Origin of the sequence: Gilliamella sp. wkB112 (genome assembly GCF_001690685.1) — a bacterium.
In the GTDB taxonomy this organism is placed as follows: domain Bacteria; phylum Pseudomonadota; class Gammaproteobacteria; order Enterobacterales; family Orbaceae; genus Gilliamella; species Gilliamella apicola_J.
The window spans coordinates 171596-229266 of the sequence record NZ_LZGL01000009.1; the positions used below are offsets into that span (position 1 = coordinate 171596).

The 57671-nt window shown below is 32.9% G+C and carries 57 protein-coding genes and 2 tRNA genes (2 of these 59 running past the window's edge); 24 read left to right on the top strand and 35 right to left on the bottom strand.

Translation table 11 applies throughout. From position 1 onward, the window contains the following. The 4 genes in view from hisH to hisIE are tightly spaced (at most 17 nt apart) and all read left to right on the top strand, a layout consistent with a single transcriptional unit that may run on beyond the window. A protein-coding gene (gene hisH, locus A9G12_RS03200; protein ID WP_065564423.1) for an imidazole glycerol phosphate synthase subunit HisH crosses the window boundary here: on the top strand, nt 1-580 show its 3' portion. 8 nt of this gene lie to the left of the window's left edge; the window shows 580 of its 588 coding nt (coding positions 9-588); its start codon lies beyond the left edge, outside the window; the stop codon is at nt 578-580. A gap of 17 nt (nt 581-597) precedes the next feature. After that, nucleotides 598-1335: a 1-(5-phosphoribosyl)-5-[(5-phosphoribosylamino)methylideneamino]imidazole-4-carboxamide isomerase gene (gene hisA / locus A9G12_RS03205; protein WP_065564726.1), complete on the top strand. Its 738-nt coding sequence runs from the start codon at nt 598-600 to the stop codon at nt 1333-1335. Next, nucleotides 1317-2093: an imidazole glycerol phosphate synthase subunit HisF gene (gene hisF, locus A9G12_RS03210; RefSeq protein WP_065564424.1), complete on the top strand. Its 777-nt coding sequence runs from the start codon at nt 1317-1319 to the stop codon at nt 2091-2093. The genes hisA and hisF overlap by 19 nt, the downstream gene beginning before the upstream one ends. Continuing rightward, on the top strand, nt 2087-2713 hold the full coding sequence (hisIE, locus tag A9G12_RS03215; RefSeq protein ID WP_065564425.1) for a bifunctional phosphoribosyl-AMP cyclohydrolase/phosphoribosyl-ATP diphosphatase HisIE: 627 nt from the start codon (nt 2087-2089) through the stop codon (nt 2711-2713). Before hisF ends, hisIE begins: the two co-directional genes overlap by 7 nt. A gap of 40 nt (nt 2714-2753) precedes the next feature. Here hisIE and cysB read toward each other — a convergent pair whose 3' ends face one another. The 16 genes from cysB to A9G12_RS03300 form a co-directional block, all read right to left on the bottom strand. After that, nucleotides 2754-3725, bottom strand: coding sequence for an HTH-type transcriptional regulator CysB (gene cysB / locus A9G12_RS03220; RefSeq protein ID WP_065564426.1), 972 nt, complete (start codon nt 3723-3725; stop codon nt 2754-2756). Nucleotides 3726-3891: 166 nt separating this feature from the next. Beyond that, the gene (topA, locus tag A9G12_RS03225) at nt 3892-6492 is read right to left on the bottom strand and encodes a type I DNA topoisomerase (RefSeq protein ID WP_065564427.1); all 2601 of its coding nucleotides are present in this window, start codon (nt 6490-6492) and stop codon (nt 3892-3894) included. A gap of 29 nt (nt 6493-6521) precedes the next feature. After that, nucleotides 6522-6986 carry a macrodomain Ter protein MatP gene (gene matP, locus A9G12_RS03230; protein WP_065564428.1) on the bottom strand — a complete coding sequence of 155 codons (465 nt, stop codon included), beginning with the start codon at nt 6984-6986 and terminating at the stop codon, nt 6522-6524. Nucleotides 6987-7380: 394 nt separating this feature from the next. Next, nucleotides 7381-8769 (bottom strand): PTS fructose transporter subunit IIC, encoded by a 1389-nt coding sequence (locus A9G12_RS03235; RefSeq protein WP_065564429.1) that lies wholly within the window; start codon nt 8767-8769, stop codon nt 7381-7383. Further along, nucleotides 8762-9196 carry a PTS sugar transporter subunit IIA gene (locus A9G12_RS03240; protein ID WP_065564430.1) on the bottom strand — a complete coding sequence of 145 codons (435 nt, stop codon included), beginning with the start codon at nt 9194-9196 and terminating at the stop codon, nt 8762-8764. The genes A9G12_RS03235 and A9G12_RS03240 overlap by 8 nt, the downstream gene beginning before the upstream one ends. 521 nt (nt 9197-9717) lie before the next feature. Next, nucleotides 9718-9981 (bottom strand): HPr family phosphocarrier protein, encoded by a 264-nt coding sequence (locus A9G12_RS03245; protein ID WP_065564431.1) that lies wholly within the window; start codon nt 9979-9981, stop codon nt 9718-9720. 141 nt (nt 9982-10122) lie between these two features. Then, entirely contained in the window at nt 10123-11061 is a 939-nt protein-coding gene (locus tag A9G12_RS03250; protein ID WP_065564432.1) for a phosphatidate cytidylyltransferase, read from the bottom strand. Between the two features lie 63 nt (nt 11062-11124). Further along, nucleotides 11125-11604, bottom strand: coding sequence for a hypothetical protein (locus A9G12_RS03255; RefSeq protein ID WP_065564433.1), 480 nt, complete (start codon nt 11602-11604; stop codon nt 11125-11127). Between the two features lie 2 nt (nt 11605-11606). After that, nucleotides 11607-12923, bottom strand: a complete 1317-nt coding sequence (locus tag A9G12_RS03260; RefSeq protein ID WP_065564727.1) for a phosphatase PAP2/dual specificity phosphatase family protein — start codon at nt 12921-12923, stop codon at nt 11607-11609. Between the two features lie 12 nt (nt 12924-12935). Beyond that, nucleotides 12936-14687 (bottom strand): bifunctional alpha/beta hydrolase/class I SAM-dependent methyltransferase, encoded by a 1752-nt coding sequence (locus A9G12_RS03265; RefSeq protein WP_065564434.1) that lies wholly within the window; start codon nt 14685-14687, stop codon nt 12936-12938. 12 nt (nt 14688-14699) lie between these two features. Beyond that, complete coding sequence (locus tag A9G12_RS03270) at nt 14700-15308, bottom strand: CDP-alcohol phosphatidyltransferase family protein (RefSeq protein WP_065564435.1); 609 nt, start codon at nt 15306-15308, stop codon at nt 14700-14702. Nucleotides 15309-15385: 77 nt separating this feature from the next. Then, on the bottom strand, nt 15386-19660 hold the full coding sequence (locus A9G12_RS03275) for an acyl-CoA dehydratase activase-related protein (RefSeq protein WP_065564436.1): 4275 nt from the start codon (nt 19658-19660) through the stop codon (nt 15386-15388). 235 nt (nt 19661-19895) lie between these two features. Further along, nucleotides 19896-20609, bottom strand: coding sequence for an epoxyqueuosine reductase QueH (locus tag A9G12_RS03280; protein WP_065564437.1), 714 nt, complete (start codon nt 20607-20609; stop codon nt 19896-19898). A gap of 462 nt (nt 20610-21071) precedes the next feature. Further along, the gene (locus tag A9G12_RS03290) at nt 21072-21266 is read right to left on the bottom strand and encodes a hypothetical protein (protein WP_065564439.1); all 195 of its coding nucleotides are present in this window, start codon (nt 21264-21266) and stop codon (nt 21072-21074) included. 118 nt (nt 21267-21384) lie between these two features. Next, nucleotides 21385-21840, bottom strand: coding sequence for a DNA polymerase III subunit chi (locus tag A9G12_RS03295; protein WP_065564440.1), 456 nt, complete (start codon nt 21838-21840; stop codon nt 21385-21387). 18 nt (nt 21841-21858) lie between these two features. Further along, nucleotides 21859-23340 carry a leucyl aminopeptidase gene (locus A9G12_RS03300; protein ID WP_065564441.1) on the bottom strand — a complete coding sequence of 494 codons (1482 nt, stop codon included), beginning with the start codon at nt 23338-23340 and terminating at the stop codon, nt 21859-21861. A gap of 139 nt (nt 23341-23479) precedes the next feature. Between A9G12_RS03300 and lptF the strand changes: the two genes are divergently transcribed. Both lptF and lptG read left to right on the top strand, forming a co-directional pair. After that, nucleotides 23480-24583: an LPS export ABC transporter permease LptF gene (gene lptF, locus A9G12_RS03305; RefSeq protein ID WP_065564442.1), complete on the top strand. Its 1104-nt coding sequence runs from the start codon at nt 23480-23482 to the stop codon at nt 24581-24583. A gap of 11 nt (nt 24584-24594) precedes the next feature. Beyond that, nucleotides 24595-25659: an LPS export ABC transporter permease LptG gene (gene lptG / locus A9G12_RS03310; RefSeq protein WP_065564443.1), complete on the top strand. Its 1065-nt coding sequence runs from the start codon at nt 24595-24597 to the stop codon at nt 25657-25659. A gap of 93 nt (nt 25660-25752) precedes the next feature. Here lptG and msrB read toward each other — a convergent pair whose 3' ends face one another. From msrB to msrA, 3 genes are all read right to left on the bottom strand, one after another. Next, nucleotides 25753-26196, bottom strand: coding sequence for a peptide-methionine (R)-S-oxide reductase MsrB (gene msrB, locus A9G12_RS03315; protein ID WP_065564444.1), 444 nt, complete (start codon nt 26194-26196; stop codon nt 25753-25755). A 69-nt stretch (nt 26197-26265) separates the two neighbouring features. Further along, nucleotides 26266-26784, bottom strand: a complete 519-nt coding sequence (locus A9G12_RS03320; protein ID WP_065564445.1) for a cytochrome b — start codon at nt 26782-26784, stop codon at nt 26266-26268. 2 nt (nt 26785-26786) lie between these two features. Then, a complete protein-coding gene (gene msrA / locus A9G12_RS03325) occupies nt 26787-27338 on the bottom strand; it encodes a peptide-methionine (S)-S-oxide reductase MsrA (protein WP_065564446.1) in 552 nt (183 codons plus the stop codon). Between the two features lie 160 nt (nt 27339-27498). Here msrA and A9G12_RS03330 point away from each other — a divergent pair, with 160 nt between their 5' ends. Continuing rightward, complete coding sequence (locus A9G12_RS03330; protein WP_065564447.1) at nt 27499-27771, top strand: DksA/TraR family C4-type zinc finger protein; 273 nt, start codon at nt 27499-27501, stop codon at nt 27769-27771. A gap of 55 nt (nt 27772-27826) precedes the next feature. Here A9G12_RS03330 and A9G12_RS03335 read toward each other — a convergent pair whose 3' ends face one another. Together A9G12_RS03335 and A9G12_RS03340 are read right to left on the bottom strand one after the other, a co-directional pair. Continuing rightward, nucleotides 27827-28483, bottom strand: a complete 657-nt coding sequence (locus tag A9G12_RS03335) for a DUF421 domain-containing protein (RefSeq protein WP_065564448.1) — start codon at nt 28481-28483, stop codon at nt 27827-27829. Between the two features lie 339 nt (nt 28484-28822). After that, nucleotides 28823-29362: an HPP family protein gene (locus tag A9G12_RS03340; RefSeq protein WP_065564449.1), complete on the bottom strand. Its 540-nt coding sequence runs from the start codon at nt 29360-29362 to the stop codon at nt 28823-28825. Nucleotides 29363-29497: 135 nt separating this feature from the next. Between A9G12_RS03340 and A9G12_RS03345 the strand changes: the two genes are divergently transcribed. Then, nucleotides 29498-30052 (top strand): TetR/AcrR family transcriptional regulator, encoded by a 555-nt coding sequence (locus tag A9G12_RS03345; protein ID WP_065564450.1) that lies wholly within the window; start codon nt 29498-29500, stop codon nt 30050-30052. Nucleotides 30053-30168: 116 nt separating this feature from the next. Here the strand turns inward: A9G12_RS03345 and sstT are convergent, their stop codons facing one another. Together sstT and A9G12_RS03355 are read right to left on the bottom strand one after the other, a co-directional pair. Continuing rightward, a complete protein-coding gene (sstT, locus tag A9G12_RS03350; protein ID WP_065564451.1) occupies nt 30169-31419 on the bottom strand; it encodes a serine/threonine transporter SstT in 1251 nt (416 codons plus the stop codon). 742 nt (nt 31420-32161) lie between these two features. Further along, entirely contained in the window at nt 32162-33040 is an 879-nt protein-coding gene (locus A9G12_RS03355; protein WP_065564452.1) for an SIS domain-containing protein, read from the bottom strand. Nucleotides 33041-33360: 320 nt separating this feature from the next. On the opposite strand from A9G12_RS03355, the gene A9G12_RS03360 reads away from it, so the two are divergent. The 9 genes from A9G12_RS03360 (at nt 33361) to lpcA (ending at nt 39776) form a co-directional block, all read left to right on the top strand. Next, nucleotides 33361-33750, top strand: coding sequence for a PTS sugar transporter subunit IIA (locus A9G12_RS03360; RefSeq protein WP_065564453.1), 390 nt, complete (start codon nt 33361-33363; stop codon nt 33748-33750). 16 nt (nt 33751-33766) lie between these two features. Next, nucleotides 33767-34243, top strand: coding sequence for a PTS system mannose/fructose/N-acetylgalactosamine-transporter subunit IIB (locus tag A9G12_RS03365; RefSeq protein ID WP_065564454.1), 477 nt, complete (start codon nt 33767-33769; stop codon nt 34241-34243). A gap of 15 nt (nt 34244-34258) precedes the next feature. Beyond that, on the top strand, nt 34259-34996 hold the full coding sequence (locus A9G12_RS03370; RefSeq protein ID WP_065564455.1) for a PTS mannose/fructose/sorbose/N-acetylgalactosamine transporter subunit IIC: 738 nt from the start codon (nt 34259-34261) through the stop codon (nt 34994-34996). Between the two features lie 53 nt (nt 34997-35049). Next, nucleotides 35050-35874 carry a PTS system mannose/fructose/sorbose family transporter subunit IID gene (locus A9G12_RS03375; RefSeq protein WP_065564456.1) on the top strand — a complete coding sequence of 275 codons (825 nt, stop codon included), beginning with the start codon at nt 35050-35052 and terminating at the stop codon, nt 35872-35874. 21 nt (nt 35875-35895) lie between these two features. Next, a complete protein-coding gene (locus A9G12_RS03380) occupies nt 35896-36939 on the top strand; it encodes a galactitol-1-phosphate 5-dehydrogenase (RefSeq protein WP_065564457.1) in 1044 nt (347 codons plus the stop codon). 13 nt (nt 36940-36952) lie between these two features. After that, the gene (locus tag A9G12_RS03385) at nt 36953-37735 is read left to right on the top strand and encodes an SDR family NAD(P)-dependent oxidoreductase (RefSeq protein WP_065564458.1); all 783 of its coding nucleotides are present in this window, start codon (nt 36953-36955) and stop codon (nt 37733-37735) included. A gap of 90 nt (nt 37736-37825) precedes the next feature. Beyond that, nucleotides 37826-38503 carry a D-allulose 6-phosphate 3-epimerase gene (gene alsE, locus A9G12_RS03390; RefSeq protein ID WP_065564728.1) on the top strand — a complete coding sequence of 226 codons (678 nt, stop codon included), beginning with the start codon at nt 37826-37828 and terminating at the stop codon, nt 38501-38503. A 26-nt stretch (nt 38504-38529) separates the two neighbouring features. Next, nucleotides 38530-39087 carry a 6-phospho-3-hexuloisomerase gene (gene hxlB / locus A9G12_RS03395; protein ID WP_065564729.1) on the top strand — a complete coding sequence of 186 codons (558 nt, stop codon included), beginning with the start codon at nt 38530-38532 and terminating at the stop codon, nt 39085-39087. A gap of 101 nt (nt 39088-39188) precedes the next feature. After that, nucleotides 39189-39776: a D-sedoheptulose 7-phosphate isomerase gene (lpcA, locus tag A9G12_RS03400; RefSeq protein WP_065564459.1), complete on the top strand. Its 588-nt coding sequence runs from the start codon at nt 39189-39191 to the stop codon at nt 39774-39776. A gap of 332 nt (nt 39777-40108) precedes the next feature. On the opposite strand, the gene A9G12_RS03405 is transcribed toward lpcA, so the two are convergent. From A9G12_RS03405 to A9G12_RS03420, 4 genes are all read right to left on the bottom strand, one after another. Next, nucleotides 40109-41491: a family 4 glycosyl hydrolase gene (locus A9G12_RS03405; protein ID WP_065564460.1), complete on the bottom strand. Its 1383-nt coding sequence runs from the start codon at nt 41489-41491 to the stop codon at nt 40109-40111. Nucleotides 41492-41501: 10 nt separating this feature from the next. Further along, nucleotides 41502-43067: a PTS transporter subunit EIIC gene (locus A9G12_RS03410; protein ID WP_218056565.1), complete on the bottom strand. Its 1566-nt coding sequence runs from the start codon at nt 43065-43067 to the stop codon at nt 41502-41504. A gap of 161 nt (nt 43068-43228) precedes the next feature. Next, nucleotides 43229-43936 (bottom strand): MurR/RpiR family transcriptional regulator, encoded by a 708-nt coding sequence (locus tag A9G12_RS03415; protein WP_065564462.1) that lies wholly within the window; start codon nt 43934-43936, stop codon nt 43229-43231. A 580-nt stretch (nt 43937-44516) separates the two neighbouring features. Further along, nucleotides 44517-44909, bottom strand: coding sequence for a hypothetical protein (locus A9G12_RS03420; protein ID WP_065564463.1), 393 nt, complete (start codon nt 44907-44909; stop codon nt 44517-44519). 245 nt (nt 44910-45154) lie between these two features. On the opposite strand from A9G12_RS03420, the gene A9G12_RS03425 reads away from it, so the two are divergent. Then, entirely contained in the window at nt 45155-45766 is a 612-nt protein-coding gene (locus tag A9G12_RS03425; RefSeq protein ID WP_065564464.1) for a hypothetical protein, read from the top strand. A 405-nt stretch (nt 45767-46171) separates the two neighbouring features. On the opposite strand, the gene A9G12_RS03430 is transcribed toward A9G12_RS03425, so the two are convergent. Then, nucleotides 46172-46846, bottom strand: a complete 675-nt coding sequence (locus tag A9G12_RS03430; RefSeq protein WP_065564465.1) for a hypothetical protein — start codon at nt 46844-46846, stop codon at nt 46172-46174. A gap of 88 nt (nt 46847-46934) precedes the next feature. Next, nucleotides 46935-47888, bottom strand: coding sequence for a helix-turn-helix transcriptional regulator (locus A9G12_RS03435; RefSeq protein ID WP_065564466.1), 954 nt, complete (start codon nt 47886-47888; stop codon nt 46935-46937). A 123-nt stretch (nt 47889-48011) separates the two neighbouring features. Between A9G12_RS03435 and A9G12_RS03440 the strand changes: the two genes are divergently transcribed. The 3 genes from A9G12_RS03440 to A9G12_RS03455 all read left to right on the top strand — a co-directional run bounded on the left by A9G12_RS03440 (nt 48012) and on the right by A9G12_RS03455 (nt 50880). Beyond that, nucleotides 48012-48392: a VOC family protein gene (locus tag A9G12_RS03440; RefSeq protein ID WP_065564467.1), complete on the top strand. Its 381-nt coding sequence runs from the start codon at nt 48012-48014 to the stop codon at nt 48390-48392. 996 nt (nt 48393-49388) lie between these two features. Then, nucleotides 49389-49604: a hypothetical protein gene (locus A9G12_RS03445; protein WP_141674103.1), complete on the top strand. Its 216-nt coding sequence runs from the start codon at nt 49389-49391 to the stop codon at nt 49602-49604. A 265-nt stretch (nt 49605-49869) separates the two neighbouring features. Next, nucleotides 49870-50880, top strand: a complete 1011-nt coding sequence (locus A9G12_RS03455) for a hypothetical protein (RefSeq protein WP_065564470.1) — start codon at nt 49870-49872, stop codon at nt 50878-50880. 233 nt (nt 50881-51113) lie between these two features. Here A9G12_RS03455 and A9G12_RS03460 read toward each other — a convergent pair. The 3 genes from A9G12_RS03460 to erpA all read right to left on the bottom strand — a co-directional run bounded on the left by A9G12_RS03460 (nt 51114) and on the right by erpA (nt 51836). Then, nucleotides 51114-51189: transfer RNA gene (locus A9G12_RS03460), tRNA-Gly, on the bottom strand. A 19-nt stretch (nt 51190-51208) separates the two neighbouring features. Next, nucleotides 51209-51296: transfer RNA gene (locus A9G12_RS03465), tRNA-Leu, on the bottom strand. A gap of 201 nt (nt 51297-51497) precedes the next feature. Beyond that, entirely contained in the window at nt 51498-51836 is a 339-nt protein-coding gene (gene erpA / locus A9G12_RS03470) for an iron-sulfur cluster insertion protein ErpA (protein ID WP_065564471.1), read from the bottom strand. 155 nt (nt 51837-51991) lie between these two features. Between erpA and hemL the strand changes: the two genes are divergently transcribed. Then, nucleotides 51992-53287 carry a glutamate-1-semialdehyde 2,1-aminomutase gene (gene hemL, locus A9G12_RS03475; protein ID WP_065564730.1) on the top strand — a complete coding sequence of 432 codons (1296 nt, stop codon included), beginning with the start codon at nt 51992-51994 and terminating at the stop codon, nt 53285-53287. A gap of 68 nt (nt 53288-53355) precedes the next feature. Continuing rightward, nucleotides 53356-53832 carry a thioredoxin-dependent thiol peroxidase gene (gene bcp / locus A9G12_RS03480; RefSeq protein ID WP_065564472.1) on the top strand — a complete coding sequence of 159 codons (477 nt, stop codon included), beginning with the start codon at nt 53356-53358 and terminating at the stop codon, nt 53830-53832. A gap of 48 nt (nt 53833-53880) precedes the next feature. On the opposite strand, the gene A9G12_RS03485 is transcribed toward bcp, so the two are convergent. Next, nucleotides 53881-54957 carry an AI-2E family transporter gene (locus tag A9G12_RS03485; RefSeq protein ID WP_065564473.1) on the bottom strand — a complete coding sequence of 359 codons (1077 nt, stop codon included), beginning with the start codon at nt 54955-54957 and terminating at the stop codon, nt 53881-53883. 90 nt (nt 54958-55047) lie between these two features. Beyond that, nucleotides 55048-56553, bottom strand: a complete 1506-nt coding sequence (locus A9G12_RS03490) for a helicase HerA-like C-terminal domain-containing protein (protein ID WP_065564474.1) — start codon at nt 56551-56553, stop codon at nt 55048-55050. A gap of 120 nt (nt 56554-56673) precedes the next feature. On the opposite strand from A9G12_RS03490, the gene A9G12_RS03495 reads away from it, so the two are divergent. Continuing rightward, nucleotides 56674-56892, top strand: coding sequence for a YdcH family protein (locus A9G12_RS03495; protein WP_065556933.1), 219 nt, complete (start codon nt 56674-56676; stop codon nt 56890-56892). A gap of 356 nt (nt 56893-57248) precedes the next feature. On the opposite strand, the gene mgtA is transcribed toward A9G12_RS03495, so the two are convergent. Next, nucleotides 57249-57671, bottom strand: the 3' portion of a protein-coding gene (gene mgtA / locus A9G12_RS03500) for a magnesium-translocating P-type ATPase (RefSeq protein WP_065564475.1). 2286 nt of this gene lie beyond the right edge of the window; 423 of the gene's 2709 nt are visible here — the last part of the coding sequence; the start codon falls outside the window, past its right edge — the gene reads right to left on this strand; the stop codon is at nt 57249-57251.

Here is a 57671-nt window from a genome sequence, read left to right on the forward strand (position 1 = left end):
AGTCATCCTCGACACTGGCTGTGCTAATTTGGCATCAGTCAAATATGCCGTGGAAAGATTAGGCTACCGACCAATAATTAGCCTTGATCCTGATGTGGTACTGAATTCTGATAAATTATTTTTACCAGGTGTCGGTTCAGCCTCTGCGGCTATGCAACAACTAAAACAGCGCAACTTAATTGAACTGATTAAAGTGTGCACTCAACCTATTTTGGGAATTTGCCTCGGCATGCAACTACTAGCGGAGCATAGCGATGAGGGTAATGTCGATACCATAGGTATTATTCAGGAAAAAGTAAGTAAGATCCCTGATTGCGGTTTACCATTACCTCATATGGGATGGAACCGGGTTACGCCTAAAGCGGGACATCATCTTTTTAGAGATATTCCTGATGGTTCTTATTTTTACTTCGTTCATGGATACGCATTACCACTATGCTCAGCAACTATCGCAGAAACCAGTTACGGCGAAAACTTTACCGCTGCCGTGCAAAAAGACAACTATTACGGCGTTCAGTTTCATCCCGAACGTTCTGGAACAACCGGTGCAAAATTATTGAAAAACTTTTTGGAGATATAATAATGGCGGTTTACCCAATGATTATCCCTGCGCTTGATTTAATTGATGGTACAGTAGTGCGATTACATCAGGGTGATTATCAGCAACAACGTGATTATGGTAACGATCCATTATTACGACTACAAAATTATGCACAACAAGGTGCAAAACTATTACATCTTGTTGATTTAACCGGAGCCAAAGATCCTAAAGCACGGCAAATATCATTAATCAAATCACTTATCAATGGAGTGCAAGTTCCGGTGCAAATTGGTGGCGGTATTCGCAGTGAAGATGATGTCAAAGCATTACTTGCTGCTGGAGCTGCTAGAGTTGTAATTGGATCCACAGCAATTAAGCAACCACAATTAGTTAAACAATGGTTCACTAAATATGGCGCCGAAGCCTTAGTATTAGCACTTGATGTGCGCATTGATGCCAAAGGCAATAAGTTTGTCGCTATTCATGGCTGGCAGGAAGATTCCGCACAGACATTAGAACAAGTTATCGACGATTATTTACCGTTTGGTTTAAAACATGTGCTTTGTACCGATATTTCCAAAGATGGCACATTAAGTGGCGCAAACATCCAACTTTATCAAGAAATCAGTAAAAAATACCCACAAATTGCCTTTCAAGCTTCTGGAGGAATTGGTCAATTAGAGGATGTTAAAGCACTTGAAAATAGTGGTGTTGCCGGAGTAATAGTAGGAAGAGCATTACTTGAAGGCAAATTTACAGTTCAGGAGGCAATTTCATGTTGGCAAAAAGGATAATTCCATGTTTAGACGTTCGTAATGGACAAGTTGTTAAAGGCGTACAATTTCGCAATCACGAAATTATTGGTGATATTGTTCCTTTAGCCCAGAGATATGCTGAAGAAGGAGCGGATGAATTGGTTTTTTATGATATTACCGCTTCATCTGATGGTCGAGTAGTAGATAAAAGTTGGGTGGCAAAAGTGGCGGAAGTAATAGATATTCCCTTTTGTGTTGCCGGAGGAATTAAAACGATTGAAGATGCGGGGCAAATTCTTTCGTTTGGTGCGGATAAAATTTCCATTAATTCACCAGCATTAGCTAACCCAGACTTAATTACCAAACTAGCTGAATGTTATGGTGTGCAATGCATTGTGGTAGGTATTGACACTTGGTATGACCAAGAAACTAATAATTATCAAGTCTATCAATTTACTGGTGATGAAAAACGTACGATTGCAACTAAATGGAATACTCTTGACTGGGTACAAGAAGTACAACGACGGGGCGCTGGTGAAATTGTCCTTAATATGATGAATCAAGATGGTGTACGTAATGGTTATGATATAAAGCAATTACAAGCAGTACGTAATGTATGTCAGGTACCATTAATTGCCTCTGGTGGCGCTGGGCGTATGGAGCATTTTTTATCAGCATTTAATGAAGCAGACGTTGACGGAGCATTAGCCGCTTCTGTCTTTCATAAACAAATTATCAATATTGGTGAACTTAAACAATATTTAGCTCAACATGGAGTAGAAATTCGATTATGCTAAATTCAAATTCAGTCACAACACTAAACCTATCACAACTTGATTGGCAAAAAGTGAATAATTTAATGCCGGTTATTATTCAGCATTATGTTTCTGGTGATGTTTTAATGCTAGGCTATATGAACCAAGATGCTTTATGTCAAACATTAGATAGTGGTAAAGTCACTTTTTATTCACGTACCAAACAACGGCTTTGGACCAAAGGTGAAACGTCAGGAAATTTTTTGAATGTCATCAATATCAATGCAGATTGTGATAATGATACACTGCTAATTTTAGTCGATCCCATTGGGCCAACTTGTCACAAGGGGACCAACAGTTGCTTTGCAGCTATTAAAACTGAATGGGGATTTTTATTCGAATTAGAACAAGTAATTGCATCACGTAAAAGTGCAGATCCTAAATCTTCCTATACAGCCAAACTTTATCATGATGGCACTAAACGAATTGCCCAAAAAGTGGGGGAAGAAGGTGTCGAAACTGCATTAGCGGCTACAGTTCATGATCAAGAAGAGTTGAAAAATGAATCAGCAGACTTAATTTACCATTTATTGGTATTACTACAAGATCAAAATTTGTCATTGCAAGATGTAATTGGTATCTTAAAAGCCAGACATAAATAACTATTAATACCCAAAAGTGCGATTGATTTCGCACTTTTATTTAACAAATTGGTAACTTAACCCCGTTAAATCTAGCTAGCACTTCAATATTATTTTCACATAATAATAGTTGTTCTATAGTTTGCTTATTTAAATGTGGTGAAAATTGACTTATGAAATCATACATATAACTACGCAAAAATAACGCGCGCGCAAAAACTACATAAGTGGTACTATACGGGAAAATATGCCCGGCATTGAGCACAACTAAATCGTCGTCATAATTATTATTTACCGCCATTTTAGCTACAATCCCCACACCTACCCCCAATTTGACATAAGTTTTAATCAAATCGGCATCAGTAGTACTAAATACAATATTAGGTGATTGATTTGCTTTAATAAAAGCTTGATTCAAATCAGAGCCATCATTAGAAAAATCATAACTTACTAATGGGTATTTTGATAATTCATCAATAGAGATCAAATTACTTTTAGCTAAAGGATGCTCTTTCATCACTATTACCGCTTGGTTCCAGTGGTAACAAGGTAGAGCAATCATATCATCACTCAAATCTGAAAGTTCAGTCACAATAGCAAAATCAGCTTGCCCAGTTTGCGCTTGTAATATGCATTGATTGGAAGAGCCTTGTTCCATATGCAAAGTAATACCTGGATATTGCTTCATAAACTGTTGAATAACATTAGGTAAACTATAACGCGCTTGAGTATAAGTGGTAGTAATTGTCAATAAGCCTTGGTTAGGTTGACTAAATTCTTTGGCGATAATCTTTATATCTTGCGATTTATTCAGTATTTCCCTAGCTAAAGCAACGATTTGTTGCCCCACTGGAGTTACTGCAGATAGATGTTTGCCTGAACGGGTAAAAATCTGGATGTTTAGCTCATCTTCAAGTAATTTGATCTGTTTGCTAATACCAGGTTGTGAAGTATAGAGTTTTTCGGATGTTAACGACACATTAAGATCATTATTAACAACCTCGACAATATAACGTAATTGTTGCAATTTCATGATGAAGGCTCCTTTAACCTTAGCTATCCTCGTTTTTTCAGTTACGAAACAACGAAAATTAATAAGGTAATCCTTTCACACTCTAGCACAAACAAAGACAAATTATTTAATACTAAAACGTATACCTGACCTGAAACATCTTTACAAAAGTTTCAGGCTTTGTTAGTTATTTTTTGCTATTTACCCATTTACCATCAATATATTGCATCACCCAACCAGTAGATTTACCATTTACTTCGGAAGTTACATATTGTTGTTTACTTTTACGGCTGAAACGAACAATAGATTGATTACCGTTAGGATCTTCACTTGGTGCTTCAGTTAAGTATAAGAATTTTTCTGGTAGACGATCTTTAAATCGCTGTAATTCTTCAATTAATGGTGCTCTGGTTTCTCTCGATTTAGGAAAATTATGAGCAGCTAAAAAGATCCCCGAAGCGCCATCACGTAATACAAAATGGGCATCAGATTTTGTACATTTAAGTTCTGGTAAATCAACAGGATCTTCTTTAGGTGGTGCAACATCACCATTTTTTAAGATCTTACGAGTATTTTTACAATCTGGATTAGTGCAGCCCATATATAAACCAAAGCGCCCTGATTTTAAATGCATTTCTGAACCACATTTTTCGCATTCAATAATCGGGCCTTCATAACTTTTTACCTTAAAGTTACCTTTTTCAACAATAAAGCCATCGCAGATTGGGTTATTACCACAAATATGCAGTTTACGTTCATTATCAAGTAGATAGCTATCCATTGCAGTATGGCATTTTGGACAACGCTTACGAGCCCTAAGTGCATCTGTTTCTGCAGTATCTGCTTCTTCTAAAATATTTAAGGTTTCATGTTCAGGGATTAAATTTATCGTCTGCTTACAACGTAGTTTTGGTGTTAAAGCATAACCAGAACAAGCTAGAAATACACCGGTACCAGCGGTTTTAATACCCATTTCACGACCACAATTAGGACATTTTATTTCAGGCGTTAAAACTAATGGATTTAATTGCATTCCACCCTTATCAGGATCTTGTTCGGCGATCTCAAGGTGCTCACTAAAATCACTAAAGAATTGATCTAAAACTTCACGCCATTCCTGCTTTTTATGGGCGATTTCATCAAGCGCATCTTCCATTCGCGCGGTAAAATCATAGCTCATGAGATCGTTGAAATTCTCACTTAATCTGTCAGTAACAATTTCACCAATTTTTTCGGCATAAAAACGTCGATTTTCTAAACGTACATAACCACGATCTTGAATGGTGGAAATAATGGTTGCATAAGTAGATGGGCGCCCAATTTCGCGTTTTTCAAGTTCTTTAACTAATGACGCCTCATTGTAACGTGCTGGTGGTTTAGTAAAATGTTGATTTGGATTTAAGTTATGTAAATTTAAAAGATCGTTAACGGCTACCATAGGTAACATTTTATCTTCATTATTTTTGCTAAGTTGCGGTTGTACTTTTGTCCAGCCATCAAAGCGTAAGGTACGACCTTTCGCCTTTAAGGTGAAATCACCGGCTTTAACTGTTATGGTCGTAGAATTATATTCAGCAGATGTCATTTGACAAGCCACAAATTGCCGCCAAATTAGTTGGTACAATTTACTGGCATCAGCTTCAACATCACTAAGATTTTCAGCTAATACCATCACATCTGATGGACGAATTGCTTCATGTGCTTCTTGGGAACCTTTTTTACTAGTGTATATATTAGGTGAACTTGGTAGATATTTATCTCCAAAATTTTTGCCAATATAATTACGAACCATGGCCACGGCATCTTGACTCAAATTGGTAGAGTCGGTACGCATATAAGTGATATAACCAGCTTCATAAAGTCGTTGGGCTAACATCATAGTTTTTTTAACACCAAAACCAAGGCGAGTACTAGCTGCTTGCTGTAAAGTTGAAGTAATAAATGGAGCTGTTGGATTACTTTTAGTTGGTTTTTCTTCAATATTAGTAACCTGATAACTACTCTTATTTAATTCAGATAAAGCAATATCAATAGCAAGTTTGTCTTTAGGTTCAAAAGCTTCGTCTTTATAGTGAGTAACTTGTAAAGTTAACAGCTCTTGGTTAGTAGTGGTTAAATCAGCAAAAAGATCCCAATATTCTTCTGGAATAAATGCGTGAATTTCGCGTTCACGTTCTACTACTAAACGTACAGCTACCGATTGAACTCTTCCGGCTGATAACCCACGGGCAACTTTTTTCCATAATAATGGCGATAACATAAAGCCGACAACTCGGTCCATAAATCGACGAGCTTGTTGTGCATTAACGCGATCCATATCCAGCATTGATGGCTGATTAAAGGCATTCTTAATCGCCGTTTTAGTAATTTCGTTAAATACCACTCGACGGTATTTACTATCATCCCCACCAATCACATCTTTAAGATGCCACGCAATGGCTTCCCCTTCTCTATCCAAGTCGGTAGCAAGGTAAATCATATCGGCATCTTTAGCTAATTTTTTAAGTTCAGAAACTACTCGTTCTTTGCCTGGTAAAATTTGATAATGTGCTTGCCAACCATTGTAAGGATCAACACTCATACGATCGACTAAAATTTGTTTTTCTGAACGTTTTACTTTTTTCTCTGTTTTATCTTTGCTTGTTTTTTCGGCTCGTTGGCTACTACCACTTACCGGAAGATCACGAATATGACCAACACTGGATTTAACCACGAAATCTTTGCCAAGATATTTATTAATCGTTTTTGCTTTGGCTGGTGATTCCACAATAACAAGGGATTTTCCCATAATTAAACCTATTTATCCTGTTGTTTGTTTTATTTATTATCATTGTTCACATCAAGCAGTGACAATAAATCATCTTTAATTGTCGATACTTTAGTTGCATATTGCTCTTTTTGCTCTGCGTCTTCAATTAATTGTGTAATTGTTTTTGATAACGTAGAACGGCGGCGTTTAGCCAAATTAGCTAGGCGTTGCCAAACTAGAAATTCCAAATCAATGGATTTTTTTCGTGTATTTTGTTGTTCTGCGTTAAAATGTCGTTTCCGTTTAGCCCGAATTGTTTGCTTCATGCGATTATCTAAATCGGGATTTAAATGTTGTTTTATCCAATCAACGACGCCAATTGGATTATGTTCTAATAACAATAATTCATTAACGGCATGTTGTGCAGCACTTTTTTCAATATAGCAAGTTATCGGCTCACCCTCTAAATGCCTTTTTACTAAATAATGCCACTTCCAACCACTTTCAAGATTTTCTAGCTGTTGATATTTCATCGATTTACCATGTGACGCTGTAACTAAAATAAATTATTTGTAGCATAATCATCGTACACAATAAAGAAAATTATTGCATTTTACAAATTTTTTATAAATTTAATGTTGTTTCAAGCTGGAATCAGATCTCTATTCTAAACAATAATGAATAATAATAGTTAAGGTTAGTATTCTTTGTTATAGCATTATTATAATTAACTTAATAAAAAATAGTGATAACTATTAGCCATTAAATTTATAATAACTGATATCCCAAAAGAAATATTCTAAATATAACAGGATAAGCATATAAATATGTTGAAGGATAATCGGAAATGATGACCACAATAAAATAGCCTAACTTCAATTTATTACCAACAACATCAACAATAATTGTTGATGTTGTTGGTATCTATTATTCAACCTCAGGGGTTGATGCTTCTTCAACAACAGTCTTTCTGGTAAAGTGTAAAATAGCAGCAATGATGAATGCACCAATAAACATATCGATAACATACCACATAGCACCTTTAGTAACACCACCTAGAGCAACAAGTCCTCCAAAAGCGACTAACGAATCAATACCATGAATCATACCTAACATACCTGCAACCGCAGTACCAATAACAATAGCAATGATAACACGTTTAGGATCTTTAGCTGCAAAAGGAATGGTACCTTCAGTGATACCGGCAAGAGATAAGAAGAAAGCTGTAATACCAAATTCTTTCTCTTCTTTAGTATATTTAGAACGTGAAACAATTAATGATGAAACTGCTAATCCTAATGGCGGAATTGCACAACACATACGGAAGACACCGTTAGGACCATAAACGCCTTCAGCCATTGCAGCTAAAGTAAATGCCGTTGCAGCCTTACTACAAGGTCCACCCATATCAAGCGCAGCTAATACCCCAATACCTACACCTAACAATGCGGCATTAACACTAGATAAGCCTTTTAAGGTTTCAACCATTGCTTTAACAAACCAATCTAAAGGATAAGATAAACCATATATATAAATTGGAGCCATCACTAGTAAGGTAACTGTTGGAATGATCATCACCGGCATAACGGATGCAATAACTGGATGCACTTTGACTGTTTTAAACCATTTAACAAAGTAACCAATCAAAACACCAAAAATCATGGCTCCAATAAATCCAGTGCTTACTTGGTTTGCACCAATAGGATTATTAACGACATACCCCATAATAAATGCAGGTGCTAAAGCTGCATTACCACCAATTGAATATGCCATATAAGCAGCCAGTACAGGGACCATCATGGCAAAACCATAAAGTGCTACTTGTTGTAAATCTGCAAAAAATTGGTTACTTGGTAAAATAGTATCGCTGGTTACATTACCAGTCATTAAAACAAGTGAAAACAGTATACCTGATGCAATAATCACTGGTAAGAATTTACTAATCCCTGTATTTAACGATCTGAATATCTCCTTGCCAATACTATCTTTATTTACTTTAGTTGAAATTGTATCTGCATCATTAAATATATTGACGGTATTTTTGACTGCTTCACCAGTACTCACTTTAATTACATTTTTAAAAGGTTCTAATCTTTCAGCATTCTCAATCGAAATATCGGTTGCCAATAAGATCACATCGGCACTTTTAAGATCTTGCTCAGTTAATACATTATCAATACCTGCAGCACCCTGAGTTTCAACTTTACACTCCCATCCCCGTTTTTTAGCCTCATTTTCAATTTTTTGTTTCGCAATATAGGTATGAGCCATTCCAGCAGTACAAGCACAGATAGCCACAATTTTTTTATTATTCATATAATCCTCTTATTTTATTTGCAACCGATTGAATATCACTATTAAGTAAATCTTCTACAAACTCATCCATAGCCAAATTAGATGCTAATTTAGCTATAATGGTTAAATGTTCTTTATTTGCATGTTCTGGCGCACCGATCAAAACAATTAGTTTAACTTTATTGCTATTATTCCATACCACACCGTTCATGTTTTTAGCAACAGCAATAAATGGTGTTTTTACCGCACTACTTTTAGCATGAGGTAATGCAATATCAGGCACTACATCTGTTTCCATCTCCTGTTCATGTGTCATTACATCAGCAAAAAATTTGTTTACATCACTAAGATAAGGCTCGCTTTTAGTTGCCATTAAGTTAATGATAGATGATTTTTGACTCATCGAATCGTCGATTAAATCAACAGGTACAACAGGAATTAACTCCATAAATATATCCTCTTTATTAATAACAATTGTTAGCGTTAATACAATGTATTAAGAATTTTGGCTTCGCATAAATATACATTGATTTATATAAACTTACACTTATTTTATTTAATTAATTAATAGTAATTTTTCGTAAGTTTACTGGCGAACAAATTTATTAATCTTTATTATTTGGTTTAGTTGATTTAACTTTAACTAATGATTTTTAACAATTCGTATATACTTATAGTTTTGGATACTAAAAATGACTAAATTAATGAATGATATGAATAATGATTGTTTATAATTTAGGTTTTTAAATGCAAGATAGTAAATAATGGTTGGATTAGTTATTACTTTGCTGCTTATTGGTATTGACTTTATGTTGATCGATACTGAGAAACAAAATTATGTATGAGAAAATAAAAAATTAACGAAATATCTATTTTGAAGAATTTAGAAATGTTATTCGCATCATTTCACCGAGCTTAACCGATGAAATGATGATTTTGTAGAAATAATTAATAGGCTTAGCTTAACTATTATTCACCAAAACCTGTAGCAAAAAGTTCACGGATTTCATCCATGGCGGCTTTTTCATCTTCACCGTCACAAATAATTTCGACGGTTGAACCACCTTTAACTCCAGCACCAAGCAATCCCATCATACTTTTTAATTTAATTACTTTTTCATTATAAACAAGTTCAATTGTTGATTTATAACGGCCAGCTAATTTAACCAGTGTTGTTACCGGGCGTGCATGAAGTCCAGTTGAATTCTTAACTATCATTTGCTCTTTTAACATAATAAAATCCTTATTTATATTTTTAAGTGAATTAAACGTGAATATTTATATCATAATTTTTTAATTTTTGCTCTTTTTTAGCTATAATTTTTTTGCCTATTTGTAGCTTCATGTTGTTTTATTTAAATAATAACACAACTTTTATGCCCAAAAATAACGTACTACATGGAAAAAAATTGGTGCTGCGAAACAAACTGAATCTAAACGATCAAGAATTCCTCCATGACCACCAATTAAATTGCCCCAATCTTTTACCCCACGATCACGCTTAATGGCAGACATGACTAAGCCCCCCATAAACCCAAATAATGTGATCAACAAAGAAATCAGACCTGCTTGAATAAAACTAAATGGCGTAATCCAAAAAATACTGGCGCCAATTAAACTCGCTGATAAAACGCCACCTAAAAAACCTTCAATCGTTTTTGAAGGAGATAAATTAGGCGCAATTTTATGTTTACCAAATAGCTTTCCGAATACATATTGCAATACATCAGAAATTTGCACCACCAAAATTAAAAAAGCAATCAGTAATAAATTGCGGTCATAATAGCCGTTAATTTTTAATGCCAATAGCGCCGGCACACAAGATATACTGTACACGGTGATCATCAGTCCCCATTGAACTTCTGCCGTTCGTTCTAAAAAGTTATTGGTCGAACCTGTGATCGAAGATAAAATAGAGAGCAACAAAAAAGCATAAACTGGAATAAAGATACTAAATAGACCATACCACGATATCGCAACCAAAATATACTGACCCGGTAGTGCTATACAAAAAGCGAATAAAAGAGCATAATAATCGTAACGTGTAACTGGTGTTAATATAAGAAATTCGCGTAAGGCAAAACCTGATGCAATAAAAAACAAAAAAATTACTGCTAATTTACCTAACAAAAATGCAAGACCTATAATCACCACCATAACCCACCAGGCATTTATACGGGTATTTAGGTTATCTATCACACTATTAGGTGCTTTAACACGACATTTTAATACCCAACCAATAACTGAAGCGACCACCAGAAAAATTCCGATTCCCATAAAAAGCAATAATGTATCATGTTGGTAACTAGACATCCCCTTCCCCTTATTGCTAATTAAGCATTAAAATTTCCTATAAATTCATTACTGACAGATTGTTTAATGTAAAAATATTCCAGTTATAAAGGTTACTATCAATAATAGTAACTGGACAATTAACATTATCAACTGCCTTTTTAATAATTGCATTGTGCCATGTTGGCGATCAACCAATGTTCTTTGCTCACGTGAACCTGCTTTGATAAGATTTAAATTCACTAGCGTTTCATCTAATTCAAGTAATGTTATAGGCAATTGTTCTAAATGGTTAGCTAAATAGTCAAATAGCTTCTTATCAAGATAAAGTCTTAGCGCGTAATATTTCCCAATCAAACCTATTAGAAATATGACGGTACAAAAAATTGTTAACAGCGAGATATTAGTCCACCAACTTGAAATTATCGCAATACCTAAAGCTAAAACTGTCAACAACTGTGAAAAGCAATCAATTGGTTTACTGATGGCAAGTAAACTACAAAAGGTCATTAATGTGGTTTTATTTATGTTATCAGTTATTTCACTATGTTGAGTCTTAGACATAACTATTTCCGGTTTTGGGTTTGTAAAAACCAGTTTATTAAAATTCGGCGTTGTTGTTCTGAAATAACAATATGTTGACGACTTTGTTTTACCATATTTATGGCATCATCAACATTGTTTACTTGGTTTGTCCATAATAACCAAGCAATAATTGCAGTCGCACTTCGAGAATACCCCAAAGCACAATCAACTAATAATTTCCCTTTTGATTGATAATGTTCAATAATTGTTGCTACCTTCGAGCAATCATGAGATGTTAATGGCGTCATGTCCAGAATAGGTACTAACACATAATTGCCGTCAAACTTGCCAATAGGTAACTCAGCACAAAGATCAATAACTGTAATAAATTTATTATGCGTAAGTACATTAGTTGATGGGATCCGTCCTAAATAAATATTTTCGTAGATATGATTTATGGCTTGGCATTTATAAGTCCATAAACGTGAATTTATCCACATGATAATAAAATAAGGAAAATATAGAAGTGTCACTGCTAAATTGAAATGTCCATTTGTCTGTTTTTGAAATCCTTTCGCACCAAAAAGAAGATAATTAGCTGATACCAGCAAAAATGCCCCCGATAACCATAATAACCACAACCCCCACGTTTGTATATAAATAGCTAAACCAAAGGACAATAAACAACAGACAAAATAGATATAACTCCATAAATATTGTTTAGGTAATTGGCAATTTTTTAATGGTGATGAATCATTAGCAGGCCATAACCAAATACAAAAACAACCAACCCAGAGCCCGGTCGGAATATCAAAAAAATGATGTTGCCAGGTAGTTAATACCGATACACCGATTAACAAACACCAAATATGCAATAAATAACGACAATAAGAGTTTAAGTAGTTATTATAAAAAGCCCATAAGATAACCAGTAAAGTAATATGTAATGAAGGTGCTTGATTAAAGGGTTTATCAAATCCCATTAAAACATCGAATAACCAGCCTGACAATCCATCTAAAGCAGGACGTTCAAAACTGAATTTTAATGGAAACGATAAAAAACAAATAATACAAATAATTTGTGCAGACAAAAGACGTAAGCAGAGTGTTTTCAGTGATTGTCTAGAATTGGTTAATAAAATTGCTAGACCATACATAAAGTCTATCGACCAATAAGGTACGATAGACCAAGGTAATAGTGGAATTGAAACTTCCCAATCAAAAACTAAGCACCCTACATCATCGCGAGTTGAACTAAGCCAATTAGCAAAATTATAACTAGCAAAGAAAAAGACTGATAGACCAACCAACCAAATAAATTTATATAAGATAAGTCGATTCAATCTAAACTTTAACATTTCAGTCATTAGTTATTTAATGCGTTGAGCCAGAGATACAGTAAATATACCCCACTGATCAATACGCATTGTGATCTTCTCGAAACCAGCATTAGCAACTAATTGATCCATTTCAAGCTGAGTTCGTCGGCGCATAATCCAAGGTTTACCATCACGATGTGAGGTTAAAGCCCTTGCAATAAATTCTAATTGTGGGTGCCAAGGCTGATTAGTATATATCAAATATCCCCCATCTGGTATGGAATCAGCTAGCCCGGCCAACGAATCACCGAGCAATTTATTATCGCTAAAGAGTTCATATAGACCAGAAACCACAGCTAATGTTGGTTTAGTTGATAATTCTGCAAGTTGTTGCCGGCTGAAAGCATCGCCTTTTTCAAAACGAACTAAACTAGTTAAGCCTTTTTCTGATATTAATTTTTGACCGTCACGTACATTAATGTCGCTGTAATCCCTAAGTAATACTGAATTAGGTTTTTCGGCGATTTGATTGATGGTTTCTAAAATATAGCGACCATGTCCCGCAGCAATATCGACAATATCTATAGATTGATTATGTTGGTGTAACTGATTGATAGCCAGTTTTAATAACTCTTCAAGGTGAATTTTACGCTGACGAATACCACGCCAACCAATAGATTGTAAATAAGTATAATCGAAAAACTGTCCAAGTTTAGATGAGCCTGTAGGTTGATTACGATAAACATAATCAAGCGTGCTACCCGAATCAAACCCAGTATCAAAGCCAAGTTTTATCCCGGCAGAAAGTTTACTAGCATATTTTAAATTAGCCTTAATAAACTTCCAGTACCAAGGCTTAATCAACCCTGTTACAGGCATGGCTAAATTATCAGCTTCTAATCTTGTATAACCGACTCTATCTGCATTAATTAAGCATGGTGGCTGTGGTTCGTTGGCAAAACAACCTAAAATAAATCGTCTGGCTCGATCTATAGCAAGCTGACGATCTTTTTCCCCAAAGGTATCATGATAAAAGCCAGGTAATATATGAAACTCTTTTTGCTCAGTCCCTAAATTTTGGTAAAACTGTTTTTGTGGTTTGCGTCTAACCACATAATCAGAACCGGAAACCAACATTTGTGTTGGCACTGTAATGGCATTGGCATCTTCAATTATGCGATCAGACACCGTATATAAATCAATCAATAGTCGTACCGAAATACGTCTGGTAATTAATGGATCTTGCGCAAAAGATTCTGCTCTTTGCTTATCATGAGTTAATAATTTAGGTTTAACATAACTATTAACAAAAAAATTACCTTTAAAATTATATAACAGTTTTAATCCCGGAACGGCTAATGGAACATAAAGTTTAACACTAAAAGCTGGTGAACCTAATACTAACGCGCGTATATTTGGTACATAGTCATGCGCCCAAGCAGCAGCAATAACGGCTCCCACACTTTGAGCAATAACTGCAATATCTTTCTGAGCAATAGAATATTCACGGGTAATATGTTCAATAAAACAGTTAGCATCTTTTACTAAAGTTGCAATATTTTCAGCATCACCACGTTCCCCTTCTGACTGGCCGTTACCTCTAGCATCCCATGCAAAAATTTGGTGATCAGGCAGATCAAGTTCATCAGCTAAATGAGCAACGCGTCCGGAGTGTTCATGCCCTCGGTGAAAAAGGACTATTGCATGAGAGTGATTTGTTGGACTATCTTGTGCTGGCCAGTAGCGATAAAATAACTTACAACCATCATGGCTAACAAATGTTTTTTCTTGCTGTTGACGCATACATTCTCCTAACTATTTAGTAACTTCCTGCAAACCTTTTTTAATGCGATTAACTATTGTGTAAATCAATAACAAACTAATAACCCACAACAAAAGATTGATCCAACTCAAAGGTAATAAATAAGTTGCTATAGCAAAACTAATTACACCAAAGATAAAAGCACGATCACTTTTCCCCATTGGTCCATCATAACGTCTTGAAGCGCCAATCATGACACCTAAAACACCTACAAATTCAGTTAAAAATGAAAGGATAACTACCAATATTATCAAATAACTACTTACTGAATCTATTTGTGCAAAAACCAATAACAAAACGCTGTCAGAGACCACATCACAAATTTCATTTAAGTAAGCGCCTAAATTGGATTTTTGGTTAAATTCTCGTGCTAACATACCGTCAATCGCGTTAAGAGCCATGCGGATAAACATCCATATAGGTATCAGTATAAATATCCATTGAAATTGCGCTAAACAACCAACAAGCAACGCAACTAAAATTGAACCTAAGCAGGCAGTCAATGTTACTTGATTAGCGGTTATATTGGCATCAAAGAGAGATTTCGCATAAGGGCGGAGTAATGATTGAAACTTCGGTTTAAGTTGGTAAATAGATAACACAAGTAATCCTAATCATTTAATACCATTTATCTATTTTAAAATAGATAAAACAGTAATTTTTAATATATCATCATTCATTATACAATTCTTTGCAATTGTGTATATTTTAATGAACTAACCATAAAATGTAATCGATTGAGTACATTCACCTCACCAGCACCATCATCAAAATCCAAATACAATAAATTAAGTTTGGGATGAATGTCACGCATTCGTTTTTCAACGCCTTTAGAAACCACATGATTAGCAATACAACCAAATGGTTGCAAGCTGATCACATTATTAATACCATGTTCAGCAAAAGTCATAATTCCGGCTGGAATTAACCAGCCTTCACCATATTGATTGGCTAAATTCAGAATTTGTTCCGCTTTTTCAGCTATATCTCGAATATTATGAAATGGTTGATAATATTTGAATTTTGCTAAAATTTGGTTAGTTTTATTAATGTACCTTTGGGCTACTTTTTCGAAAAAGTGTAATACAAAAGACAAATAATTTTTAGGCAACAGATAATTATCAATGTTACTATCATAATTGACAAAACATTGAGCAAAAAATTCAATCATTGGCGGAATGACCGGTTCAATACCCTGATCGACTAGCCACTCAATACTATGTTGATTACCAAAGCTGTTATATTTCACATAAATTTCACCAACAATACCAATTTGTGGACATTCTTTATTTAAAGTCTCCACTTGATTAAAGTGATTCACAGCTTCGGCTAAAAGTTTGTAAATAGCCCTTTGCCCTTGATGTTCACTAATCAGTTGCTGTAATTTGCGGGTATAGTACTCTTTAAGCTGATCCGCCTGCCTTTTTACTTTTGCTCTAGGCGCCACTGCATAATACATTTTGGACAACGCATCTGCAAACATCATAGCAAAGAAAGTAATTGGCAATGTTTTTAACCAATTAATTTTAAAACCTGGTTGCTCAATTTCATTAATATTACCAGTACTAAGTGAAATAATTGGTATATCTTCAAAGCCATTACTAATCATAGCCTTTTTAATCAGTGACAGATAACTACTGGCTCGGCATTGACCTCCAGTTTGCGTGATGCCAATAGCGACTTCATCGTGATTATATTTACCCGATCGTAATGCTTTAATGATATCACCAACAATAATTGTAGCAGGATAGCAAATCTCGTTATTACAATATTTTAATCCCCATTCAACTGAACTTTTATCAGGTTTTGGCAAAGTTTCAAGTTTATAGCCCGACAAGGCAAAAATCGGCGATAGTATTGGTGAATAAAAGTCAGAAATAAACGGTGCCAAAATAGTCCGTCTTTGTTTATCTTTTACCTCAAAAACAGCTGTTTGTTTACGTTGAGTAATTTTTAACGGTTGATTACGATTCATGCGAATAGATTCAATAATTGAACGTAAACGTAACCTTACTGACCCAGTAGCGGTAATTTCATCAACCCGAATAATGGTGCAGGTTTTACCTTTTGACTCTAATATTGCTTTACACTCATCAGTAACAATGGCATCAGGACCACAACCAAATGAATTTAATTGCACAAATTGCACATTGTTAGCTTGCTCAGCAACAAAGGTAGCGGCAGCATATAAACGATTCGGATAACTCCATTGCGAACAAATTTGCAGTTCTGGTGACAATTGATTAATTGATCCTAAAACCGAATCTTCAGTGATCACATCACACCCTAGAGCATTTAATATTTCGGGTGTTTTATGATTGATTAAACTGTCACTATGATATGGGCGACCAGCTAATATAAACACGTAGCGCCCCGTTTCTTTTGCTTTATTGAGGACTGCAACAGCTTTATTATATAATGCTTGTTTAAATTCGGCTTGAGCGGCTAAAGCGGCGGTAAAGGCTTTAGTCGCTGCTTTTTTAGTTATACCTAATGACTGTAAATAATCCAAGCAACCTTTTTTAAGTAGTTTAATATTGGTGAAATTAATCACCGGATAATCTAGTGGTACACCATATTTTATTTCTGGATTAATGGCACTATTCATGACTTCCGAATAGCTACTGACAATTGGGCAATTGTAGCTATTGACAGCATTACCAAATTGGGCTGACTCAAATACTACCATTGGCATAAAAATTCGATCTACTTTTTGTTCTATTAGCTCAATTATGTGCCCATGTACCAATTTAGCCGGAAAGCAAATACTATCTGACATTACGGTGCCAGCACCCTTTTCATAAATTCGATGGGTTGAATAAGGTGACAACGTAACATTAATGCCACTTTCTGTTAATAAAGTGTGCCAAAATGGAAAGTTCTCATATTGTCCTAAAACACGGGGAATGCCAATATGAATTTTCGCATCTGGATTAGATTTAACAGTACGATCAAATAGCAAAGCATTTTTATAATCAAACATATTAAACGAATTATTATCTTTATGTTGATTATTACTTAAAAAGCGTTCGCATTTATTACCCGAATAATAACGTTGACCATTAGCAAAGCGATAAATCATGATATCGCAATTATTTTCACAGCCTTTACAGCGTGACGGTTTGGCTTTGTTATCTAGGGCTTGATCTAAATTATCCAAACCAATAAATTGTGATGGAGTACTTTGTTGTTGGTAATGATTTTTTGCTACTAAAGCTGAGCCATAAGCACCCATTAATTCAGGAATATTAGAACTTGCAATCTGGGCACCTGTTAGCTGTTCTAAAGCTCGAAAAACAGCCGGGTTTTTAAAGGTACCGCCTTGTACCACAATATGATCGCCTAACTTACGCATATCATGCAATTTAAGTACTTTATGAATGGCATTTTTAATCACCGAAAAGGCCAAGCCTGCCGAGATATCGCCCATGGTGGCATTTTCACGCAATGCTTGTTTAACTTTAGAGTTCATAAATACGGTACAGCGAGTACCTAAATCACATGGATTGCTGGACTTACAGGCTGCATCGGCAAAATCAATAGTATTAGAGTTAAGTGATTTGGCAAAAGTTTCAATAAATGAACCACATCCCGAAGAGCAAGCTTCATTTAATTCAATATGATTAACTACACCATTAGCAATGAAAATAGCTTTCATATCCTGACCGCCAATGTCCATAACAAAGCTAACATCAGGATCAATATGTTTGGCCGCAGCAAAATGCGCCATGGTTTCAACCAAACCATCATCAATAGCAAAAGCAGCTTTTAACAGTTCTTCACCATAACCGGTCACTCCAGTTCTGGCAATCACAATGTTATTACCTGATGCCGCGATTTCTTGTTTTAATTTAGTCAAACCAGTGATCAATGCGGTAATAGATTGACCATTATTCGGAGCATAATAAGTAAAAAGTAACTCATCATCCTCACTAACCAATGTAATTTTAGTGGTGGTTGATCCACTATCAATACCTAAAAAAGCAGTTTGTTTTTGATAATCGGCTAAATCTACTCTGGGGATCTCAATATATTTACGCTTCTTCTTCCAGTTATCAAACGAAAGTGCTTCATTAAATAGTGGTTTTAATCTGAATGATTCATTTACTTTAACCTTGCTTGAATCATTCAATTTTTGGATCAACTCAGACAATGGTAATTCCGTACGTTCCAACAGATGGATCGCAGCTCCCCAAGCAGATAATAGCGTTGGATGATCTGTTTTGACTATCTGCTCATCAGTTAATTTTAAAGTTTCTAAAGCTGCTTTACCTAAAGTAGGAATAAACGAAAACGGTCCACCAATTAACATCACCTTCGGTACAATGTCATAACCCCTCGCTAGAGTATTAATTAATTGAATACATACTGCATGCAATACCGAATAAGCTATATTTTCTTTAGAAACATTACGGCTAATTAAATTTTGAACATCTGTTTTAGCAAATACGCCACAGCGGGAGGCAATAGGGAAAATTTGATCATGTTTTTTCGCGAGGAGATCGAATTCTTGAACAGGAGTATTAAGCAAGGTTGCCATCTGATCAATAAAGGCACCAGTACCACCTGCACAACTACCGTTCATCCGAATATCCGGAGGTCGATCCGGGAAGAAGAATATCATCTTACTATCTTCACCACCGATATCGATTAGCGTCCTAACTTCAGGGTATTTACGTTGGACGACTTCTGAGGCGGCAACAACTTCCTGAATAAAAGCAATTCCTGCTTTTTCAGAAATCCCCATCCCTGCGGATCCTGTTACTTTAACTGATAAAACTGCATCATCACCAATTTTGTGCTTTATTTCATCTAACAAGTTAAGTACAGTTGCTACTATATGGGTATTATGACGAACATAGTTGGTATAGACAAAATTATCATTTACATCCAAAACGACACATTTTGCCGTTGTTGAACCAACATCCAATCCAAGCCTATATATTTTTGACATAAAACAAACTCACATTCAAAAAATGATTTCTAGCTTATATATCTATTTTTAGAAATAACTCTTCCTGATAATTCTATTATAGAAAATTGATTATAGCTAAAACTTTTTGCTTTTTATAACCAGAATAATAATTACTACAATTATTCATTTGTTTTAATGGATAATTTTAATAAGGATTTATGTTTAGGGATAACTGAGTAATGAAAGTCATTACCAAAACTTAATGGAATGAATCTTAATTTTGTAATCCTTGTTTAGCCATAGCAATGACATTTTTCATATCAATACCTTGAGCCTTGGCCGCAAAAATACAGCCACAATAACATTGGCGATAAACATCGTATTCTTTACATAATTCAATTGAGCGTTTATAGCCGTTATTTTTTTTAAAATCAGAGGGTAAATAATTTACAGCAAAAATTTCTTGGATTTCAAAACCCAATTCATTAATTTTTTGGCTGTTCTTTTTAGGACTGAGGGTTAAAGCACTGGCAAAATAATCATAGCCAAGTTCTTGCGCCTTAATCGCGGCCAGATCTAAGCGCATTTTATAACAAATATGACAACGCTCGCCACCTTCCGGAACATCGCGCAAATGGGCTACTTGTTTAATAAATTCAGCAGGTTGGTAAGGTGCTTCTAAAAACTGCACATTATTACCGGTTTTAGCATTAAAATCGGCAATGAATTTTTGTTGCACCACGCTGCGATATTCATACTCAACACGGGGATGAATGTTGGAATTAGCAAAATAAATAGTAATATCTGCATACTGAGCCAAATACTCCAACACATAAGTACTGCATGGAGCACAACAACTATGAATTAATAGCTTAGGACGAACTGTTGTCAATTGCCAATCAGCAATAACCTCTTTTAACACCGAGTCATAATTAACTTTATTATGAGGGTTTAATTTATCAAGTATATTTTTGGCATTGATTAGCATAAAGGCTCATGTTGATTTTAACAATTAAAGATAATAGCGTCGCTATCATATAGCGATCTTCTCTGCTATTCAAGACAAACACCAGAGATCTTATACTTAAACATATGTCACTCCTGAAACATTTTAACAGGATTAGTATTTTTATATTATTTGAGGGGCAAATTTATTGCTAAAAACACAAAACTAAAAAATCCCACCAAATAACAAATTATTGGCGAAAATATAAATATAATAGCTATTTTTTTCTAATTTGCTTATTTGCTATCAATAAAACAACGCCAATGGTTATCAAAGATATACTTGGATTGAGTACAGAAAAATCATTAACAATTACAAAACCCATACTAATAATGGTGATTACAATACCAATCAATTCTATTAATTTATTATCATTAGCTAATAACAACAATGTTATGCCGATCATAAAACCAATTATGTAAATTATATAGATATAGATAAAAACTAAGATGTAGTAACCATAAAAAAAATCATATTACTAATTAGTACTGCGATTATTAACAATACACTTATTACTTTGACAAATTTATCACTACCAATTAAGGCAATAATACCCATTACAAGAATTCCAATATACAGCCACCAAAATATCAATAAAGATAAAATGAACTCGCCCCAGAAAGTTAAATTAAGTGCCATATTATTTCCTTATTTTATCAATCTTTTTAAGATCAAATTCATTTTATTCAAAATAATGGAGTTACAATTCATAAATCCAACATATGGATTTTTTTCAATAGATTGATTTTATATATATTTATTCACATAAAATTGGAATAGTTTTAAGATTAAAACCAGCATCTTTATATAATTTATATCTGGTTCTGGCTAAGGTTTTTAGATGTTCATTAATCGGGACAAAATCAATTACATCATTATAAACATTTGAAAAATTAGGGAACTGTTCTTGTAAATTAATAAGTAGCTGACGAGAACCATTGCTATGCTTTTCTGGCCAGCAAATTTCTACCGGGGAACCACCTTTCAAACCTTCGCCGACTAAATTATGAGGCACAAAATGATCAGTGTCGAGTTGCCAAAGGTATTCATCAATGCGTTCAGCTTGAATCTGATCTTGGCATGCCACTAACACTCGCAATTTGTTTTGCCAAGCTGCAACTATTTTTTCACAGGCAAGTTTTTCATGGAATAATACCCCAGAATCGCTCGCCTCAGTTGGGTTTTCTAGCAGATAGAAAATCACTTTTTTCATAGTTAATTTAACTACAACTTATTGATCAAGCAGATATTGAATTAACATTGCAACTGGACGTCCAGTTGCACCTTTATTGGCGCCAGATTTCCATGCTGTTCCGGCTATATCCAAATGTGCCCATTGATATTTTTCGGTAAAGTGTGACAAGAAACAAGCTGCGGTAATTGTGCCGCCATCACGGCCACCCGCATTGACAATATCGGCACAAGTCGATTTGATTTGCTTTTGGAAATCTGCATCAATTGGTAAAGCCCAAGCTTTATCCCCTGCTTTATTAGATGATGCTACTAACTGCGCCACTAATTTGTCATTGTTGCCCATTACACCAGTATAATGGTGGCCTAAAGCTACAATACAAGCCCCGGTTAAAGTCGCGATATCAATAACTGTTTTTGGGTTGTAACGCTCAACGTAAGTTAATGCATCACATAAGACTAAACGGCCTTCAGCATCAGTATTAATAACTTCAACCGTAGTACCAGACATAGTCGTTAATATATCACCTGGGCGGTAAGCATTACCATCTGCCATATTTTCACAACCAGCCATAACGCCAACCACATTAATTGGTAATTTTAATTCAGCAACCGCCTGCATAACACCATAAACCGTGGCTGCTCCACACATGTCATACTTCATTTCATCCATACCAGCAGATGGCTTAATTGAAATACCACCGGAATCAAAAGTTAACCCTTTACCCACTAACACATAAGGTTGGGCTTTTTTGTCCTTAGCACCTTTATATTCAATCACCGTCATTATTGATTCATTGGCTGAGCCACGACCAACAGCTAAGTAAGCCTGCATATTTAATTTGGCTAAATCTTTTTCGCCAAAACACGTCACTTTTAATGAGGAATATAATTTACCTAATTGCTTACCTTGCTGAGCTAAATATTGAGCATTACAAACATTGGATGGCATATTAGCTAAAGTCTTAGTTGCAGTAACAGCATTAGCAATAATTTCGCCTTGTAACAAATTATTAGAGACATTAGTAACAGTATTTTTATCCGCCCAATATAATGTCACTTTATTCAAACTTGGTAGTGGTGATTTTTTTGATTTGAATTCATCAAATTTATAAGTCATTGCTCCAACAATTTGTGGAACTTGTTTGGCTAATTCTAAAGCTAATGCCGGATTAACCGTTAACAAATCCCAAGTAATATGTTTTATTTTTTTTGCTAATAACTCTTTAACTACAGCTGCAATAACTTTTTTAGCTTTGTCAGCATCAAATTCTTTAGCTTTACCACAGCCAACTAACAATATTTTTTGGTTTATGCCTTTAACCAATGGATATAGAACTGTGGTTTTAGCTAACTCACCACTTACATCCCCTGATTTAATTAATTGGCTAATTAGACCATCAGTAGCTTGATCCAAATCAGTAACTACATTAGATTGATTTTTACCCTGAACAATTGAAATAACTAAACATTCAGATTTTTGTTTTGTAATAGTAGCAGTGTGTTTTAATAAAAATTCCATAACATGTCTCTTTTGTGAAATTTATCGCGAATAGTGTTATTCTATAGCTTCATAAAGGGATAGCAACAAAAAGATAACTAAACTCAATTAAATCAGATTATAATAGCCAGATTTTATAAAACTTATAGATAGGTAAAATGTGATTCTTCGACGATATTTAGCTAAAGAAACATTAAAAGCGCAAACAGCAATACTGTTTATTTTATTGTTAATTTTCTTTTCGCAAAAATTAATTAGGATTTTGTCTAGTGCTATAGAAGGAAACATTCCGCGTGACTTAATTATGCCATTATTGGTATTAGGTATCTCTAATATGGTGGACCTCATTCTACCTTTAAGTCTATTTTTAGGTATATTAGTAACTTTTGGCCGTCTATATACCGACAGTGAAATGGTGGCGATGTATGCCTGTGGTGTAAAAAAAAGCATCACTTTTCAAGTAGTTTTTTTCCTATGTATCGTTACCTGTGGTTTAACTGCAGTCAATACTCTTTGGTTTGGCCCTTGGTCTAGTGTTAAACAAGATCAATTAGTCGAAAATGCAAGGATAAACCCAAGTTTAACCGGATTATTGGCGGGGCAATTTCAGCAAACACCAGATGGTAATTCTGTCATATATATCGGTAATGTAAGTAATAGCAACTTAGAAAATGTGTTTATTGTACAAACCAATCCTAAACCTGGTCAACGACCGTCAATCATCATTGCTAACAAAGGTAAGACTGGGAATGACAATGATGGTAATCAGATTATTACACTAGAAGAAGCAAATCGTTATGAAGGCAATACTCAATTAAAGGATTTTCGCATCTCCAATTTTCATAATTATTTAGGCGTAATTAAACCAAAAGATTTAAATGCACCCGAAGATCAAGATAAAGTTGAGGCTCAACAACTAGGAATGTCGGAATTATTAACCACCCCGACACTAAAAGCGGAAGCGGAGTTATATTGGCGCCTAACATTGATAATTTCAGTACCTTTAATGGCGTTCTTGGTTATTCCACTTAGTGTTTCTAATGCAAGACAAGGGCGTTTAGCACAAATAATGCCAGCCTTATTGCTTTACCTTATTTACTTTTTATTAGCCAGTTCTATCAAGGCTAATGCCGGTAAGGGACGTTTAGATCCTGCTTTGTGGTTTTATGTGATTAATTTGGCATATTTTGTTATTGCCGTCATTTTGAATTGTTGGGATAACTTATTCATGCGTAAACTTCGATTAAAATATACAGCATCGTAAAGGAGAAATTGATGTTTTCGATTTTAGATCGCTATATTGGAAAAACTATTTTATATACTATCGGATTAAGCCTGTTTTTGTTAATAAGCTTATCGGGTATTATTCGTTTCATCGATCAATTAAGAAAAATCAAAGTTGATTATGATGCTATTTCTGTGGGTATTTATTCGTTATTGATGGTTCCTAAAGACTTAGAAGTATTTTTCCCTATGGCGGCTTTACTAGGCGCTTTAATTGGGCTGGGAATGTTAGCGTCAAGTAGTGAACTCATTGTTATGGAAACCTCTGGATTTAGTCGCTACAAAATTGCTAAAGCAGTAATGAAAACGGCTTTACCTTTAGTTCTTATTACCATGGCAATTGGCGAATGGGTGGCACCAATTAGTGAGCAAACAGCTCGTAATATGCGTTCAGAAAAGATCTACGGTAATTCATTAATGGCTGAACAAGGTAGTTTATGGACCAAAGATGGTAATGATTATGTCTATATTGGCCATGTTGATAGTGACAACTCTATTTCAAATATTAATATCTATTCTGTCGACAACAATAAGTTATTATCAGTAACCCATGCCGCTAACGGAGTGTTCCAAGATGGCGTTTGGAACCTAACCCAAATTGATAAAAATGATTTTACTCAACCTAATAAAGTTATAGGTAGTAATATGATTTCTATGCAATGGAAAACTAATATCACCCCGGATAAATTAAGCATTGTAGCCTTTGATCCTGATTCCCTTTCGGCTTCAGGTCTATATCAATATGCCCAATACTTAGAAAGCTCAGGTCAAGATACTAAATATTATGATCTGCTATTCTGGAAAAAACTAATTAAACCAATTTCCGTTGCCGTAATGATGCTATTGGCATTATCTTTTATTTTTGGCCCTTTACGTAGTGTATCAATGGGGATACGGGTTGTTATTGGGATATCGTTCGGTTTTCTATTCTATATTGCGGATAATCTCTTTGCGCAAATCAGTATTGTAATTGGTATTTATCCAATCATAGGATCTTTGTTAACCAGTTTTGTATTCTTACTAATCAGCTATGCGCTATTCAAACGCAAAAATTAAAATAATCACTAATCAGCAACTAATTAAGCCAATTAATAAAATAAACTGTTTATCCTATCATTTATAGTTAAAGTGATAGGATAAGTGATAATTTTAATCATCGGTAAACAGTTTTAAAAATTCACCATAACCGGCTGCTTGTAACTGCTCTTTAGGTATAAAACGCAAAGCCGCAGAATTAATACAATATCGCAAACCACCTAATGATTCAGGACCATCATTAAATACATGCCCTAAGTGGGAATCAGCATTAACAGAACGTACTTCAGTACGCCGCATACCATAGCTATCATCTTGTTTTTCGATAATATGTTCATGATTTACTGGTTTTGCAAAGCTGGGCCACCCACAACCGGAATCAAATTTATCTAATGAGGTAAATAAGGGTTCTCCCGACACAATGTCCACATATAACCCGGCTCTATGGTTTGCATTAAATTCATTTTCAAAAGGTGGTTCGGTGCCATTTTGTTGAGTTACTCGATATTGTATGGGGGTTAAGGCAGCAATAGCTTTTTGCTTATCTTGATTATTCATAATTCACCTAGCTCGATTAATATTTTTAAGAGTTAATAGATAATACTTCATACTCATCAATTAATGACTTTATAACATCGATTGTAATACTTTATCTTTACAGCAAAAGTAATGATATAAGGCTCCAGCTATATGCATAATCAGCAACAAAACCAATAAGTAAGAACAACTTTTATGCAAAGCGTGAAAGAAGGAATAAAATTCATTAGGCATATCGATAGCCGGAATCGAAATTATGCCAAAAACGTTCAGTGAATGACCACTCATTAGATAACCAGATAAGGGTAAAATAATAAGCAGAATATACAGCATACCTTGAACTGATTTTGACAAAGCACGTTGTAATTTTGCTTGATTAGCTAATACGTCCGGTACCTTATCTTGAATAACCACCACAATTTGCCACACGGTTAACATAAAAATTACCACTCCGAAAGATTTATGTAACAAAAACACGTGACTCATGCCGCCTAAGATAAATGCTGCTTGGATTTTAACAAACATAATCATACTGATTATTATGGTTATCACTGCTGATGACCAATGGAGCCATTTTTGTTTGGTACTGTATTGCGGGTAATCTTGCATTATTATTTACCTTTGGCGTTATTTTTATCCTGCCAATGTTGGGAAATAAACCCAGAACGACCGGACAACTGATAATAACGATTATAATGTTGCGGCTGTTTTTTATAATATTCTTGGTGATAATCCTCAGCTGGGTAAAATGCCACCGCCGGCTCTATTGTTACATTAATTGGTTGCGTAAAGCGCCCGCTAGTTTGTAGTGCTTGCTTAGAGGCTAACGCTTGTTTATGTTGTGACTCATTATGATAAAAGATCACTGGTCGATAAGAATTACCACGATCAGCAAATTGACCATTAGCATCAGTAGGATCGATTTGTTGCCAAAAGATCTCAAGTAAAGTGTTATAACTAATTATATTTGGATCAAACGTAATTTGTACCGCTTCAGTATGCCCGGTATCACCACGACAAACTTGCTCATAAGTGGGATTAACCACATGACCACCGGTATAACCGGAAATAACACTAATCACCCCATCATAACGATCAAAAGGTTTTACCATACACCAAAAACAACCACCAGCAAATGTTGCTTGTTCATATTGTGGCATCATAACCTCCAGTTAAATCTTAATAAAAAAAAATCGTTTTGCTCACCCATTTGTTACTAACACTATTAACCAACCACTGAAACAAATAATTGCTACTAAATATTGAAAAACTCAAAAACAGTAGCATATCACGGAAACAAATTAATGTTTCGGAGGACTTCTTATGGCAAGTGGATGGGCATCTGACGATGCAGTTAATCAACAAATTGATGGTACTATTGCTGACGCTATTGACAATGCCAGACGCCAACTAAATCAAAATTCATTAAGTGCCAGTTATTGTAGCGAATGTGGTGATCCAATTCCTGAGGCACGCAGATTAGCCTTATCTGGCGTTCAATATTGCATTCATTGTCAACAACAGATTGACAAGCAATTAGCCAATGCCACCGCTCTATATAATCGCCGTGGTAGCAAAGACAGTCAATTGCGCTAATTGCATTCGATGGGTTACTTACCCATCATAATGCAATTAGTTGGACAAGACTTAATTATTGTGTTTTTTTTGCCTTACGTACTGCATCATAAGGGTAAATAATAAATTTATTATCAAACCATTCAGCACAAAAGATATCTTTTATATCATCATAGCCTTGTTTTTGGATTTGTTGTTGCACCCAATCTTCATCTTTATGGATTTGTTCAATATTATCATGGCTTATACCGCCATTTTCAATGATCAACACCGCAATATCCTTCTCACCTTTTTTTATAATGGTTAAAGAACCATTTAATTCATACCAAACATGTTTTAATTGATCAAACGAAGAAATACCTTGAACATTAACCAAAGTTTCAAAATCTCTAACTGGTAAATTAGCTTTAACAAAATTATCAGTAATTAAGTTACCATTTTTAACCAGTAAAATAGGTTCACCGTCAATGGCGTCCCTTAACCGGGAATTTTTAGATTTTATGAAACGAATTAGAATTAATAATCCAGCCCAAATAGCGACTAGCCCTGCAGCTTCCCACGCCGATACGCTAGGACTAAGTAACGCCCCCCCAACTAGCGCACCTATTACCATACTACCTACTTGGTCCAACTGCGACATAGGTGCAATTTGACTTTTACCAGATAATTTCACATAAATAAGTAAAATAACTAAAGCTAATATAAATTTTGGCGCCATTTGTAACAAATACATTAATTACCTCCAAGTTAATATTTTATTTTTAACTACCAGTAAAACTAAGTATCAATAAAATCATAAAACTAGAAAACATCTAAAAAATCTTTATACACATGGGACACAACTTTATTCAATTGAGAATGTGACAATGTTTGCCATTAATTATTCGAAACAAACACTGTTGATATATTTATATATAAGAAGGCTTAATTATTATACGCTAGAAAATATAAATTATTAACTTTTTTCATAAGTTTAAACTAGGTAACAGACAATATATGGTAATAATTTTAAAAGGACCATTTTTAATTACAAATATGATCAATATGCATCATTTCGCATTTGGTAAAATCATTAATTCTCTTTTTTATTTTTTAAAATAGCAAACCAATAATTAGGCCATTTAGTTTTACTAAATAAATTATTAATAATGTAAGCATCAATTACTAATAAGATTGCACCTGATAAAACAGGAAATAAAAGGAAAATGTAACCATAATCTACTTTGTCTGCTGTTAATAATATAACCAAAGGATTAGCACCAGCTGGTGGATGTACGCATCTAAAAAACTGCATTGCGGTAATTGCACACCCCACAGCTAGTGAAATTATAATAATAGAATGACCAAATAACTGTAAAAAAGCCAAACCAATGAAAGCTGATATCAAATGTCCAAAAATAACATTTCGAGGTTGAGCCAGAGGCGATTTAGATACAGCAAACAAAATAACACAAGTTGCTCCAAATGGAGCCATTATAAAATAATTACCAGTGAATTTAGTTAATAACAGTAAAGTTAATATAGCCATAAATCCACCAAGTAATCCTTGGATTAATTCGATAAATTTTGGTCTATTAGCAAGTTTTTCCTTGCCCAAGATGAACGATTTCATTATTCTTTTATCCTATATCATTATATAAATATGAAGCATTATTAAAATGCTAATTAGCTTAAAATAAGTGTACAGCTCGGTACACCTTTAAGTGTAGTACAGATCTGTACACTTTGCAATTATTTTGGATAATTAATGAAAAAAGCATACGATATAATAGCCAAAACTGCTGAAAAACTTTTTAACCAAAGTGGGTTCGGCAATGTAGGTGTTGACGAAATTAGGGACCAATCTGGCTGTTCAAAAACAACTTTATATAAAAATTTTGGTAGCAAAGATAAGCTTATTCACGATGTTTTAAAAATAAGAGACATGAGATTTAAACAAGCTCTTGAAGAATCGATAGAAGATACTATCGGATATGAAGCAATTAACAAATTATTTCAATGGCATTGCCGATGGTTTGCTGAAAATGATTTTAATGGTTGCTTATTTACTCGTGCAATAGAAGAGAAACATAATGAAGAATCAATTGAAGCTATTGTTTTTGAACATAAAGAATTTATACGTGAACTAATAAATCGTAGCCTAAAACACTATTCTAATCGCTCAGCCCTTACTAATAATCTGATGATTATTCTTGAAGGTTTTATCAATATAAGTGTCATATATAAGAACCATCAAAATCAATACCAACAAATTGCCCAAGATACCTTAGAACTCGTATCGAATTTATTGAAAAATCAATGATTTTTGTTAGTTTATTATTGAATTAATCAATAATAAACTCTGGATATTATTCTGAAAATTTATTTAAGCCCAACATGTGGGCTTAATAATTTAATTAACTCTTAAAAAATATAGCTTTATGATTTATTTAGTTCTATTTGTCTTTGCTTTTTTTTAGTTGCCGAAGAAACAGCACCAATAAACACCACATCACTTGAAGAATTCAATGCTGTTTCTACAGAATCTTGAATCACACCAATGGCAATACCAATACCAATTACTTTAGCCGAAATTTCATTTGGTATACCAAACATACTACAAGCAACAGGAATCAGTAATAATGATCCGCCGGCAATACCTGAAGCACCGCAAGCACAAACAGAGGTGACAATACATAGTAATACAGCAGAATAGATATCGACATTGATATGCATTGAATTAACTGTAGCTAATGTCAAAACAGTGATAGTTATTGCTGCACCAGACATATTAATTGCTGCTCCTAATGGCACCGCTACAGAATAAGTATCTTCATCCATTTTTAGACGTTTACAAATTTCAATATTAACTGGGATATTAGCTGCTGAACTACGAGTAAAGAAAGCCGGTATTGCACTATCTTTTAATGAGGTAAATACTAGTGGATAAGGATTCTTATGCATCACTAAGTAAGCTAATAATGGATTTATGATCAATGCTACAATTAGCATACATGAAACTAATACCACTAATAAATGAGCATATTTAAATAATTCACCAAAACCAGTCTCTGCCAATGTTGACGAAACTAATCCAAAGACGCCTATCGGGGCAAATCGAATAATAATTCTAACAATGAAAGAAATAGCGTACGATAAATCATTCATCATTACTTTTGTCGATTCTTTGGCATGCCTTAATGCTAAACCAATACCAACACCCCAGATAATTAAACCAATATAATTAGCTTTTACTAAAGCATTAACAGGATTATCTATCATTTTATCCAACAAGGTTTTTAATACTTCTGAAACACCATTTGGAGGAGTTAATTGAATTTGTTCAACAGATTCCCCTAAGGAAATTTGTGATGGAAACAAAAAGCTTGCAATTGTTGCTAATAAAGCAGCTAACATCATTCCAGCAAAGTACAATGATATTAATACTTTCATATTGGCACGTTTACCTTGCTGATGACTAGATATCGATGCAATAACCAAAATTAACACTAGTATTGGCGCTACCGATTTTAGTGCATTGATAAATAATTCCCCCAACAGTGACATGCCTAATGCCGTGTCCTTAGAGACCGCAGCAAGGATAATACCCAAAATTAAACCAAGCAGAATTTGTGGTATTAATCCTATTTTAAAATAAAGACGAATCAGAGGATTGGTTGAATGAGTCATAACATTTCCTTATATCTTCAATAGTACGCTAAGACATTAATATGCCTTAACATTTGATTAAATTTGTAAAAAATTAAAAATCTATTTATACATATTGCATTGGTTAATTATGGCGTGTCAATATTTAACCAATTTTTGCTGGTTTATAGCCAGCATTCACATAGTTACCTTCAGCAATCACCTGTTTTAAACTACCTTAACGGTGTGCAATGACTTAAACTTACACTTCATTTAATACAAGCAATTAGTATGCCATAGTGTAAAGAAATCGTTATTATTGCGGCTTAATATAATTACTGTTTTTCACTCAAAAGGCTAATTAAAAAAAATTATAATCAATAAATAAGTGCACTAATGGATTACTGGTAAGCAATAATATTTATGTATTTGCACCAAAAATATGCACAGCGTCGTATTAAAATGGTGCAAATAAATTGCATCAATGTTTTAGAGGCTACAAGATAGTGTAAAGATGTTTCAGTAGTGGCATACGTTTAAGCATTTAAAAAACAAGAAAAATTATAATACAAGTAAATCTAAAACTAAATTAGCAATCTTTGTGACAGGATTAACCGTAATAAACACAATATATAGTTTTAGAATAAAAAAATAATTAATAACCCATAACGATTTCCATTAACAATATATAATGTCACAAATGAAAAGATTTTTGCTAGCTAAATTAAAGTGAATTTAAACTAATACAATTAGCATAAAATATACATACCTGATATCAGAATAACTATATGTTATTTTTATTCATATATTGTTTATGTGTAACACTGTTACTTTCTATTGTATGATTCAAATTCCTTAATAAAACACTAGGGTTATATTGTACTAGCATTAAATAGATAATATCTAAAATGAATAATTGGCATATTCTGGCTAAACCGTTATGACCCTGTAATGGATCTTTAAATACTGGCGAATATAGGACTAGATCAGATAATTTCTGCAGTTTTGAATTGATATTACTGGTTATTCCAATAATAGTAGATTTGTTTTTCTTTGCAATTTCAATGGAAGAAATCAATTCTAAAGAGTTTCCCGAAGTAGAAATTACAATAATTAAGCTATTAGACGATAAATGAGTTGATGCTACTGACATTAAATGAAAATCATTATATGTTTCACTATAAATTCCTAGTCTTAATAATTTATGATTAAAATCAAGACATATTGGATAAGATCCCCCCACACCAAACAATAAAATTTTTTCTTTTTCTAAAATGAGTTTTACAACTTGCGATATTTTTTCTTCATTTATCAGTGATATTGTTTCTTTGATAGAGGTGATTAAATTAACCTCAATGTTTTTAACAATATTATTAAATGAATTTCCTTCTGTTAAATTTAATTGAAGGTAATCATTACTTTTAAAATAATTTAGTAATAATTTTTTCAATTCTTTAAATCCTGAACACCCTAACTTTTTGGCTATTTTTACAATTAGTGATTTAGAAATATTTAAAGTGTCAGCAATTTCTTTAATTGAAGTATTTTCTGTTAAATTTTTAGGAATAAATAACCAATTAATAATTACAATTTCTGTTCTATTCAATGTATTAACTAATAATTTTAGCTTAGCAATTTTTTTTAACTCATCTTCAATCATCATAATAATTACTCATTTAAAAAGTTTAATTTTTTATGCATCATACCACAATACTTTTTGTATGTTCACATCTTCTAAAAAACACTTCATTTTTCACTAAATATACAATTATTGTAAACTATTTACTTGGTTTCACATATTCCACAATCAAGGCTATTAATCAACTATTTTTAATTAAAATTAATTTATTGTTTTAATTCATATAGATAAATAATAAACCAGATTGCTAAATGTGATAATTGTCTCAAAAACAAAAAAATAAAGTTTCCATTTATTATTTATATTGTAAACTTTATTATAAATATTAGCTTAAGGAGAATTAAATGAATAAGACTAAAGTCATTGTTATTACTCATGGTGATTTAGTTAATGGTCTAATTAAAACTTGTGAGATGTTTGCCGGAAAACTATCAGATACCTACGGTATTTCTGTACAACCTGGCGATACGATAGAAAAAATAGCTCAACAACTAGAAGAAATTGTAATCAACAATGAAGGTGTCGAATTTATTATCTGTGTGGATATTTTAGGTGGCACTCCCTTCAATGTAGCCTGTTTACAAAAAAAGAAGAACTCTAATATTCACATAATCACAGGGGTGAATCTTCCAATACTATTATTTTTATCTTTGGAAAGAGATTCTTATTCAACCATCAATGAAATGAAAGATTGTTTAATGTCTGAAATACAAAATTCAATTAAGTTTGTTTAAAAAGTGAGGAAAACAAATGAGCGAAATAAGTTTGATAAGAATTGATGACCGATTAATACACGGTCAGGTGATGACAAGATGGGTTAAACATGTTGAAACCACAACTATTTTGATAATTGATGATGATTTAGTCAACGATGATTTTATGGTTTCAGTTTTGGAAATGTCAGTACCTAAGGGTATCAAATTGAAAGTAGTTAATATTGCGTCTGCGATATCTCTTCTAACCGTTAATGCAGATGATGAAAAATATTTAATTTTAACTAAAAGTCCAAACCCATTATTAAAGTTGGCACAAAACAATGTGCCTATAACTAACATAATTTTAGGTGGAATGGGAGTAAACAGTATTCGTAAAAATTTTTATAGAAATTTAGCAGCGTCTGATGAAGAGATAGCCTCTTTTAAAGCACTAATAGAATTAGGGATTTGTATTGAAATTCAAGCAATTCCGAGTGATAAAGCAATAGATTTATCATCGATTATTAAATAATTAACAGGAGGATTTATGTTACTTTCTGCAATCTTAGTTTGTTTAATTGCTACTTGTAGTTGTTGGTGGTTTAGTCACTTAATCACAAGAACTTGGCTATACCCAATTATATCGGGTTTTATTGTGGCATTGGCCTTAGGAGAACCGATAGAAGGAATGAAAGCAGCAGCATATATTAATTTAGCCTATTTAGGTTGGATGACAGTAGGAGGCACTATGCCGGGAAATTTACCTGTTGCCTCTGTATTTGGAACTGCTATGACTATTTTAAGTAAAGCAAATCCTTCTACTGCAGTCGTATTTGCTGTGCCATTTTCATTATTAGGTATTTTGTCTTGGCAAGTATCAATGAGTATTAATGCAATATGGGTAAATAAAGCTGAAGCATTTTTAAATAAAGGAAATATAACTGGAATGAGGATGATGAACTATATTCCATCATTTTTTGTTTCCTTGATTCTAAATGGTATTCCTGCATTTATTTTAGTTTATTTTGGTGCTGAATATATGCAAGGATTTTTGGAACATATACCAAATCATTTAGTCTCTGCTTTTGAAGTTGTTGGTGGCATTATGCCAGCATTAGGTATTGCTATGTTGGTTTCATTTTTAGGTAAAAAACACCTAATGCCTTATTTCTTTCTAGGTTTTTTCGCAGTGGCATATTTAAAAATAGATATTATGGGATTAGCTATTTTTGCAGCAATAATTGCGATTATTAGCAACATGCTTACAAGCCAAAAAGAACATTAATAATCAATACATTTTATTAGAAATATTGTTTTGACAGATTTAAGGAAAACATTATGAATAACCAATCTATTTTGACAAAAAAAGAATTATTAAAAACATGGGCTCTAAATTATAGTTCTGAAACAGCCTATAACTATGAGCGATTGCAAGCATTAGGACAAACAAATGCTATGGTTCCTATTATTAGGAAACTATACCCAAATGATAAAACAAAACAATGTGAAGAATTAAAGAAATATTTAACTTTCTTTAATACAGAACCTTCTTTTTGTGGTTTAGGAATAACAGGTATAACTGTTGCAATGGAAGAAGCAAGGGCTAAAGATGGAGATGTATCACCGGAATCAATTGCTTCTATTCGTTCAGGACTTATGGGTCCTGTAGCAGGGATAGGCGACACATTTCAAGCGATTGTTTATTCTATTCTCGCCGCGGTTGCATGTAATTTAGCTGTCGAAGGTAATATTTTAGGTCCAATTTTATTCGAAGTTTTTTATAAAACGATAATGATTGTCATAAGTTTAAACATGTTTTTTATAGGATATAAAAAAGGGAAATCCTTTATTCTCGATATTCTAAAAAAAGGAATGATGGATAAACTTACTGATATGTTTGGCTTAATTGGGCTAATGGTTGTTGGAGGGATGGCTGCATCCAGAGTCGCAGTTTATACTCCACTTAAATTCCAAGTCGGTAACATTGTTATCACATTTCAAGACATCCTTAATACTTTAATTCCATGTTTAATCCCATTATTAATAACGTTAGGAGTTTTATATATGGTTAACAAAAAAATAAAACCCAACACCATGATTTTAGTTATTTTTATTGTTGGCATTGTAGGCTCTTACACAAGTATCTTGAATGTTATTAAGTAAAATATAAGAGAGGATTATTTTATGGATGTATTAGCTCTAACTGGAATTGGGCAATTAGAATATGAAAAACGCCCTATTCCTCAACCCAAACAACATGAGGTTTTAGTAAAAATTAAAGCTGCAGGTATTTGTGGTTCAGATATTCCTAGAACATTTACTACCGGGGCTTATCATTACCCACTCGTTCTTGGGCATGAATTTTCGGGTGTTATCGAAAAAGTAGGTGGTGAAGTAGAACCGTCCATCATTGGCAAAAAAGTAGCTGTTTTTCCATTAATACCATGTAATAAATGTATTTTTTGTGCTGAAAAATATTATGCACGATGCACAAATTATAGTTATTTTGGCTCAAGACAAGATGGAGCATTCTCTGAATATGTAGTTGTTCCTGAATTTAATTTAATTTTTTTAGAAGATGACGCTGATTTAACCGCTTCGGCAATGATCGAACCGGCTGCTGTTAGCTTACATGCAATAAGAAATGCACATTTAGATATGAATGACAATGTGGTTATTTATGGAGCTGGTCCAATAGGAATTATGGTTGCTAGATGGGCATATTTATATGGTGCGAATAAAGTTCTTTTAATAGATATAGATCAAAGAAAAACAGATTTTTGTAAGTCTATAGGTTTTAAGTATGTTTGTAACGCTAAAGAAGAAGATCCAATTAAATGGGTAATGAATCAAACAAATGATATAGGTGCAAATGTTTGTATAGAAGGTACTGGTTCCTCTAGTGGATTTAATAATGCATTGATGTCTTGTGCAATTATGGGGAAAGTAATCATGCTAGGTAATCCTCATGGAGATATGACTATTTCGAGACAAGTGTACGATAAATTTATGCGAAAAGAAGCAACTATAAAAGGTACATTCAATTCAGTGTATAAAAAATATCCTCATGATGAATGGGTTGAAGCTGCGCGAGCAATATATGAAGAAAGATTAAAAGTAAAAGATTTAATTTCTCATAAAGTTCCACTGGAAAAATTGAAAGATATGTTTTTCACTATCAAAGAAGGTAAAGAATTTACTTGCAAAGTATTGTTCGTGAATGATTAAAAGGTTAATAATTATGAATAATATATTGAGTGATAAAGTATCTATCATAACTGGTGGAGGTAGTGGAATAGGTGCTGCTATAGCAATAAAATTTGCAAATTTAGCAGCTAAAGTTGCTATTTTCGATGTTGACGAAAAAAATGGCAAAAAAATTGTTTCACAAATTGAGAAATCAGGAGGTACCGCTTCTTATTATAATGTAGATGTTTCAAATAAAGAACAAATTACTGCCGCAGTTAATGAAGTCATGAAAGTTTATGGCAATATTAACTCTTGGATTAATTCTGCTGGTGTTTCTAAAATTATTCCTTTTTTGGATTGCTCTGAATCATTATGGGATCAAACCATTAATGTTAATCTTAAAGGTACCTTCTTATGTTGCCAAGTCGCAATCAAAAATATGCTTCCTAAAGGAGGAAGCATAATAAATTTTTCTTCTGTCGCTGGGAAAAAACCTTGTACTGAACAAACAGCATATTGCGCAAGTAAGTATGGCGTTATTGGTTTGAGTCAGAGTATAGCAAAAGAATTTGCTAATAAAAATATTAGAGTAAATGTTATTTGTCCTGGTATTGTTGAAACGCCATTATGGGATAAAGGATTACGTGATGAATATGCAATTAAAAGAGGACTGAAACCTGATGAAGTCATGGATTATTTTCTTAAAGAAATTCCTATGGAAAGGTTATGTTCTTATCAAGACATCGTAAATACTGCCATTTTTTTAACCACTGACATGTCTAGTTATCTTACAGGGCAATCAATAAATTTAGTGGGAGGAGCATGGATGGATTAAACCTAATTTTTTAGATTTTTGAATATACGATTTAACTGCATGTTTGTGCTTAACATAAAGTGAGGTAATTAGTTTATGACTAATAAAAATATAATGATAGCTCCTTCATTAATGTGTATGGATTTAACTAAATTTTCAGAACAATTGACTTTTTTAGACGATAAAGTCGATTATTACCATGTAGACATAATGGATGGGCATTTTGTTCCAAATATTACTTTAAGTCCTTTTTTTGTTAGTGAAGTAAAAAAAATAGCAAAGAAACCAATTGATTGTCATTTAATGGTGACTGACCCAATCAATTATATTGATGAATTGGGAGCAAGAGGCGCCGATATTATTTCTTTACAAGTTGAAACTTTAGATGGCAAAGCTTTTCGAATAATCGATAAAATCAAAAAAAATGGTATGAAATGTGGGTTAGTATTTAATCCAAACTCATCTATCGAATTAGCTCAGTATTATATCGAACTTGCCGATATCGTTACAATCATGACCGTTGATCCCGGGTTTGCAGGACAACCATTCATTGAAAACATGTTATTAAAAATAAAAGAATTTAAAAAATATAAAGAAGAGAAAAAGTTAAAATATATTATCTCAATTGATGGGGGATGCAATCATAAAACTTTTTCTAAATTATTAAATGCTGGTGCAGAATCATTAATTGTCGGTTCATCTGGATTCTTTGGTTATGATTCAGATATAACAAAGGCTTGGAAAATAATGACTGAGTATTTAAACACTTCTAAATCACAATTAAATTAATAATGATTGGAGGTTGTATGAATGATATTTCTTATAAAAAAATAACAAATGACATAATAAATGAGTTAAAAGCAACACTAGAAGTTATAAATGAAAATGATGTTAATCAGTTAATAAATGAAATTTTTAGAGCAGAAAAAGTATTTTTCGTCGGGGTTGGTCGAGTTTTATTATCCTTGAAAAGTATAGCAAAAAGGTTAGCTCATTTAGGTATAACTTCGGTTATAGTTGGCGATATAACTGAACCAGCAATTACCAATAAAGATCTCCTCATAATTGGTTCTGGAAGTGGCAATACTCTGTTTCCTGTTGCTATTGCCAAAAAAGCAAAAGAGTTCAATGCCAAAATAGTTCATATAGGTTCTAATCCGCATAGTAAATTAACAGAACTTGTTGATTTATTTGTAAGAATACCAGTTAAAACTAAACTTTCATTAGCTGATGAAATACAATCAATACAACCGATGACATCATTATTTGAGCAATCTTTGTTGCTTTTAGGCGATATTATTGCATTAAAGATTATCCGCATCGATGGATTAAATATGAATGATCTTTGGCAATATCATGCGAATTTAGAGTGATAAATAATATTATCAACATAGTTAATTTAATATGCTGGCAATCACTTTATTATTTATAAGTTTTTTATTGGTAATTAATCATATTGAGGAAATAATAGACTATGTATATTGAAAAGATAAAAGCTGAATTGGAACAATCAGCCGATGTATTAACAAAATTCATGAATGAAGGATCAAACTTAAATTTAATTGAGTCTGCAGCATTAATTATTGCTAATGCATTTAAATCAAAAAAGAAAGTTTTATCATGTGGTAATGGAGGTTCTCATTGTGATGCTATGCATTTTGCAGAGGAACTAACTGGAAGATATAGACAAAATAGACCAGCTTATCCAGCTATTGCAATTTCGGATGTTAGTCATATCTCTTGTGTAGCTAATGATTTTGGTTATGATCATATTTTTTCTAGATATCTTGAAGGTGTGGGGCAAAAAGGAGATGTACTTCTTTGTTTATCAGGCTCAGGAAATTCGAAAAATGTTATTCAGGCAATGAAGACGGCAAAAGAAATTGGATTAACGACTATTGCGTTAACAGGTAATGACGGAGGTTTAATGGCTCCGCTTGCTGATGTAGAAATTAGAATTCCTCATCATGGATATGCTGATAGAATTCAAGAAGTGCATATTAAAATTGTTCATATATTAATTATGTTAATTGAAATAGAGATGAAAAATTGTCATATTTAAATTGCACATCTGATATTCAAATTGAACGAGTATCAAATGAAAAATAACTTTTAAATAATCCTTTTATTAAGTTGTAATTAAATATATTGTTGATTAGATCCTTACCATTCTGTTTATGGAATAATTGCATCAATGTGTCAACTTTTTGCTTTTCAGCCAAATATGTGAAGATAATTTAAGTAACCATGGAAAATTTGGATAGTAATAAAAGACCAGAATAAAAAACATCTGGAAAGTTTTTTACTCATCGGACACTCATTTTGTGAAAGTGAGCACCGATGAATAATAATTGTATATCTATAAAATTAAATTATAAAAACTAATATTTACGATTATTTTGTATTTGGAAATAACTCATAATCTTCTATTAATGATTTTGCTATTGAATAAGAATTAACGAGAGGATGAACCATCAAAGCTTTAATCGCTTTTTGTTTATCTTGATGCAGAATTGCGTCAACAGCTAAACGTTCATATTCTTTCACTTTACTGATTAAATTTTTTTGTGTATCAGGTATATCCTTATAATGAACGGGTTTAATACCTTTTTTACTGGCCAAACAACTAATTTCGACAACATCATCATCATATAAGAAATCAAGCGCTCCTTCATTTTTAACTGAAACAATCACCCTTCTTTCTTGTTCACCTTTTAGTGCTTGAATAATATCAACAGCAACACCAGCATAACCACTATCATCTGGTACAGCTAGAAATTCTTTAAATGAAATCAGTGGTTTTTGGATAGATTTATCCTTTGCTGATTCACTTTTCATATAAGAATTTTCACGTTCGAGATAATGGCTATAAAACACTGCAAATGCATTATCAATGTTTTTATCAATATCAACTTCAGCGTCCATCTGCTTCAATTTGGTAAACATACGATCATTAATTTCTTTAATCTGTTGACCACGTGTTTGTTCAGAAAGCAAAATTGCTTGTAATGCAACATCACTATAAAAATAAAAATATAGATACTCATTTGAAAACTGATCATTTAAAAGACGTGTCAATTCCGGCTCAAAATATTTCATGCTGGTTTGCTCATAAAGCCTTGGATCACTTAATATTTGCAGAGTAACATCTTGGTTTTTGCGTTGAAATGTTGGGAACCATGACAGATGATTTAGCCCATAACAGTCCATAGAAAGTTCATCATATGAGCAATCAATCATGCGCGCAACTTCACGAATAAATTCAGTTGGGGCATCACAAATACCAAACACTTGGCGATTAAAACCTGATTTGATAATAGCTTCAGTGACAAGCCCTGATGGATTGGTAAAATTGAATAAGATCGCATTAGGAGATGAAACCTGTTCAATAAGTTTACAATATTCTAAAATCGCAGGAATTGAACGAGACGCCATAGCAAAGCCACCAACCCCTGTCGTTTCCTGTCCAAGTACTTTATGTTTTAATGCGATAAGCTCATCTTGAACCCGTCCATTTTCACCACCAACACGAATTGTAGTAATCACATAATCAGCATTGCTCAGTGCAGATAACTTATCTGTTGTCAGTGTAAATTTGATTTCTGGTTTTAAAAATTTGAAAACATGTTTAGCAATTTTACCGTAAGTATTAAGATGGTTTTCGTCAATATCTAAAAAACAAACTTCAGTTAAATCAATCTTATCGGCATGACAAGCAATTGATTTAGCCAAAAATGGGGAGCGTACACCGCCACCGCCAATTACAGTTAATTTCATTTTAATCCCCTTATTCTGACTTACCAATGAATTTATCGATTTTACTTTTTATAGAACCTACTGTTAAGCCATATACCACTTGAGCTTCATTACCCTTACGGATAATCCCCTTTGAACCAGTTTGTGATAATATTGTTTCATCAATTAATTCCATGTCATAAACTTCAACACGTAATCTCGTATAACAGTTATTGATAGAAATAATATTTGCAATACCACCTAATCCTTCAACAATTAAAGCGGACTGATCATCTATTTGTGTGCTTTGCGCTTTTTTATACTCTTCTTTAGAGTATAGATGCACATTCTCATGATCGTCTTCACGTCCAGGTGTTTTTAAATTTAATTTTAAAATTAAATATTTGAAAATGAAGAAGTAGACAAAAAATTGTACTACACCAATAGCAACATATAATGGCCATCTGGTTAGAGAAGCAGGTAATGGAATGTTGTAAATAATAAATTCAATTAATCCACTAGCACCCCATGGTCTTACATCTAGCAAATAGCAAACAACTTGCGACAGTGCAGTTAAAACTGCATGTACAACCCAAAGTAACGGTGATAAAAATAGGAATGTAAACTCTATTGGTTCGGTAATACCAACCAGAATTGAAGTGGTAATTGCAGGAATTAACAGTGCTTTCACTTGACTTCTTTTAGCTGGGCTGGCGGTCTTATAAAATGCTAATGCGGCGCCAGGTAAACCAAAAATAGTTACCATGCCTTGTTGTGAAAATCGCAAGGATTCATGCATAAGTTCGGAAATATTAGGATTACGCATGTAAGCTAAGAAAATCGGTTGTGATCCTGAAATTGTTTGCCCATTCTCAATAATCGTTCCACCTATTGAAGTTAATTGGAACGGAGACCAGACAAAATGATGCAACCCTGTTGGAATCAGGAATTTTTCAAAAAATCCATAAACAAAAATTCCACCTGCTCCACTCGATTTCATTATTCCAGTTAAAGATTCAATGCCATTTGCAACAAGTGGCCAAACATAGGCGCAAACAATAGCAAAAATAATAATAATCGGAGTTAAGATGATCAATACTAATTTTGCTCCACCATAAACAGACAATACACCTTTTAATTCGGTTAAAACAAAGCGATTATGAATATAGGCAACCATTCCACCAAGTAATATTCCTAGGAATATACCCATATCAACAACCTGAAAACCAAGTACTACTGCTTGCCCAGTCCCAACAAGTTGTCCTTCAATAGGTTCTGCAACACTATCTATCAAGGATAAGAATGAAGAATTAGCACCTAAAAACATAATATAGCTCATTAAAGCAACCATCGCTGCTTCACTTTTATTATATTTTGCAAGACCATAAGCAAGACCAACAGCAAAAATAAGCCCTAGATTACCAAATAGTGGCCAAAAGGTATCACCGATTAATTGACCAATATTAGCTATAGAGTTATTACTAATTAGCGAAGGATTAGTTAAAATAGAACTGAATGCCAGTACAAGTCCAATGACAGGTAAAAATAACACTGGGCTCATCATTGCTTTTGAAAAAGTTTGTAGGGATTTAACCCACTTAGAAGACTTTTTACTCATAACATTATCTCCTTTCATTATTAAATTGCTACACATAGCTGTTTATTTTTATCATTTTCTTGCCATAAATAACAACAAGTTTTCATAATTGATGGTATAAAAGTTACACTGCAGCAAAAAATGACAATTAAGTATCATTTTGCAAGTGAACTATGGCTAAATTACAGTTTAGAAAGCAGATATTCAAATGCTAGTAAGCTATACCCAAAAAATGGTGTTGAAAAACAAATATTATCATCATATTGATTATGATCTTTGATCGAAATAACCACTTCCGATTGCTGTGCAAGAGGGCTTAATGTATTTCCAGTGAAGGAAACAATCGGAATTTGATATTTATGTGCAACATCTAACCAATTTATAACATAATGGCTACGTCCCGATTTAGAAATAATCCAAACTACATCTGGTTTATTGTGATTTTGTTGAGCTAAAATATCAAAGTCTGTCCACAATGAAATACTCGTTTTACTGCCTAACATTAACAAGCGATTGTAATAATATTGCGCAACTAATTGTGAAAAACCATTTCCATGTAAAAGAATCTTTTTATCCTTAATCATTGTTTTGAGTTTCGCAAATCCATCATCAGGAATAACTTGGACAATCTGTTCAATGTTTAAATTTGATTGAATTGTGTTCGAACCATCCAATAATTTAAATTTTAAAAAATATAATAACTCTGTAAAACCGCTAAATCCCAATTTATGAGACAAACGAATAAGAGTAGAAGATGAAGAATAACATGTTTCTGCGGTTTGACGAATACCAATGGATAAACAGTGATCAATATGCTCAGCCATGTAGCATAGTAAACGGTATTCTTTACTAGTAAATGATAAATTTGGGAAGATCATGTTAAAATCCATAACTAACTCCTTGTTATATAATATTAAAATATTAAGTATGGTTCCTCTCTAAAATAATGGTAATAATAAAAAGTAATCTATTTATAATCTTATATTTTTCACAGTTCAAGGTTGAGATTACATCATAAAATATAAACAAATTACCTGGTAAGCAAGATATCAGATTTCGTACCTAAAGAATATTATACTAAGCAAAAAGTCATCGTTTACACATTAGATTGACCTGAATTACCCACTTATTGGAAACAGAAATGTAACAATACCATTGATGTTAGATTAAATAGTGAATACGTAAGTATTAATAAATACCATAGTATAATAGATAATAGATATCGCATTTGATAATTTAAAATTGATAGATATTATTTTATATTGTTGAATACGAAACAAGATTAGCATTAACCAATAAATTTCAGGTGAAAAATAACGGAAAGTGTAAAGAATATCACAATAAATTAAGTGTATTAACTCACAAAACATCAATTTAAGATGATAATTTTGATAATGGTTTAAAGTTTGTGCCGTATAAAGCAATAGCAAGAATTTTATATTGCTCATAATATTTGTACATAATAATACCTCAAAACTTTGCTTTTTGAGTTTTACTACGTTGCAAGTTAATATACTCTTGTAAACGAGAGTCAAGTATACGGTATTTTATATGTGCTGCCTGCTCTATGTTACCTCTTTGTTGTTCAACATTGGCAAGGGTTAATTTAGTTTCAGTATCATCATCTAATTGATCTGAAATGTATCTATCACCTAATTGTTTAATACCCTGATCAAATAGATTGATCGACTGCTGATAATTTTTTTGATCTATCAATACCTTTCCTTGCTTTAATAAGGTAATAATGTGCTCTAATTCTTTTGGTAAAAGTTCCGCTCTTACTATAGTAACGAATTGTGCTGCTTGTTGTTCATCTTGATAACCAACAACATAATAATCATTTACCGGAGGTATTGTACACATATGCAACTCCTTAAAAACTTGGTCATTTCTTAATAATAGTGTAAAAATATTATTAACTATAATTTATATGTTAGCTATCCTTTAGTGTTTTTCAACTGATACTTGAACCACATTTTAGTTAAATAAAATACTAATGGTAAAAGAATTGTCTAATAAAATGCAGAATTAATTTGAAGTATGGCTATATCAGGCGATTATGAAAGATATCACAAAAATTAAGTAAAATATAGCAAAGGAAGTACTCAGTGAAAAAATTACTCACAACAACAATATTGTTAGCAATAGTGATTTCTTACTTACTATTGAGTTATGTAAATAAGCCTACATTAGTACAAGAAACGGCAATGCAACTCAGTCAAAATAAAAGTTTTCTAACCTTTATTAATTCATTATCTGAAAAAAATGTTGCGGCCGCTGCTAAAAAAAAGGGATTAGTTACAACAGGTTCATGGACAGATAGAGAAAATAGATACGATATTTTCACTAACCAACAAGCACAGCAAATAGATCAAAATCCCAGTCAATACCTGTCTGATGCTATAGAAGTGATAAAAAACTCGAATTACGATCAAAGTCAAAAAATGTATACCATCATCATGATGCAACATTTACCAATAAAAGAGTATTTATCTTTTATGGAAACAGTTAATACAGCATTTGAAGAAGGTATTATTACTGATAAATTTGTATTTATAGAAGCGATTAAACCAAATCTAGCATTAAAAAGTACTACCCAAGATTATTGGGATGATCCAATGTGGATAAAACAGTTTAAAAGAAATGCGAATAAAGTATTATCAACAAGTCAAATAGAAAGCATTTTAAATGGCGATTATGTCACTAATAGCCCTTATTAGATAACTATAATTTTTATCAGTGAATACCTGTTATATAATGTTTTCTATTTGTTTTTTTAATACTAATAATTAAGGGAAAAAATTAGAATATATAGATTATTTTCATGGTGAACTAATTGAAGAACAATTTGGAAATAGATGATAATTTTATAAAAAAACAAAGAGTAGCAAAACTATGACCTTCTGAGTTTAAAGTAACGCGAAGAGATTTATCATATGTCAGTTATGCTAAAAATAATAATTTATGTGTTAAATATGATGAAATATCATATAAAAAAATAATTCAAACATTAATCTATATGCTGTTGCAAAAGCAAAATTAGCCGCGACCTTCCTTCTAGAAGTAAATTACAATTATTGCATGCCACTTAAGCAAAATTTATATAAATTTAAAATTATTTTTATTTAATTTTTGCGAGTATTCAAATATTCATTAATAACAGATTTTGGTTCTTCCTCTGAATTATCAAGTACAAATAATATACTTCCAGTACGTCCATTAATTAAATAATTTCTAATATAGCTAGGTTTATCTTTGATATGAACATAAATAATATATATTGGTCCTTTAATATGCTCTGACTCTATGCCCCTTACTATATTTATTACATTATTTGAATTCATTATATTAATGCCAAACTCTTTGTTCATTTTATCTGCAAGATTTTCAACTGAAAAGTTAAAATCATTATCGTGATTATCCTCTCTAACCACTTTACCTTGGCTATCGTATAATATTGATACGCCAACAGGAAAACTATAAAATTCGGTACTAACCCCTATTAAATTACCATTAGCATCAAATGCTTTTCTATAAATATAAGGAGAGTTTTTAGTTATTTTTTCTTCAATAAACCCTTGTGGGGTATTTTTTCTTTGTTGTAAGGTCGTTCCATCTGGGAGCGTTTGTATCCATACGCCATTTTTTTGAAGTCGATTGAATTTTTCTACGTTAAAATGCTCTTTGTAAATAACTTCTTTAGATATATCTGATTTTGCAATTGGCACCATACCTATTAATACAAATACTGATAATAAGCTAATAAACCTCATATACCTCTGTCCCTCATAATTTTCCATTGCTAATACCAAATATCATAACTATTTTTGGACTAATTATTTTATGGAATACAAACTATAACTTTACAAGTTATTTGAATGTATAATTTTACATAAATAAATTGTCGATTTTCCTGTAACAGTGAGCTATTTTTTCAGTGCGTTGAATCATTTCTGTACGTACGTGTTCAGGTTCTAAACAAATACATTTATGCCCTAAGCTTAATAAAATTCCATAACCATAATCATCATCAATAAAGTCAAAATTGACAATGTATTGTTGATCATTCAATTGGTTAATATCTTTTTCGTCACAATAATCTAAAATACGTTCTAAAAGAGACTCATCTATTAATAATTTTATTTTAAAAATTCTTTTTTTCATATCCTTTTTGAATACAGAAAATGCATCAGGCATTGTCTGTCTAATAAATTTGGTGTTAGTTTGTCTAATATTAGATATTTTTGATAATTTAAAGATACGAAAATCATTTCTATTCAAACAAAAAGCGTGTAAATACCATTCTTTTTCCTTAAATATAAGTTGATATGGCTCAATTAACCTAGAGGCTTGTTTATTTTTAACTGCCAGATAGTCACAAGATAAAACTCGTTGCTCTTTTAGTGCCTGCTTGATAATCGTTATTTTTTTATCAATATTTTGTGCGGAAAACCATGAAGATAAATCAATAGAAAGTTGATTTAAATTATTTACTATCTCATCAAGCTCTTGTTCTGATAAAAAACTCTTAATTTTTTCAAGTATTATCGAATTTTCATTTTCTTTTAAAACGGGTGAATTTAACAAATTTAGACCCTTTAATAAAATGATTACATCTTCTTTAGTAAATAACCCTTTGCTAATTTTATAATTTTTTAAAATACTGATTCCTCCAGTATTTCCAGTATAGGTAATAATGGGTATACCAGCACTCTCAATAACTTGTATGTCTCGATAAATTGTACGCAATGATACATCAAATTTTTCAGCTAATTCTTTACCGCTTACTTTTTCTCTTTGAAGCAGTATCATGATGATAGTAATTATTCGATTAATTTTCATACTTTATATTTGCAAAATAAATTACATTGAATTTTAAATATGACATACAGTTGTCAGTAATGCTTCATCATAATATAGACAATAAACGTTGTGTATATTATTTATAAAATGAAGGAGACAAAAATGTTTAAACCAAATAGCGTCATTATTTATGTTATGGATGCCAATGTTAGTGCAAATTTTTATACAAAAATACTGGGGCGACCTCCCATTGAAACATACCCCGGCTTCGCTGTGTTTTTATTAAATGACAATTTTGTTTTGGGCATACAAGAAGCAGCTGAAATCACACCCAAAGCACCTAATCATTATGGTGGGTTTGAATTGTCATTTAGTGATGTAACCAAAAATGATGTCGATGAAATTTATGCCGCATGGAAAAAATTAGGTGTAACAATTGAACTTGAACCTCAAATGCTCGAATTTGGGTATACCTTTGTAGGTAATGATCCTGATGGTCATCGTCTTCGAGTTTGTGCCACCGATACATCAAAATTTGAATAAAAAATTATTTTGGAAAAAGAGGGGATTCATAAATACCTTCAGGTATTACTATCCATAAATAGGACACTTTACCACTCAAGATCCATTTGGATTATTGGGTGGAATTAATTTATATCAGTTTGCTTTAAATGCAATTTGTTAGCTAGAGATCCCTTATGGTTTTCATGTTGAGGAAAGAGATCAAACTAGTAGTTCAAATCTTATTATGACTGGTTTAGATGAAAAAAGGAGTAAGAATATAGAGCTAATTAGCACAACAGATGACCAATATTATATTGTTCATACCCGATAAGATATTCCAAAATTATTAGCTGAAAATAGTGTCATTAAAGAAGCAACTTAAAATTATGAGCTAAAGCTGTTATATATTTAAATTAATTTCCAAGGAATAACTTAATCAAACCGATATTTTAAAAATAGTAAGAAAACAAGGTGGTAGAAATATAGATTTTGTTTTACAACTATTTGTTTTGTTTAATATTATTAAGTATCCTTAAAATAATTTTTCACAATTTTAGCTTAAAAACGACAGGTTAACTATATTAACTAAATTTTCTCTGGTTAAAGTAAGGTTTATATATTTTTAGTATTTCACTTGAGGAAGTGTAAATGCTGTAAGCAGCTGCCTTGCAGATTTCAACGTTTAATTTTTTTACAAACTCAACATTCTTTATGACTGATAATTCAGTATAACTCGCAGAAGAATAAACCAATAACGCTTTATGCTCAGAAATAGGATAATATAAATCTATATTTTCGGCTGAAGAACCGAAGGAATTAATATTAATTACTGCTGATCAGAAGTAATAAATGGTTCAGAAGAAAAATTATTAATTAATCTAAATTTATAGACTTGATTAGTACGTATTGCATAACTTAAGTTAATAGCAAAATAAATGCAGGGAAACCACCAATGTTGTTTCTTTACACAAAATCCTAGTTATAGCCCTACAGGAACATGGTCAGCCTATGAAAATAGAGGGATGAGTGGTCAAGGTGGAAATACTCAAGTTACAGATAGAAAAAAAAGAATTTGTTGTTTTACCATCTGTATTAGCCAGAATGGGATATAAAGCTTTTTACATTAATAAGCATAATGAAAACTGGGCACGTTGGCACTCAACAGACGCAACAGCTCAAGAAACATATAGAACATACCTTGGAAGAATTACAGCCAGATATATAAATGAATTTGAGGCATCAGCACAATGATATTTAATAGATTCTTAAAACAGATATTATTCCTTATTCTTTTCGTGTTCCAAGCTATTTGGGCTAATGAGATAGTAAACCCCGAGTGTTACGATTATTTAACAGAATTAGTACGGAGCAGTAATTTTCCTTTTAATAATATCCCTAAAGAAAAAAATAACTTATTAATTGATAGTGATGAGAATAATATAATATTTGCTCAAGTAAATTATGATAAAAAGACGCTAGGGATTTCTTATGATACAAATAGAATGGCTAGTAATGGTTGGATAAAATATTATGTGATTCTCATAAGTTATATAATGTTTCCGGAGACATAGATCCAGATAATCCCGTTGAGTTATCAATTGATAAAAAATATGCACATTTATTTGAAAGTTGTCGAAGGGGGATAGTTATTCCTATCCAACAAGAGTGTATAGAAATTAATAATAAAGCGTTATCTTCTCAGTTGTTACACTCGTCCTCCAGAAATTACCAAGTTTCTCAATCAGGAAAGTCATACTTCTATTCTGCTCCTAATGAAAAATGTCAAATTAGTAAAGATTTATTTATTATAAAGAGTGATGTAGTAGAAGTTATAGGAAAATTTAATAATTTTTATAATGTTATTTATAAAAAGAAAAATGGTGATGATGTAACAGGATGGATTTATAAAGATAATTTAAAGCTACCTGTAGGAAAAAAGGATTCTTATACAAGTGATGACTATAATGGTGACCCTTTAATTAGTAAGAAAGAGTTTGTTGAAGGTGTTAATACATCATGTATTATTGGTAACTTGTATAATAGATCTAGTGAGAAGGCCGGAGAAGATAACAAGCGTTGTGTCTTATCAAAAATAAGTTATCCTTATGATAGATTCTTAAATTTAGGTGATGTTTATCCCATTTCAAAACTTAATCAGGGTGAAAAGATACTTATTAATCAATCAGGTAATTTTAATACCTTTATAAAAATAACAAAAAAACTAATAAAAGAAGGTAGTTACAATTTAGAATTAACATTGTTTACTGAAAATAATGGTAAGCTAATAGATAGCTTAATTATTTATAAAGAGAAAAATGATGTTGAAGCGTTTGTTGCAAAACGGCAATATTATTTTATCAGCTCATCTTTGACTGTTTCAATTTTGCAAGTCTCTTCTATTGAGGAGGGTACTTTACTTGACTATTGGAAGAATTATAAAATTAATGGTATGGGAAAAATCATATTGCTTGACTCTATATCCTGTGATTGCTCTGTAAACCCAAAAGGAGTTGGTCATAATAAATGAGAGTAGTAAAATTAACTGAATTGATTCATTTATATAAAAAGGTAATTTTCAGATTTCCCTTTTGTTATTTTTGTACGTAAAAATATTTTTAATCTTCACTTTATTAACTATTAAAAAGATAATAATTAGTTTATTTCAATCATAAGAAAATAAAAATAGGGACATAAACAGGGGTATAATTTAGATTGCCGACTCTATATTTTAAATTATATCAACTAGTTAAATTAATAAATTGGAGCGGGAAACGAGGTTCGAACTCGCGACCTCAACCTTGGCAAGGTTGCGCTCTACCAACTGAGCTATTCCCGCATTAGAAGTGTTACTTAAATGGTGCCCGGGGCGAGACTTGAACTCGCACGGCCAAAAAGGCCGAGGGATTTTAAATCCCTTGTGTCTACCGATTTCACCACCCGGGCTCAAAAACTAATATTATTTATAATATTGCTTTGAATGCAGTGCATTTTACCCATCTTACGCATTCAGTCAATAAAAAAATCAAAATAATTGCTTAACTGCTCAATGTTTGTCACATTATTAAACAAATATCGTGATTTACAACTAATAATTAAGTTTGATAGACAATAATTAAACAGATTGATCAAAGGAAAATAGTTAATTTAAACACTAAAAGATGAACCACAACCACAAGTTGTCTTAGCATTAGGATTATCAACAATAAAACGCGAACCTTGTAGTCCTTCTACATAATCAATGGTGCCACCGACCAAATATTGCAAACTCATTGGATCGATAACTAGAGAAACACCATTTTTTTCAATAGCTAAATCGTCGTCATTTACCTTTTCATCAAAAGTAAAACCATATTGAAACCCGCTACAACCACCACCAGTAATATAAACACGTAATTTGAGATTAGGGTTTTCTTCTTCGGTTACCAAAGATTTAACTTTGTTAGCTGCAGCATCGGTAAAGTTAATTGGTAATTCATTGCTCATTTTAATCTCCTAATATTAACTCTTATATATTATATACCTTGATAAAAATAAAATACAAAATGAAAACTTCTATTACATAAATTTTTAATTACCAACTTGAATTTAGTTTTATTTTATGAATAAATACAATTCTATTTTCTATAGAGATAATGGTAATGTTAAATAATTCATTAAAGTCAGAAAAGCTTTATCAACAAGCGTTATCAGTTATGCCTGGAGGGGTCAACTCACCAGTTCGAGCATTTAATGGTGTTGGTGGCACACCATTATTTATTGAGCGTGCCAATGGAGCCTACATCTATGATGTGGATGAAAAAGCTTATATTGATTATGTTGGTTCATGGGGGCCTATGATTTTAGGACATAATGATGCTGACGTAATTAATGCCGTTATCCATGCGGTGCATAATGGACTTAGTTTTGGTGCGCCAACCGAAATCGAAACTAAAGTTGCTAATTTAGTAACGCAAATTATGCCATCTATTGAAATGCTACGTATGGTAAATTCAGGCACTGAGGCAACCATGAGTGCTATTCGCGTGGCTCGCGGCTATACCGGGCGTGACAAGATTATTAAGTTTGAAGGTTGTTATCATGGCCATGCTGATTACTTGTTAGTTAAAGCTGGTTCAGGAGCTCTAACGTTTGGTCACCCTACTTCACCTGGCGTGCCTAATGATTTTGTCAAACATACTTTAGTTTGTGATTATAACAACCTTGATTCAGTCAAAGCCCAATTTGCTCAATATCCTAAGGAAATCGCTGCAATAATTGTTGAACCCGTAGCCGGTAATATGAATTGTGTGCCAGCTAAAAAAGAGTTTTTGCACGGCTTAAGAGATCTTTGTAATGAATATGGAGCCTTATTAATTATAGATGAAGTAATGACTGGATTTAGAGTCGCCTTGGGTGGTGCACAAGATTATTATAATATTATACCGGATCTCACTTGTTTAGGTAAAATCATCGGTGGTGGTATGCCAGTCGGCGCCTTTGGTGGCAGAACTGAAATAATGACACAATTAGCCCCAGAAGGCCCTATTTACCAAGCTGGTACACTTTCAGGTAATCCTGTCGCCATGGCTGCTGGCTATGCGACCTTAACTAAACTAATGGATGTAGGTATTTATCCAACACTAGTTGAAAAAACAACTCAACTTGCTGAGGGTTTGTTAACTGTTGCTAAGCGCAATAATATTCCTTTAGTCGTTAATCACGCAGGTGCAATGTTTGGTTTATTTTTCACTTCTGCTGAGGAAGTAACCAGTTATCAAGATGTAATGAAATGTAATATTGAATTATTTAAAAAATTCCATCATCATATGCTGGCAGAAGGCATTTATTTTGCTCCATCAGCATTTGAAGCAAGTTTTATGTCCATAATGCATACAGATAAAGAAATCAATCATACCATTGATGCAACAAATCGCTTTTTTAGTAAACTAAACTAAAAAATTATATAACGCTTTTATATCAATAGAGATGAAAATATTTAACGATTAAAATAGGTAATAAATATATGGTTAATCCACTTAAAGAAGGTGATAAAGCACCTCAATTTTCATTGCCAGATCAAGATGGAGAGCAGATAAGTTCGAAAGATTATAAAGGCAAACGTATTTTGATTTATTTTTATCCTAAAGCAATGACTCCTGGTTGTACTATGCAAGCTTGTAACCTGCGTGATAGTGCTGACGAATTTAAAAAATATAAAGTGGTAATTATCGGTATTAGCACAGATAAACCCGAAAAACTTTCCCGCTTCATGGAAAAAGAATTATTGAATTTCACCTTACTTTCTGATGAAAACCATACCGTATCAGAAGCTTTTGGCATCTGGGGTGAGAAAGAATTTATGGGTAAGACTTTTGACGGCATTCATCGGATTAGTTTTTTAATTGGTAAAGACGGAAAAATAGAAAAAGTTTTTGATAATTTTAAAACAAGTAATCATCATGAAGTAGTGTTGGATTACCTTAAACAACATACCAGTTAATTTACCTACAAGCAGATTAAATGATTAATCTGCTTTTTTTATTAACAGTTAATTGCTTGTTAAGCTGCTTTTAATTTCTTCCGGTTTTGGCCATGCATTAATAATGGCTTTCACTAATGTGGCTAACGGAATCGCGAAAAATACCCCCCAAAATCCCCATAAACCACCAAAGACAATCACTGATAAAATAATAACTAGCGGGTGTAAATTTAATTTTTCAGAAAACAGACAAGGAACTAGTAAATTGCCATCCAAGGCTTGAATTAACACATAAAAGAAAATCAAATAACTAAACTCAGCACTTAATCCCCATTGGAATAGCGCTATTAATACCACTGGAATACTAGAAATAATAATACCTATATAAGGAATTAATACCGATAATCCTACGACCACCGCTAACAATAAACCATAATCTAAACCAAAATACCAAAAGGGGATATAAACACACACAGCTAAAATAATAATGTGTAATACATTACCAACAATGTAATTGGAGATTTGCATATCCATTTCTGCGGCGACTTTATTTAAAATAGTGCGATTTTTTGGCAAAATTTTCGAACAATAACCCCATATTTTAGCTTTATCTTTTAGTAAGAAAAACATCATTATTGGGATTAGTACCGCATTGATCACCACCGAAACCAAACTAAATAAAGACACAATAGAAAATTGTAATAAAGAATTACCAGTTTGTACCACTCTATTGGTGATACCTTGAATTATCGAATCAAATAACCCAACATCGATTAATTCAGGATAATGTTCCGGTAAAGACATCAAAAATTTATTAGCAAAATTTAGCATATTAGGAATATTAGTAATCAAACTGATGCTTTGTTGCCAAATCAATGGCAATAAGATCATAAAACCAGCAAATACTACCAAGATAAATAGTAGCAACACCAAAATAACCGCCAGAGTACGTGGGATTTTCCTTTTATTTAAGAAATTAACCGGGGTATCAAGTAAATAAGACAGTACAATAGCAATTAAAACGGGTAATAGGATTTTATTGAAAAAATAAATTATCAGAAACAGCAAAATAATCACTGCCATTAACGAAACCACATGGGGATCACTAAATCGTCTTTTGTACCATTCAACGAATAATTTAAACATTGCAAATACTCCTATTTTGCTATTTTTACGTGGTTAAGTCCTGACTGATTATAAATTTGTTATGGCATTAAGTTGGGGATATTTTGTCATTTATCGTTTAAATCCACCTAAAATACCCCGTGTAATTCGTTTACCAAGTTCATTAACGACTTGCCGGGTAGCACTTTTTGCAACTTTTTGTGCCAATCCATCATGCTGCCCCCCTTTAGGGCCTTTACTACCAAAGAATAATGAACTCAGAACGTCCATCCATCCCCCTGAACTTCCATTTTGTGAATCACTTTGATTATTACTAGTAGAATTAGCAGCTGTGTCGAGCGAAAAACCGGCTTTGAGTTTTTCGTACGCCGACTCGCGATCTACTGTATCTGCATATTTATTATAGAAATGGGATTGATTAATAATAGCATTTTGTTTTTCAGGCGCCATTGGCCCCATGTGCGAATTAGGTGCAATTACAAAACCCCTTTCAACCATATTGGGTCGCCCTTTTTCATCCAAAAATGAGATTAAGGCTTCGCCTACTGCCAATTCCATAATTGCGGTTTCTGCATCAAAACTAGGGTTGCTGCGCATGGTTTGGGCTGCGGCTTTTATGGCTTTTTGATCTTTGGGGGTAAATGCACGTAATGCATGTTGTACCCGATTACCAAGCTGCCCTAAAATAGTATCAGGGATATCGGTAGGGTTTTGGGTAACAAAATAAACGCCCACACCTTTAGAACGAATTAAACGCACTACTTGTTCTATTTTTTGCAATAATGCTGGTGAAATATCATTAAACAATAAATGTGCTTCATCAAAAAAGAACACTAATTTTGGTTTATCCGGATCACCAATTTCCGGAAGATGTTCAAAGAGTTCTGATAATAACCATAATAGAAATACCGAATATAATTTAGGGCTATTATATAATTTGTCGGCCGCTAATATATTTACTACCCCTTGACCGTTGTTATTAACGCGCAGCAGATCTTGAATATCCAGCATTGGTTCGCCTAGAAAATATTCTGCTCCTTGTTGATCAAGTGTTAATAAACTCCGTTGGATTGCACCGATTGATGCTGAAGAAATATTGCCATATTCGGTGGTGAATTTTTTTGCATTATCACCCACAAACTGCACTAGAGCCCGTAGATCTTTAAAATCCAGCAGTTGTAAATTATTGTCATCAGCTATTTTGAATACTAATTGTAATACTCCGGCTTGAGTATCATTTAGATTAAGTAATCTTGCTAGTAAAATTGGGCCAATATCAGAAACAGTACTCCGCACTGGTAATCCCTTTTCGGCAAACACATCCCACAATTCAACTGGTGATGCATTAGGTTGCCAATCCTTTACACCTATATTATTAAGACGAGCTTGTAATTTTTCTGATAACGTACCTGGCTCACCGATTCCGGTAAGATCACCTTTCACATCTGCCAAAAAAACCGGAACCCCTATTTTGGAAAAACTTTCAGCTATTTTTTGTAAAGTAACAGTTTTTCCTGTCCCGGTGGCACCGGTAATTAAACCATGACGATTGGCAAAATTTGCTAAAATGGCTAAGTCTTTACCATTGCTTTTGGCGATAACGATAGATTCACTCATGGTACAAATCCTCATTAAAACTACTATTAAAACTACTATTAAAATAAGTGAGAATATTGTAAGCTGAAACAGCAATAACTTCTATTCTTATTATCTGTCTAGACTACAAAAGGAGTCGCTATGTTTCCAGAATATCGAGAATTAATTTCTAAATTAAAAAATACAGATTTACGTTTCCAAAAGTTATTTGAACAGCACAATGAATTAGATCAAAAAATCAAAAATATTCAATCGGGAATTGCAGTTAATACCGCGGAGTCGATAGAAGCATTGAAAAAACAAAAACTTAAACTAAAAGATGAAATGCATGAAATTTTGAAAAAAGCGTCTTCTTTGTAGTCATTCAATCGAGTTACGCTTGTTAAATTAGTTTAATATAAATATAGAGTTAAAAATAAATAAACCCCAAAATATGGGGTTTATTTATTTTTATAATATATTAACTTTCATCGATTTAATTGCTCTTGAGCCTTTTTTTGTTTACGGCTTTTGATTAGCATAATTAAATTTTTATGTGGAGTCTTCATAATTATTTCTCCTTATTGTTATAGTTATATGACTCTAAAATAATATGTATTAAATATAATATTATTGGTCCAAAATCAAGATGTCACCTCATTTATATTTATTAATATGAACTTTACTATTGACTTAATAAGCAAACATAGTTGAGCTTCAACCATTGATTAGTTTGCTTAAAACCATTGCCCAAAACGTTTTATGTAAATACGTTTCATAAATTGAGCAACACAGCAATAACAAAGTAAGGTTCCTACCAACCATGGGAAGTATGACCACGGCAGTGCTTGTAAGCCAATTACGCTACCTAATGGCGAAAATGGAATGTAAATACCAACAGCCATTATTAACATGGTCATGACAATAACCGGAAATGCAGCCGTACTTTGAATAAATGGAATCTTCTGCGTTCTTAGCATATGTACAACTAATGTTTGTGACAACAAGCCTTCAATAAACCAACCAGAATGGAATAATGATTGCGCTTCAATATTATTGGCACTAAACACAAACCACATTAATGCATAAGTTGTAATATCGAAAATAGATGAAGTTGGACCAATCCAAATCATAAAACGACCAATATTCGGTGCATCCCA

Coding starts and splice junctions, on each gene's coding strand:
- A9G12_RS03320 (WP_065564445.1), bottom strand. CDS start 26,784: ATGCAAGATTACCCGCAATACAGTACCAAACAAAAATGGCTCCATTGG.
- A9G12_RS03415 (WP_065564462.1), bottom strand. CDS start 43,936: ATGGATTTTAACATGATCTTCCCAAATTTATCATTTACTAGTAAAGAA.
- msrA (WP_065564446.1), bottom strand. CDS start 27,338: ATGATGCCACAATATGAACAAGCAACATTTGCTGGTGGTTGTTTTTGG.
- A9G12_RS03300 (WP_065564441.1), bottom strand. CDS start 23,340: ATGGAATTTTTATTAAAACACACTGCTACTATTACAAAACAAAAATCT.
- sstT (WP_065564451.1), bottom strand. CDS start 31,419: ATGACTCATTCAACCAATCCTCTGATTCGTCTTTATTTTAAAATAGGA.
- bcp (WP_065564472.1), top strand. CDS start 53,356: ATGGTTAATCCACTTAAAGAAGGTGATAAAGCACCTCAATTTTCATTG.
- A9G12_RS03370 (WP_065564455.1), top strand. CDS start 34,259: ATGTTACTTTCTGCAATCTTAGTTTGTTTAATTGCTACTTGTAGTTGT.
- A9G12_RS03485 (WP_065564473.1), bottom strand. CDS start 54,957: ATGTTTAAATTATTCGTTGAATGGTACAAAAGACGATTTAGTGATCCC.
- A9G12_RS03410 (WP_218056565.1), bottom strand. CDS start 43,067: ATGAGTAAAAAGTCTTCTAAGTGGGTTAAATCCCTACAAACTTTTTCA.
- A9G12_RS03290 (WP_065564439.1), bottom strand. CDS start 21,266: ATGGCACTTAATTTAACTTTCTGGGGCGAGTTCATTTTATCTTTATTG.
- A9G12_RS03260 (WP_065564727.1), bottom strand. CDS start 12,923: ATGTTAAAGTTTAGATTGAATCGACTTATCTTATATAAATTTATTTGG.
- A9G12_RS03420 (WP_065564463.1), bottom strand. CDS start 44,909: ATGTGTACAATACCTCCGGTAAATGATTATTATGTTGTTGGTTATCAA.
- hemL (WP_065564730.1), top strand. CDS start 51,992: ATGTTAAATAATTCATTAAAGTCAGAAAAGCTTTATCAACAAGCGTTA.
- A9G12_RS03440 (WP_065564467.1), top strand. CDS start 48,012: ATGTTTAAACCAAATAGCGTCATTATTTATGTTATGGATGCCAATGTT.
- A9G12_RS03235 (WP_065564429.1), bottom strand. CDS start 8,769: ATGAATAATAAAAAAATTGTGGCTATCTGTGCTTGTACTGCTGGAATG.
- A9G12_RS03405 (WP_065564460.1), bottom strand. CDS start 41,491: ATGAAATTAACTGTAATTGGCGGTGGCGGTGTACGCTCCCCATTTTTG.
- matP (WP_065564428.1), bottom strand. CDS start 6,986: ATGAAATATCAACAGCTAGAAAATCTTGAAAGTGGTTGGAAGTGGCAT.
- A9G12_RS03435 (WP_065564466.1), bottom strand. CDS start 47,888: ATGAAAATTAATCGAATAATTACTATCATCATGATACTGCTTCAAAGA.
- lptG (WP_065564443.1), top strand. CDS start 24,595: ATGTTTTCGATTTTAGATCGCTATATTGGAAAAACTATTTTATATACT.
- A9G12_RS03335 (WP_065564448.1), bottom strand. CDS start 28,483: ATGTATTTGTTACAAATGGCGCCAAAATTTATATTAGCTTTAGTTATT.
- msrB (WP_065564444.1), bottom strand. CDS start 26,196: ATGAATAATCAAGATAAGCAAAAAGCTATTGCTGCCTTAACCCCCATA.
- A9G12_RS03250 (WP_065564432.1), bottom strand. CDS start 11,061: ATGTCTAGTTACCAACATGATACATTATTGCTTTTTATGGGAATCGGA.
- A9G12_RS03280 (WP_065564437.1), bottom strand. CDS start 20,609: ATGCTAATCAATGCCAAAAATATACTTGATAAATTAAACCCTCATAAT.
- hisF (WP_065564424.1), top strand. CDS start 1,317: ATGTTGGCAAAAAGGATAATTCCATGTTTAGACGTTCGTAATGGACAA.
- A9G12_RS03380 (WP_065564457.1), top strand. CDS start 35,896: ATGGATGTATTAGCTCTAACTGGAATTGGGCAATTAGAATATGAAAAA.
- lpcA (WP_065564459.1), top strand. CDS start 39,189: ATGTATATTGAAAAGATAAAAGCTGAATTGGAACAATCAGCCGATGTA.
- A9G12_RS03240 (WP_065564430.1), bottom strand. CDS start 9,196: ATGGAGTTAATTCCTGTTGTACCTGTTGATTTAATCGACGATTCGATG.
- A9G12_RS03345 (WP_065564450.1), top strand. CDS start 29,498: ATGAAAAAAGCATACGATATAATAGCCAAAACTGCTGAAAAACTTTTT.
- A9G12_RS03295 (WP_065564440.1), bottom strand. CDS start 21,840: ATGAAAAAAGTGATTTTCTATCTGCTAGAAAACCCAACTGAGGCGAGC.
- topA (WP_065564427.1), bottom strand. CDS start 6,492: ATGGGAAAATCCCTTGTTATTGTGGAATCACCAGCCAAAGCAAAAACG.
- A9G12_RS03360 (WP_065564453.1), top strand. CDS start 33,361: ATGAATAAGACTAAAGTCATTGTTATTACTCATGGTGATTTAGTTAAT.
- hisA (WP_065564726.1), top strand. CDS start 598: ATGATTATCCCTGCGCTTGATTTAATTGATGGTACAGTAGTGCGATTA.
- A9G12_RS03275 (WP_065564436.1), bottom strand. CDS start 19,660: ATGTCAAAAATATATAGGCTTGGATTGGATGTTGGTTCAACAACGGCA.
- A9G12_RS03490 (WP_065564474.1), bottom strand. CDS start 56,553: ATGAGTGAATCTATCGTTATCGCCAAAAGCAATGGTAAAGACTTAGCC.
- A9G12_RS03255 (WP_065564433.1), bottom strand. CDS start 11,604: ATGTCTAAGACTCAACATAGTGAAATAACTGATAACATAAATAAAACC.
- hisIE (WP_065564425.1), top strand. CDS start 2,087: ATGCTAAATTCAAATTCAGTCACAACACTAAACCTATCACAACTTGAT.
- A9G12_RS03245 (WP_065564431.1), bottom strand. CDS start 9,981: ATGTTAAAAGAGCAAATGATAGTTAAGAATTCAACTGGACTTCATGCA.
- A9G12_RS03365 (WP_065564454.1), top strand. CDS start 33,767: ATGAGCGAAATAAGTTTGATAAGAATTGATGACCGATTAATACACGGT.
- A9G12_RS03330 (WP_065564447.1), top strand. CDS start 27,499: ATGGCAAGTGGATGGGCATCTGACGATGCAGTTAATCAACAAATTGAT.
- cysB (WP_065564426.1), bottom strand. CDS start 3,725: ATGAAATTGCAACAATTACGTTATATTGTCGAGGTTGTTAATAATGAT.
- A9G12_RS03385 (WP_065564458.1), top strand. CDS start 36,953: ATGAATAATATATTGAGTGATAAAGTATCTATCATAACTGGTGGAGGT.
- A9G12_RS03495 (WP_065556933.1), top strand. CDS start 56,674: ATGTTTCCAGAATATCGAGAATTAATTTCTAAATTAAAAAATACAGAT.
- erpA (WP_065564471.1), bottom strand. CDS start 51,836: ATGAGCAATGAATTACCAATTAACTTTACCGATGCTGCAGCTAACAAA.
- A9G12_RS03375 (WP_065564456.1), top strand. CDS start 35,050: ATGAATAACCAATCTATTTTGACAAAAAAAGAATTATTAAAAACATGG.
- A9G12_RS03340 (WP_065564449.1), bottom strand. CDS start 29,362: ATGAAATCGTTCATCTTGGGCAAGGAAAAACTTGCTAATAGACCAAAA.
- A9G12_RS03430 (WP_065564465.1), bottom strand. CDS start 46,846: ATGGAAAATTATGAGGGACAGAGGTATATGAGGTTTATTAGCTTATTA.
- A9G12_RS03355 (WP_065564452.1), bottom strand. CDS start 33,040: ATGATGATTGAAGATGAGTTAAAAAAAATTGCTAAGCTAAAATTATTA.
- A9G12_RS03265 (WP_065564434.1), bottom strand. CDS start 14,687: ATGCGTCAACAGCAAGAAAAAACATTTGTTAGCCATGATGGTTGTAAG.